Raw genomic sequence first — 53,794 nt, 5'->3', positions numbered from 1 at the left:
CCAACGCCGAGCATAACGAAGGCGCAGACGTTGATGACCTGAAGGTCAGCACCGTTTTCGTCAACGAAGGGCGTTCGCTGAAGCGCATCATGCCACGTGCCAAAGGCCGTGCTGATCGCATCGTCAAGCGGTCTTGCCATATCACTGTCAAGGTTGCTGACAAGTAACGGAGTCGAAGAGATGGGTCAGAAAGTACATCCCATTGGCATTCGCCTGGGAATCGTCAAGGAGCACACCTCCGTCTGGTACGCAGACGGTCGGACTTATGCGGACTACTTGTTCGCTGATCTGAAGGTGCGTGAGTATCTCCAAGACAAACTAAAAAGCGCGTCCGTAAGCCGTATCGATATCCATCGTCCGGCCCAAACTGCACGTATCACCATCCACACCGCTCGTCCAGGTATCGTTATCGGGAAGAAAGGTGAAGATGTTGAGAAACTGCGTCAGGACCTGACCAAGCAAATGGGTGTGCCTGTGCACATCAATATCGAAGAGATCCGCAAGCCGGAGCTCGACGGTATGCTGGTTGCGCAGAGCGTAGCTCAGCAGCTGGAGCGTCGCGTAATGTTCCGTCGCGCTATGAAGCGCGCCGTACAGAACGCCATGCGCATTGGTGCCAAAGGCATCAAAATCCAAGTGAGCGGTCGTCTCGGCGGTGCTGAAATCGCACGTACTGAATGGTATCGCGAAGGTCGTGTGCCACTGCACACCCTGCGTGCCGACATCGACTATGCCAACTACGAAGCTCACACCACTTACGGTGTGATCGGTGTAAAGGTTTGGATCTTCAAAGGCGAAGTAATTGGTGGTCGCCAAGAAGAACTGAAACCACAAGCACCAGCGCCTCGTAAAAAAGCTGCTAAGTAAGGGGTACGCCAAATGTTGCAACCTAAGCGTACGAAGTTCCGCAAGCAGATGACAGGCCACAACCGTGGTCTGGCTCAGCGCGGTAGCAAAGTCAGCTTCGGCGAGTTCGCGCTGAAGTCTGTAGCTCGTGGTCGTCTCACCGCTCGTCAGATCGAGTCAGCGCGTCGTGCTCTGACCCGTCACGTAAAACGTGGCGGCAAGATCTGGATCCGTGTATTCCCGGACAAGCCGATCTCCAAAAAACCTCTCGAGGTTCGGATGGGTAAAGGTAAGGGTAACGTGGAATACTGGGTAGCCCAGATTCAGCCAGGCAAAGTCCTGTATGAAATCGAGGGTGTTTCTGAAGAGCTGGCGCGTGAGGCTTTCGCCCTGGCTGCTGCAAAGCTGCCGCTCGCCACCTCCTTTGTTAAACGGACGGTGATGTGATGAAAGCGAATGAACTTCGTGAAAAATCCGCACAGCAGCTGAACGAGCAACTGCTCGGCCTGCTGCGCGACCAGTTCAATCTGCGTATGCAGAAAGCAACTGGCCAGTTGGGGCAGTCTCATCTGCTCTCGCAAGTTAAGCGTGACATCGCTCGCGTGAAGACTGTGCTCAACCAGCAGGCAGGTAAGTGATCATGGCTGAAGCCGAAAAGACTGTCCGTACGCTGACTGGCCGTGTTGTCAGCGACAAGATGGACAAAACCATCACCGTTTTGATCGAGCGTCGCGTTAAGCACCCGATCTACGGTAAATATGTTAAGCGTTCGACTAAGCTGCACGCGCACGACGAAACCAATCAGTGCCACATCGGCGACAAAGTCACTATTCGTGAAACTCGTCCGATGGCCAAGACCAAGTCTTGGGCGCTGGTTGATGTTCTCGAACGCGCTGTGGAAGTCTAAGGACTAGGGGTCGGAGAAATTATATGATTCAGACTCAATCCATGCTCGATGTGGCCGATAACAGCGGCGCTCGCCGTGTTATGTGCATCAAGGTGCTGGGTGGCTCCCATCGTCGTTACGCTGGTATCGGTGACATCATCAAAGTTACCGTGAAGGAAGCAATTCCTCGCGGTAAGGTGAAAAAAGGCCAAGTGATGACTGCTGTTGTAGTCCGCACTCGTCACGGCGTACGTCGTGCTGATGGCTCCATTATCCGCTTTGATGGCAACGCTGCTGTTCTTCTGAACAACAAGCAAGAGCCGATCGGCACCCGTATCTTTGGGCCAGTGACCCGTGAACTTCGTACTGAGAAGTTCATGAAGATCGTCTCGCTCGCCCCAGAAGTGCTGTAAGGAGATCCGACATGCAAAAGATTCGTCGTGACGACGAGATCATCGTGATCGCCGGCAAAGACAAAGGTAAGCGCGGTAAGGTGCTTAAGGTTCTCGCTAATAACCGTCTGGTTATCGGTGGTCTGAACCTGGTCAAGCGTCATACCAAGCCTAACCCGATGTCGGGCGTGCAGGGCGGTATCGTCGAGAAAGAAGCTCCGCTGGATGCTTCTAACGTCGCCATCTTCAACGGCGAAACCAACAAGGCTGACCGCGTTGGTTTCAAAGTAGAAGACGGTAAGAAAATTCGTGTCTTCAAGTCGACCCAAAAAGCGGTTGATGCTTGAACACTGCTAGGTAGATTAGACCATGGCACGACTACAAGAGATTTACCGGAAGGAAATCGCCCCTAAGCTTAAGGAAGAACTTAAGCTCGGGAACGTGATGGAAGTTCCGCGCGTCACCAAAATCACCCTGAACATGGGTCTGGGCGAAGCGATCGGCGACAAAAAAGTCATCGAGCACGCTGTTGCCGACCTGGAAAAGATCACCGGTCAAAAAGTCGTTGTGACTTACGCTCGGAAATCCATCGCTGGCTTTAAAGTCCGTGAAGGTTGGCCGATCGGCGTCAAAGTGACTCTGCGCCGTGAGCGTATGTACGAATTCCTGGATCGTCTGCTGTCGATCTCCCTGCCTCGGGTTCGCGACTTCCGCGGCCTGAATGCCAAGTCCTTCGATGGTCGTGGTAACTACAGCATGGGCGTGAAAGAGCAGATCATCTTCCCGGAAATCGACTACGACAAGATCGATGCTCTCCGCGGTCTGGACATCACCCTGACCACCACTGCCAAGAACGATGATGAAGGTCGCGCCCTGTTGCGTGCTTTCAAATTCCCGTTCCGCAACTGATTGGAGTAGGACCATGGCCAAGATGAGCATGAAAAACCGCGAGCTGAAGCGTCAGCTCACGGTTGCCAAGTACGCCAAGAAGCGTGCAGCACTGAAAGCAATCATCGTTGATCTGAACGCAAGTCCAGAAGCGCGCTGGGAAGCTACAGTTGCTCTGCAGAAGCAGCCACGTGACGCAAGCGCTTCGCGCATGCGTAACCGCTGCCGCCTGACCGGTCGTCCACACGGCGTTTACCGCAAGTTCGGCCTCGGCCGTAACAAACTGCGTGAAGCGGCAATGCGTGGTGACGTACCAGGTCTGGTTAAAGCCAGCTGGTAAGTACTTTCAACGTCCAGGTGGTCGGAATCGCAAGATACTGACCACCGGTGACCTTGAATCTGGATCAAGCCCCTTTTGGGGCTTGTTTCATTTCTGGAGTATGTCTAAAATACGCGGCTCGCCTGAGCCCGTGTTTTTTGTGCTCGGAGATTCTCGGCGACATATGTAGCCGCAAGGCTAATTTTTTTGTATTAGGAGCGTCTAGCCCATGAGTATGCAGGACCCGTTAGCGGACATGCTAACTCGTATCCGTAATGCCCAGATGGCTGAAAAGTCCGTCGTAAGCATGCCATCTTCCAAGTTGAAGGTAGCTGTTGCCAAAGTCCTGAAAGACGAAGGCTACATTGCGGGTTATCAGATCAGCAGCGAAATCAAACCACTGCTGTCCATCGAGCTGAAGTACTTCGAAGGCCGTTCGGTCATCGAGGAAGTGAAGCGCGTTAGCCGTCCAGGCCTGCGTCAGTACAAGTCCGCTGAGGATCTGCCGAAAGTTCGTGGCGGTCTGGGCGTGTCTATCGTCTCCACCAACAAAGGTGTGATGACGGATCGTGCTGCGCGCGCTGCCGGTGTCGGCGGCGAAGTTCTTTGCACTGTGTTCTAAGGGGGGATAAGCATGTCTCGCGTCGCTAAGAACCCCGTTAAGCTGCCAGCCGGTGTCGAAGTCAAATTCGCAGGCCAACAGCTTTCGGTGAAGGGTGCCAAGGGTACTCTTGAACTGAACATCCATTCGTCCGTTGAGATCGTTGAAGAAGCTGGTGAGCTGCGTTTCGCTGCTCGCAATGGCGATCAACAAACTCGCGCAATGGCCGGTACCACGCGTGCGTTGGTAAACAACATGGTCCAAGGCGTAAGCCAAGGCTTCGAGCGCAAGCTCCAGCTGGTCGGTGTTGGTTACAAAGCGCAAGCAAAAGGCACGGTTTTGAACCTTGCCCTTGGCTTCTCGCACCCAGTGGATTACGAACTGCCAGCGGGCATCACTGCTGAGACTCCTAGCCAGACCGATATCCTGATCAAGGGCATCGATAAGCAGCTGGTAGGTCAAGTGGCCGCTGAGATCCGCGACTTCCGTCCACCAGAGCCGTACAAAGGCAAAGGTGTGCGCTACGCGGACGAAGTCGTCCGTCGTAAAGAAGCCAAGAAGAAGTAGGGCATAGCAAATGACCGACAAAAAAGTTACTCGACTGCGTCGCGCTCGCAAAGCACGCCTGAAAATGCACGAACTCGAAGTCGTGCGTCTCTGCGTGTTCCGCTCGTCGCAGCACATCTACGCCCAGGTCATCTCGGCCGACGGCAACAAAGTCCTGGCAAGCGCCTCGACTTTGGATAAAGAACTGCGTGATGGTGCCACTGGCAACATCGACGCGGCCACAAAGGTTGGCCAGCTGGTCGCTACGCGTGCTAAGGCCGCTGGCGTCTCGCAAGTGGCTTTCGACCGCTCTGGCTTCAAGTACCACGGCCGCGTGAAAGCGCTGGCTGATGCTGCTCGTGAAGCTGGGCTGGAGTTCTAAGTTATGTCAAATAACGACCAAAAGCGCGACGAAGGCTACATTGAGAAGCTGGTTCAAGTTAACCGCGTAGCCAAAACCGTTAAAGGCGGCCGTATCTTCACTTTCACCGCGTTGACCGTGGTGGGTGATGGTAAAGGGCGTGTTGGCTTCGGCCGTGGCAAGTCACGTGAAGTGCCTGCCGCGATCCAGAAGGCAATGGAAGCTGCTCGTCGCAACATGATCCAAGTTGATCTGAACGGCACCACTCTGCAGTACGCAATGAAGTCCGCTCACGGCGCTTCGAAGGTGTACATGCAGCCTGCTTCTGAAGGTACCGGTATCATCGCTGGCGGCGCTATGCGTGCTGTCCTCGAAGTTGCTGGCGTTCAGAACGTTCTGGCCAAGTGCTACGGCTCGACTAACCCGGTAAACGTGGTTCACGCCACTTTCAAGGGTCTGAAGGCTATGCAATCTCCTGAGTCCATCGCTGCCAAGCGTGGTCTGACTGTCAAGGAGATCTTCTGATCATGGCTACCGTTAAAGTAACGCTGATCAAAAGCATGACCGGCCGCATCCCTAACCACAAATTGTGCGTTAAAGGTTTGGGTCTGCGTCGCATCGGTCACACTGTAGAAGTCCAGGATACTCCCGAGAATCGCGGGATGATCAACAAGGCTTACTACATGCTGCGTGTAGAGGGTTAATCGATGAAACTCAATGATCTGAGTCCAGCGCCGGGTTCCCGTCGCGAAAAGCATCGTCCGGGCCGTGGTATCGGTAGTGGTTTGGGTAAGACCGGTGGCCGTGGCCACAAGGGTCAAACCTCCCGCTCCGGTGGCACCATTGCTCCAGGCTTTGAAGGCGGTCAACAGCCGCTGCATCGTCGCCTGCCTAAGTTCGGTTTCGTATCCCTGAAAGCCATGGACCGCGCAGAAGTGCGTCTGTCCGAGCTGGCTAAAGTGGAAGGCGACATCGTTACTGTGCAGACCCTGAAAGATGCCAACGTGATCAACGTCAACGTACAGCGTGTGAAAATCATGCTGTCCGGTGAAGTGACTCGCGCTGTCACTATCGGCAAGGGAATCGGCGCCACCAAAGGTGCGCGTTCGGCTATCGAAGCAGCTGGCGGCAAGTTCGAGGAATAAATGGCTAAGCAAGGTGCTCTCTCAGCGCTCGGCAAAGGCGGTATGTCTGAACTTTGGGCTCGTCTGCGTTTTCTGTTCCTGGCGATTATCGTCTACCGAATAGGCGCACACATCCCGGTTCCAGGTATCAACCCGGACCGACTCGCAGACCTGTTTCGACAGAATGAGGGGACCATTCTTAGCTTGTTCAACATGTTTTCCGGCGGCGCGCTGGAGCGGATGAGCATCTTTGCACTGGGGATCATGCCGTACATTTCGGCATCGATCATCATGCAACTGATGACAGCCGTCAGCCCGCAGCTGGAGCAGTTGAAGAAGGAAGGTGAAGCTGGCCGTCGCAAGATTAGCCAGTACACCCGCTACGGCACTGTCGTCCTCGCCCTGGTTCAAGCTATCGGCATGTCCGTTGGCCTGGCAGGGCAGGGCGTTGCGTTCACTGGTGACTTTGGCTTCCATTTCGTCGCAGTATCCACGTTTGTGGCTGGTGCGATGTTCATGATGTGGCTGGGTGAGCAGATTACTGAGCGTGGTGTTGGCAACGGTATCTCGATGTTGATTTTCGCAGGTATCGTCGCCGGTCTTCCGAGAGCAATCGGGCAGTCTTTCGAGTCTGCGCGTCAGGGTGATATCAATATCTTCGCCTTGGTTGCCATCGGTTTGCTGGCAGTAGCGATTATCGGTTTTGTGGTGTTCATTGAGCGTGGCCAGCGTCGTATTGCTGTTCACTACGCCAAGCGTCAGCAGGGCCGTAAGGTCTTTGCTGCGCAGACCAGCCACTTGCCGCTGAAAGTGAATATGGCCGGTGTTATTCCGGCAATTTTCGCGAGCAGCATCTTGCTGTTTCCGGCTTCGTTGGGTACCTGGTTTGGTCAGTCCGAAAATATGGGCTGGTTGCAGGACCTCTCTCAGTCGATCGCTCCTGGTCAGCCGTTGAATATTCTGCTGTTTAGTGCAGGGATTATTTTCTTCTGCTTCTTCTATACGGCGTTGATGTTCAATCCGAAAGACGTAGCGGAAAACCTGAAGAAGTCCGGTGCCTTTATTCCGGGCATCCGTCCAGGTGAGCAGTCGGCACGCTATATTGATGGCGTTCTGACCCGTTTGACCCTGTTCGGTGCTCTATATATGACGGCCGTGTGCTTGTTGCCCCAGTTCCTGGTGGTTGCAGCAAACGTTCCGTTCTACCTTGGCGGGACCTCGTTGCTGATCGTGGTCGTGGTTGTGATGGACTTCATGTCCCAAGTACAATCGCACCTCGTTTCGCACCAGTACGAATCCCTGATGAAGAAAGCCAACCTGAAGGGCTACGGCAGCGGCATGTTGCGCTGAGTACCCCATAAGGTTCGAGGAGTTGGTGATGAAAGTTCGTGCATCGGTGAAAAAGCTGTGCCGTAACTGCAAGATTATTCGCCGCGAAGGTGTTGTTCGAGTAATTTGCAGCGCGGAACCGCGTCACAAACAGCGCCAAGGCTGAGTGTGATCCGCTTGAAGCCCGGCAGCTAGTGCGCTGCCGGGTTGATTATTTGTTATTACAGCGATATTATCTCGCGCCCTATTTCTTGGCTTCCGGGGCGTAGGTAGCTGTCAATTGGAGTCCCACTGAATGGCCCGTATTGCAGGCGTTAACATTCCAGATAACAAGCACACTGTTATCTCGCTGACCTACATCTATGGTGTTGGTCGCACTACTGCGCAGAAAATTTGCGCAGTTGCTGGGGTAAACCCAGCCGCTAAGATCAAGGATCTGAGCGACGAGCAGATTGAACAGCTGCGTGGCGAAGTGGCGAAGTTCACCACTGAAGGTGACCTGCGTCGCGAAATCAACATGAAAATCAAGCGTTTGATGGACCTCGGTTGCTATCGCGGTCTGCGTCATCGTCGTGGTCTTCCAGTACGCGGTCAGCGTACCAAGACTAACGCGCGTACCCGTAAAGGTCCGCGTAAGCCGATCCGCAAGTAATCGCCCCAGCGAATCGACAGGAAAATTATCATGGCAAAACCTGCTGCTCGTCCTCGTAAAAAAGTTAAAAAGACAGTGGTTGATGGCATCGCCCACATCCATGCATCTTTTAACAACACAATCGTGACCATCACCGACCGTCAAGGTAACGCGCTTTCTTGGGCTACCTCCGGTGGTTCGGGTTTCCGCGGTTCCCGCAAGTCCACCCCGTTTGCTGCTCAAGTAGCTGCTGAACGTGCTGGTCAAGCTGCGCTGGAATACGGCCTGAAAAACCTCGACGTTAACGTCAAGGGTCCAGGTCCAGGTCGTGAGTCTGCTGTCCGTGCTTTGAACGGCTGTGGCTATAAGATCGCCAGCATCACCGACGTGACGCCAATCCCGCACAACGGGTGCCGTCCGCCGAAGAAGCGCCGCGTGTAATCCAGGAGATTGTAAAGAATGGCTCGTTACATTGGTCCAAAATGCAAACTCGCTCGTCGCGAAGGCACCGATCTCTTCCTGAAGAGCGGCGTGCGCGCGATCGAATCGAAGTGCAACATTGAAGCAGCACCTGGTATCCACGGCCAACGCCGCGGTCGCCAGTCCGACTACGGCACCCAACTGCGTGAAAAGCAGAAGGTCCGTCGTATCTACGGCGTTCTCGAGCGTCAGTTCAGCGGCTACTACAAAGAAGCTGCTGGCAAGAAAGGTGCAACCGGTGAAAACCTGCTGCAACTGCTCGAATGCCGTCTGGACAACGTTGTATACCGTATGGGCTTTGGTTCGACTCGTGCCGAATCCCGTCAGCTGGTATCGCACAAGTCGATCAGCGTTAACGGTCAGACCGTAAACGTTCCGTCCTACCAGGTTCGTGCTGGTGACGTGGTCGCAGTTCGCGAGAAAGCAAAAAACCAACTTCGCATTGTCCAAGCTCTCGATCTGTGTGCCCAACGTGGCCGCGTAGAATGGGTAGAAGTAGACACTGAGAAGAAGTCGGGCGTTTTCAAGAACGTTCCTGCTCGCAGTGATCTGTCCGCCGACATCAACGAAAGCCTGATTGTCGAGCTCTACTCCAAGTAAGGGCTAGAAAATAGGTGCATCCATGCAGATTTCGGTAAATGAGTTCCTGACACCCCGCCACATTGATGTGCAGGTTGTCAGTCCAACCCGCGCCAAAATTACTCTCGAGCCTCTCGAGCGTGGTTTTGGCCACACCCTGGGCAACGCGCTGCGCCGCATCCTGTTGTCCTCAATGCCCGGCTGTGCAGTAGTCGAGGCCGAGATTGACGGTGTGCTCCACGAGTACAGCGCCATCGAAGGTGTACAGGAAGACGTAATTGAAATCCTGTTGAACCTTAAAGGTCTGGCTATCAAGCTGCACGGCCGTGACGAAGTTACGCTGACCTTGTCGAAGAAGGGTTCGGGGGTGGTTACCGCTGCCGATATTCAGCTGGATCATGATGTCGAGATCGTTAACCCCGATCACGTAATCGCTAACCTGGCGTCTAACGGCGCCCTGAACATGAAGCTCACTGTAGCTCGTGGTCGTGGTTATGAACCGGCCGACTCGCGTCAGAGCGATGAAGACGAAAGCCGCAGCATTGGTCGCTTGCAGCTTGACTCTTCGTTCAGCCCGGTTCGCCGTATCGCATACGTGGTGGAAAACGCCCGTGTCGAGCAGCGTACTAACCTGGACAAGCTGGTTATTGATCTGGAAACCAACGGTACCCTGGATCCTGAAGAGGCTATCCGCCGCGCTGCAACCATTCTGCAACAGCAGTTGGCTGCGTTCGTCGACCTCAAAGGTGACAGCGAACCAGTGGTAATCGAGCAAGAAGACGAGATCGATCCGATCCTGCTTCGCCCGGTTGACGATCTGGAACTGACTGTACGTTCGGCTAACTGCCTTAAGGCGGAAAACATTTACTACATCGGTGACCTGATCCAGCGCACCGAAGTAGAACTGTTGAAGACTCCGAACCTGGGCAAGAAATCCTTGACTGAAATCAAGGACGTTCTGGCCTCCCGCGGTCTGTCCCTCGGCATGCGCCTCGACAACTGGCCGCCTGCAAGTCTTAAGAAGGACGACAAGGCGACTGCCTGATCGTCGTAATCACCGAACGTGAGTTTGGTAAGGAATGAACCATGCGTCATCGTAAAAGTGGTCGTCACCTGAGCCGTACCAGCTCGCACCGCAAGGCCATGTTCCAAAACATGGCGGTGTCGCTGTTCGAGCACGAGCTGATCAAAACTACACTGCCGAAAGCTAAAGAACTGCGTCGCGTTGCTGAGCCGCTGATCACTTTGGCCAAGACAGACAGCCTGGCTAACCGCCGTCTGGCTTTCGACCGTACTCGTTCGAAAGCTATCGTTGGTAAGCTCTTCAACGACCTGGGCAAGCGTTACGCTACCCGTGAGGGTGGCTACCTGCGCATCCTCAAGTGCGGTTTCCGCGCTGGCGACAACGCGCCTATGGCGTACGTCGAGTTGGTTGATCGTGCTACTGCCGGCGAAGCTGTAAGCGCCGAGTAAGACGACAAGCTGCAACGAAGAACCGGGCCTAGTGCCCGGTTTTTTGTGCGCGTAACAAAAGCGCAATTTATACAAGCTTCCGTAGGCCGGGCGCTGCACTATAGCGAACGGAGTGCTGTTAGTTATTCTCTATCGACGCCTGCAATTTAATGAATTTGTACGCGTGGTGTTGATGATTAATACTCCCTCCAAGCCGATTAGCCGGCAGTTCCAAGTCCGACCTGAGGAAGATTGAGCATGAGCCAGAATAAAGTCCTTACCACCGCCAGCGGCGCTCCCGTTGCGGATAACCAGAACTCCCGTTCCGCGGGCCCTCGTGGTCCGTTGTTACTCGACGATTTCCACCTGATCGAGAAGCTCGCTCACTTCAACCGTGAAAACATTCCTGAGCGTCGCGTGCACGCCAAAGGATCGGGCGCCTACGGTACGTTCACAGTCACCCGTGACATCACCCAGTACACCAGCGCCAAGCTGTTCGAATCTGTTGGCAAGCAAACGCCGACATTCTTGCGATTCTCCACTGTAGGCGGTGAGCGCGGTTCTGCTGACACTGAACGTGATCCACGTGGCTTTGCCCTGAAGTTCTATACCGAAGAGGGTAACTGGGACATCGTTGGTAACAACACCCCGGTGTTCTTTATCCGTGACCCGCTGAAATTCCCTGACTTTATCCACACCCAGAAGCGTCTGCCCCAAAGCAACCTGAAAAGCGCGCAGATGATGTGGGATTTCTGGTCGCACTCCCCAGAGGCTTTGCACCAGGTCACCATCCTGTTTTCCGACCGCGGGATTCCAGACGGCTACCGTCACATGCATGGTTTTGGCAGCCACACTTACAGTCTGATCAACGCCCAGGGCGAGCGTCATTGGGTGAAGTGGCACTACAAGACTAAGCAAGGCATCAAGAACCTGGCGCCGGCCGAGGCTGCCCGCTTGGCGGGTACCGATCCTGACTACGCCCAGCGTGATCTGTTTGGTGCAATCGAGCGCGGTGACTTCCCCAAGTGGCGCGTGTGCATCCAGATCATGACCGAGGCGCAGGCGAATGCCCATTACGAGAACCCGTTTGATGTGACCAAGACCTGGTCGCAAAAAGAGTTTCCGTTGATTGAAGTGGGTGAGTTGGAGCTCAACCGTAATCCGCAGAACTACTTCGCAGAAGTCGAGCAGGCTGCATTTGGCCCAAGCAACATGGTCCCAGGCGTTGGCCTGTCGCCAGACCGTATGCTGCAAGGTCGGGTTTTTGCCTACGCCGATGCTCACCGTTACCGTGTGGGCACCAACCACCAGCAACTGCCGGTGAACGCGCCACGTAGCCCGGTTAACAGCTACCAGCGTGACGGTTCCATGGCTTTCGGCAGCAACGGTGGTGCAGCTCCGAACTACGAGCCAAACAGCTATGCCGACGCACCGAAACAAGCTCCGCAGTATGCAGAGCCAGCATTGGCCCTGAGCGGCGCCGCTGATCGCTACGATCATCGCGAAGATACGGACTACTACAGCCACGCCGGTGCGCTGTTCCGTCTGATGAATGATGAGCAGAAAGCTTTGCTCACCAATAACATCGCGGGCGCAATGGGTGGGGTTTCCAGTGATGTGGTCCAGCGTCAACTGCAGCACTTCTATAAGGCCGACCCGGCTTATGGAGAAGCAATCGCAAAGGCACTGGGTGTATCGCTTAACTGACTCTAAACGATAAGCAGAACCGCCCTCATTTGGGCGGTTTTTGCGTTATTTCAGCTACTTTTCTCCGGAAATCTTCACTTTTCTGCCGTTTGTCCCGTGACCTTCAAGTCAGCATGGTTCAAACTACAGTCTTTCAAGCAGGGAGATGTAGGGCGATGCAAGGTCACCCCGACGTAATCGATTACCTCAACACGTTGCTGACGGGCGAACTGGCAGCTCGTGACCAATATTTCATCCATTCGCGTATGTACGAAGACTGGGGCTTTACCGAGCTCTACGAGCGTATCAACCACGAAATGGAAGAAGAGGCACAGCACGCTGACGCCCTGATGCGCCGCATTCTGATGCTCGAAGGCACGCCGCGTATGCGTCCTGATGATCTGGACGTGGGTACCACAGTGCCTGACATGCTCGCTGCCGATCTTCGCCTTGAATACAAGGTCCGTGCCGCACTCTGCAAGGGCATCGAGCTTTGCGAGCAGCACAACGACTATGTCACCCGGGAAATACTGCGGGTGCAGTTGAATGACACCGAAGAAGATCACACCTACTGGCTGGAAAAGCAGTTGGGCCTGATCAAGCTGATCGGCCTGGAGAATTACCTGCAATCGCAGTTCTGATTCCCGGCTATAAAAAGCCCCTGTCACCGCAAAGTGACAGGGGCTTTTTATTGGACGATGAAAAGATCAGGCCCGGTCGCGTTCCAGCAACGGTTTCAGGTAGTAACCGGTGTGCGACTGCGGCATTTCGGAGACCTGCTCCGGCGTGCCCACTGCAATGATCTGGCCACCCTTCGAGCCGCCTTCCGGCCCCAGGTCTACCAGCCAGTCGGCAGTCTTGATCACATCAAGGTTGTGCTCGATCACCACCACGGTATTGCCGTGGTCCCGCAAGCGGTGAAGTACGTCCAGCAACTGCTGGATATCCGCGAAGTGCAGGCCAGTGGTCGGCTCATCGAGGATGTACAAGGTTTTGCCGGTATCGCGCTTGGACAGCTCGCGAGACAGCTTGACCCGCTGCGCCTCGCCACCCGACAGCGTGGTCGCTGATTGCCCCAGCTTGATGTACGACAGGCCCACATCCATCAGCGTCTGCAGCTTGCGCGCCAACGCCGGCACTGCGTCGAAGAACTCGCGAGCTTCCTCGATCGTCATTTCCAGGGTCTCGTGGATGCTCTTGCCCTTGTACTTGATCTCCAGGGTCTCGCGGTTGTAGCGCTTGCTCTTGCACACATCGCAAGGCACGTAGATGTCCGGCAGGAAGTGCATCTCCACCTTGATGAGGCCATCGCCCTGGCACGCTTCACAGCGGCCACCCTTGACGTTGAACGAGAACCGGCCCGGCCCATAACCCCGTGAGCGCGACTCTGGCACGCCAGCGAACAACTCACGGATAGGGGTAAACAGCCCGGTGTAGGTGGCTGGGTTGGAGCGAGGCGTACGCCCAATCGGGCTCTGGTCGATGTCGACGACCTTGTCCAAGTGCTCCAGGCCCTTGATGCTGTCGTGAGCCGCCGCTTCCAGGGTGGTCGCGCCATTCAGGGCGGTAGCACTCAGTGGGAACAGGGTGTTGTTGATCAGTGTCGACTTGCCCGAACCGGAAACGCCGGTCACGCAGGTCAGCAGGCCCAGCGGAATCTCCAGGTCGACATTGCGCAGGTTGTTCCCGCGCGCGCCCTTGAGATGCAGCGCCATCTTCTTGTTGCGCGGCGTCCGCTTGGCGGGTACTTCAATCTTCACACGCCCCGACAAATATTTACCGGTCAGTGAATCAGGATGTGCCATCACCTCGGCAGGCGTGCCTTCAGCAACTATATGGCCACCATGCACGCCCGCGCCGGGGCCGATATCGACCACGTAGTCCGCCAGGCGGATAGCGTCTTCATCATGCTCGACCACGATCACGGTATTGCCGATATCGCGCAGGTGTTTCAGCGTGCCCAGCAGGCGGTCGTTATCCCGTTGGTGCAAGCCAATCGACGGCTCGTCGAGGATATACAGCACGCCTACAAGGCCCGCGCCAATCTGGCTGGCCAGGCGAATACGCTGTGCCTCACCACCAGACAAGGTATCGGCGCTGCGGTCCAGCGATAGATAGTCCAGGCCCACGTTGACCAGAAACTGCAATCGCTCGCGAATCTCCTTGAGGATCTTGTCGGCAATTTCTCCACGACGACCGGTCAGCTTCAGCACGCCAAAGTATTCACACGCATCGCCGATCGGCAGGTTGGTCACTGCCGGCAGGGTCTTCTCGCCCACCCACACGTGACGTGCCTCACGGCGCAGGCGGGTGCCACGGCAATCCGGGCATGGCTGCGTACTGAGGAACTTCGCCAGCTCCTCGCGCACGCTCGCCGATTCGGTTTCGCGGTAACGGCGTTCCAGGTTTGGCACGATGCCTTCGAACGGGTGCGAGCGCTTGACGATATCGCCGCGGTCGTTCAGGTATTTGAAGTCGACATTCTGCGAACCGCTGCCATTTAGAATGACCTTCTGCTGGTCTGCCGGGAGTTGGTTGAACGGTACTTCCAGGCTGAACTTGTAGTGGGAGGCCAACGACCCAAGCATCTGGAAGTAGTAGACGTTACGCCTGTCCCATCCACGTATCGCACCCTCGGCCAAGGTCAGTTCGCCATTGACCAGGCGCTTGATATCGAAAAACTGCTTCACACCCAGGCCGTCGCAAGTCGGGCAGGCGCCGGCCGGGTTGTTGAAGGAAAACAGTTTGGGTTCCAGCTCGCTGATGGCATGGCCACAGATCGGGCAGGCGAAGCGTGCGGAGAAGATGATCTCTTCGCCCGGCTCGTCATCCATCGGTGCTACCAGGGCAATGCCATCGGCCAGCTTCAGCGCGGTTTCGAACGATTCCGCCAAACGCTGCTGCAAGTCGGCGCGCACCTTGAATCGGTCGACCACCACATCAATGGAGTGCTTTTTCTGCTTGTCCAGCTTCGGCGCTTCGTCCAGCTCATAGAGCTTGCCGTTGATGCGCGCACGCACGAAGCCCTGGGCACGCAGTTCTTCGAAGACCGACAGGTGTTCGCCCTTGCGCTCGCGAATGACGGGCGCCAGCAGCATCAGCTTGGCGCCTTCGGGCTGGGCCAGCACCAGGTCGACCATCTGGCTGACGGTCTGGGCTTCCAGGGGGATATCGTGGTCCGGGCAGCGGGGGATACCCACGCGTGCGTAGAGCAGGCGCAGGTAGTCGTAGATCTCGGTAATGGTACCCACGGTGGAGCGCGGGTTGTGGGACGTGGATTTCTGTTCGATGGAAATAGCCGGCGACAGGCCTTCAATGGTGTCGACATCGGGCTTTTCCATCATCGACAGGAACTGCCGGGCGTAGGCCGACAGCGATTCCACATAGCGACGCTGACCTTCGGCATACAGCGTGTCGAACGCCAGGGACGATTTACCGGAGCCGGACAAGCCGGTGATGACGATCAGTTTGTCCCGGGGCAGGGTCAGGTCGATGTTCTTCAGGTTGTGGGTTCTAGCCCCACGAATCAGGATCTTGTCCAAGATGGCCTCGCACGGCGGGCGTAAATGATGCCGGAGTATACGGCTAAAGACTGGATGAATATACACTGTCAAAACGCCGCTTGCAGCCTTACATGAAAGCTGCGCGGCAAAGCGCCGCATATACCCTCTCAATCGATGGGACTGGTAGAATCGCCGCCGGTTCACACGAGGTTTTTCCATGCACGATCCCCACAGCGAACGCATGAGTAGCGGCGAGACCCGAGCGGCAAGCGGTCTGGCCCTGGTGTTCGCCTTCCGTATGCTGGGCATGTTTATGGTGCTGCCGGTGCTGGCCACCTATGGGATGGATCTCGCAGGTGCGACCCCCGCCTTGATCGGCCTGGCGATTGGAGCCTATGGCCTGACCCAGGCGATTTTCCAGATCCCGTTCGGGATTATTTCCGACCGCATTGGCCGCCGCCCGGTGATCTATCTCGGGCTGATCGTATTCGCCCTTGGCAGTGTGCTAGCGGCCCAATCCGATTCGATCTGGGGCGTGATCGCCGGACGCATCCTGCAGGGCGCCGGTGCGATTTCCGCCGCCGTAATGGCGCTGCTGTCCGACCTGACCCGCGAACAACACCGCACCAAGGCCATGGCGATGATCGGCATGACCATCGGCCTGTCGTTTGCCGTGGCCATGGTGGTCGGCCCCTTGCTCACGCGTGCGTTCGGCTTGCATGGGCTGTTCCTGGCCACGGGCGGCATGGCGTTGTTCGGTATCCTGATCGTGGCCTTTATGGTGCCGCGCTCCACCGGCACCCTGGCGCACCGTGAATCGGGCGTTGCACGCAAGGCGTTGCTGCCGACGCTCAAGCACCCGGACCTGCTGCGCCTGGATTTAGGTATCTTCGTATTACACGCCATGCTGATGTGCAGCTTCGTCGCCTTGCCCCTGGCCCTGGTGGAAAAAGCCGGCCTGCCCAAGGAGCAGCACTGGTGGGTCTACCTCACTGCGCTGTTGATTTCGTTCTTCGCCATGATCCCGTTCATTATCTATGGCGAGAAGAAACGCAAAATGAAACGAGTTTTACTCGGCGCCGTCGCGACATTGATGCTCACTGAACTATTCTTCTGGCAGTTCGGCGACAGCCTGCGCGCATTGGTGATCGGCACGGTGGTGTTTTTCACCGCGTTCAACCTGCTCGAAGCGTCGTTGCCGTCGCTGATCAGTAAAGTTTCACCGGCGGGCGGCAAGGGCACGGCCATGGGGGTGTATTCCACCAGCCAGTTCCTGGGCTCCGCGTTGGGCGGCATCATGGGCGGCTGGATGTTCCAGCATGGCGGTTTGTCGGTTGTGTTCCTCGGATGCGCCGCGCTGGCTGCACTTTGGCTGGCCTTTGCTGTTACCATGCGCGAACCTCCCTACGTCACCAGCCTGCGTTTGCCGCTATCGCCCGAGGCGATCCGCGAAGCTGGCCTGGTCGAGCGCCTGAAGGCCGTCGTAGGGGTAACGGATGCAGTCGTGGTCGCAGAAGAAGCGGCCATTTACATCAAATTGGACACCGAATTATTGGATCGCGCGACGCTCGAGCAACTGGTCAACCCAGTGCCGACAGCGCGCCCAGCCTAGGAGAACGTTATGGCCCGTGGGGTTAACAAAGTCATATTGGTCGGTACTTGCGGCCAGGATCCCGAAGTTCGCTACTTGCCTAACGGTAACGCCGTGACCAACCTGAGCCTGGCGACCAGCGAACAGTGGACCGACAAGCAGACCGGCCAGAAGGTCGAGAAGACCGAATGGCACCGCGTGTCGATGTTCGGCAAGGTCGCAGAGATCGCCGGTGAATACCTGCGCAAAGGTTCGCAGGTGTACATCGAAGGCAAACTGCAAACCCGCGAGTGGGAAAAAGACGGCATCAAGCGTTACACCACCGAAATCGTGGTCGACATGCAAGGCACCATGCAACTGCTGGGCGGCCGTCCACAGGGCGACCAACAGGGCCAGGGCGGCATGTCCAACTCGGCACCGCGCCCGCAGCAGTCGCGTCCGCAGCCAAGCCAGCAGCCACAGCGTGAGTCGCGCCCAGCGCCACAACAGGCTGCTCCGCAACCGGCTCAGGATTTCGACAGCTTTGATGACGATATCCCGTTCTAAGGCCTGACACCTTGGAACAAACAAAACCCCCGATAGCGAAAGCATCGGGGGTTTTTTATGGGCGATGAACAGGCGTCGGTGCACGCGCTGCCTTTGTGCAGGCAGCACACCAACCCCAGCATTTGTTCTCATGGCTCACAAGATTTAGGCTGTCGCCACCTCTAAGAAAGAAGGAAGCTGTGATGACCTGGTCCGCCAAGCAGTACACGATGTTCGAACAGCAGCGCACTCGCCCCGTCCGTGACCTGGTTGCGGCAATTCCCAACACCGACGTGGTGACCGCCGTCGACCTGGGGTGCGGGCCGGGGAACTCCACCGAAGTACTGGCCGAGCGTTTCCCCCAGGCAGAGGTCACGGGTTTGGACAGCTCCGATGACATGTTGGCAGACGCCCGCAAGCGCCTGCCCAGGTTGAACTTCGAGTTGGCAAACATCGGCGCCTGGCATCCTGCGCAACGCTTGGATGTGATCCTGGCCAATGCCTCGCTGCAATGGCTGCCCGACCACGCCACGCTCTACCCGCACTTGGTCCACCAACTGAATCCAGGCGGTACGCTGGCGGTGCAAACCCCGGACAACCTTGACGAGCCCGCTCATCGCCTGGCCCGCGAAGTTGCGGCCGATGGCCCATGGTCGGCGAAGATAGGGGCGGTCAAACACAATGAGCGGCACACCGCCAGTTACTACTACGAGCTGCTGAGCAAGCATTGCAGTACCGTGGACGTGTGGCGCACCACCTATCAACACCCGTTGGCGGACCACGCGGCGGTGGTGGAGTGGTTCAAGGCCTCGGCATTGCGGCCTTTTCTCGCACCGTTGACCGACGATGAAAAAGCCGCCTTCCTGCAGCACTACCAGGCGCGAATTACCCTGGCTTATCCAGCCCTGGCCGATGGCACGGTGTTGTTGCCCTTTCCGCGGCTGTTCATCATCGCCACACGCTAACGCGATCAATCCGGGTGGCGGTCATGCAACCGCTGCTTGGGCCTTCAGATATTCTTCTGCCGACACTACACCCGCATAGCCAAATGCCAGGGAGGCCATGTACGCCCCGTGCACCTGTGCCGCCGGTATCACCTGGCCGTTGAATTCCTGGTCGCGAGTGGCACAGGCGTCATGAATGACCGTAACCTTGTAGCCCAGGTCCGCCGCCGCCCGCACTACGGCGTCAACGCACATATGGCTCATGCTGCCCACCACCACCACGTCGGTGATGCTGCGCTGTTCCAGCAATTCGCGCAGATTGGTTTGGCGAAACGCATTCACGAAGTGTTTGAGCACCACCGGTTCATCGCCCTCGTTGAGCACCTTGGCATGCAAGTGCGCGCCTTCGGAGCCCGGTGTGAAGAACGGTGCATCGTCCCCGGAGAACTCATGGCGTACATGAATCACTGCATCGCCGGCTTGTCGAAACGCCTGTAGCACCAGCGCCGCCTTGTCCGCTGCGGCTTCCACGCCGTCGAGCGGCCACTTGCCCTGGGGGAAGTAGTCGTTCTGGATATCGATTAGGATGAGCGCCTGCTTGGCCATGTGTGTTGCCTCGTGATGGGTTGATGGGCCTAGTATCTTAGCTGGCGATCACACAGAGAATTGGCCGCACCGACAATAACAGGGGGAAAACTGACAATGGCCGCGCAACGCAGCACTGTCGAGCTGGGTGTGTTGATCTACCAGGGCGCGCAACTCGCCGCAGTCCACGGGCTGACCGACCTGTTCGGGGTCGCTAACCGCATCGCCGCCGAGCATGAATCTGCGCAACTGCCGCTGCTGCGGGTCAGCCACTGGCAGGTAGATGCTCACGGCACGCCCGCGCGCACGTTCGACAGCCACCCAGGCCCCGACCAACTGATGATGGCCGTGTTGGTGCCACCCTCGATTGCAGAGTTCACCGAAGACCAGGCGCCGCCCGCGTTGCTGGAGTGGCTGCGCCAGCAACATGCGGCCGGCACCGTGCTTGGCGGCGTGTGCATCGGCTCTATCATGCTGGCGCGCAGCGGCCTGTTGGATGGCCGCAGCGCCACCACCCACTGGTCCTCCGCGAAATCTTTTGCGGCCTGTTACCCGGCGGTGAGCCTGGAAGCGGATAAACCCATTGTCGATGACGGCGACCTGATCACTTCCGCGGGGCTGATGGCCTGGTCCGAACTGGGCCTGCGCCTGGTCGACCGGCTGATGGGCCCGAGCATTGCAGCCGACACGGCGCGTTTTCTGGTGATCGAACACAGCGCCAGTGCCAGCCAGTGCGGTAGCAACTTTGCGCCGATTCTCCGGCACGGTGACAGCGCGGTCCTCAAGGTCCAGCATTGGCTGCAAGCCAGTGGCGCGGTGGATGTGTCCGTAGCGGCGATGGCGCAGGAGGCGAACCTGGAGGCGCGCACCTTTCTGCGGCGCTTTCGCAACGCCACCGGGTTGAAACCCACCGAGTACTGCCAGCACCTGCGAGTCGGCAAGGCGCGGCAGATGCTGGAGTTCACCAATGGCACGATCGATCACATTGCCTGGACCGTGGGCTATCAAGACCCCGGCGCCTTTCGTACCATTTTCAAAAAAATCACCGGCCTGTCCCCCAGTGATTACCGCAACCGGTTTGGGGTTTGAATCGTGCAGAAAGCCGCAGGGTTAACCTCGGGTCGTGCAGAATAAAACAGGCTAACGGCCATCACTTTGTGCGCAACTGATTGATTTAACAGCCACGCCCGCAAACCCTACGTTGGCCTGATCCATGCAGCCCTCCTGCTACACAACGGCTGATAGAAAGGGGAACGCATGACCCCCATAAGTCGCAACAAGAAGCTGGTGGTTGCCCACTCCATGCGAGAAGGCGCGCCCTTGCATGAAATCGAAACCAACCGCGCCCTCGCACGCTGGCTGGCGCAGATCCTGGGGCTCAAGTTCGGTGGCAGTTACGACCCGGCCCTGCATGCGGGTCGGGAATTGTATCTGCTGCCCACGCAAACCCTGGTCGGGCCCGCCCAAGCGCGCCAGCTCAATATCAAGGGGCCACAAGATCTGTGGGGCGGCTATGTCGATCATGCTTTCATCTGCACCAAAGCTATCAGCCACGGCCTGCTGAGTCCCGAGGCCAAGGCGCCCGATGGCTGGTCGCCGACATTCTCCGAGCGCGTGCGTGACGTGGTGTTGGACGGTGTGAGTGTGTTCGCCCTTGAGGATGCACGGCCGGCCGCTACCCGCATGCTCTACAGCGGCCCGATTCGTCTGAAACCCGTGAACGCCTGTGCAGGGCGCGGGCAGGAAGTTATCCACAGCCTGGATGAGTTCGACGCGATAGTGGCGCGCCCGGAAGCGGCCCGAATGTTCAATGAAGGCGTGGTGCTGGAACAAGACCTGCACGCGGTGGTCACCCACAGTGTGGGCCAGAGTTTTATCGGCGATCACCTTTTCAGCTACTGCGGCGAGCAGCATCTGACGCAAGACGGGCAGGGGGACGAGGTCTACGGCGGTTCCGATCTGCTGGTCGTCCCGGGTGATTACGCAGCCCTGCTCAAACTGGATCTGCCTGAAGATGTGCGTGAGGCCATCGAACAGGCGCTGGTTTTCGACCGTGCTGCGAATGATGCCTACCCGGGCTTCTTCGCCTCGCGCCGCAACTACGACATCGCCCAAGGCCTGGACAGCACAGGCCAGCGCCGCAGTGGCGTGCTCGAACAATCCTGGCGCATGGGCGGAGCCAGCAGCGCGGAAGTCGCGGCGCTGCAGAGCTTTATCAACCACCCGGGCCTGAAGGCTATCCGTGTGTCCTCGGTAGAAACCTATGCAGACCAAGCGCTGCCGGCGGATGCCATAGAGGTATACCGAGGCCCGGCCGAGAACAGCGACTTTCTACTCAAATATGTGACGGTCAAGACTTATGACGGCTAGAAGCGAGAGCATCACCATCGATATAGACGACGAACAGATGAGCGGGACATTCCTCAGTCCCAAGTCCAAAGTACCCGGTGTGTTGTTCGTGCACGGTTGGGGCGGCAGCCAGGAGCGCGACCTGGAGCGGGCCAAAGGTATCGCAGGCCTTGGGTGTGTGTGCCTGACCTTCGACCTGCGTGGCCATGCTGGCACCGGCATCCCCTTGTCGCGCGTCACCCGCGAAGACAACCTGCGTGACTTGCTGGCCGCCTACGACCGCCTGCTGTCCCACCCGGCTATCGACACCTCGGCGGTGGCAGTGGGGGGCACCCGTTATGGCGGGTACCTGGCGGCGATCCTCACCTCGTTGCGCCCGGTACGTTGGCTGGCGCTACGAGTGCCGGCGCTGTACCGCGATCAGGAATGGCTCAAGCCCAAGCGCGACTTGGATAAAGCCGACCTGATGGATTACCGCGGCACCCTCGTGCACGCCGAAACCAACCGAGCCCTGCATGCCTGCGCGCAATTTACTGGTGATGTGCTGATTGTCGAGTCGCAAACCGACGACCATGTGCCCCACGCCACCATCATGAGTTACCGCGCGGCGTGCCAGCAGACCCATTCGCTGACCCACCGCATCATCGACGGTGCCGACCATTCCTTGAGCGACCCGGTGTCGCAGCAGGCGTACACCTCGATCCTGGTGGACTGGATTACCGAGATGGTGGTGGGGGAACGGTTGAGCATCATTCAGGCCCGATAGTCGTTGCCCTTGTGATCGCTATCGCGGGCAAGCCCGGCTCCCACCTGGGAATGCATTCCCCTGTGGGAGCCGGGCTTGCCCGCGATAGCGATTCCACAGTCACCACCGTCTCATCAGGCTGTCTTCTTCACCCGCAACGCCTTGGCCTTGGCCTCCACCCCCAAATACATCACCAGTGCAATCAACAACGGGCAAATAAAATAAATCGCCCGGTACGCGATCAGCCCCGCCAGCAAACTCCCCCGGGATGCTTCATGCTGCAACAACGCAATGAACACCGCCTCCAAAACCCCCAACCCGGCGGGAATATGGGTGACCACCCCGGCAATTGCGCTGATCAACAGCACCCCCAGCACCAGTGGGTAATCCAGTTTGGCCGGCAACAAGGTAAATATCACCGCGGCCATCAACGACCAGTTCAACGCACCCAGGGCCAGCTGCAAACAGGCCATGCGCAGCGACGGCAAGTTGATCTCGATACCGCGAATCGACCACGCGCGCTTTTTCGAAAACCGGCACGCCGCCAGGTAGCCCAGGCTCGCGATCACCAATAACACCCCGACCCCTTGCAAGGCGCCGCTGCTGAGCTTCCAGCCCGGCGGCAGGGTCACCAACCCGCTGCTGAACACCACCCCGGCCAACGCCATATAGCCGAACCAATTGGTGGCCAGGCTCAGGCCGAGGATCTTGGCGATATTGCTGGTGCTCACGCCCAGGCGCGAATACAGCCGATACCGCATGGCGATGCCGCCGACCCAGGCGCTGAGGTTGAGGTTGAACGCATAGCTGATGATGCCCACCGGCAATATCTGCTTCCAGCGCAGCGGCTGGCGAATGTAGGTGCGGCCGATCAAATCGAAACAGGCGTAGACGATAAAACTGCACAGCGTCAGCGCGCCGGCGATGAACAATGTGCGCAGCTTGAACTCGCTCAGGGTCTGGAACACTTCGCTCCAGTCGATGCGCCGGGCGAGCAGGGTAAACAACACGATCAGCAGCACGAAGAACGCAATCGTCAGCGGTTTCTTCCAGCGCTTGAACCCAGAGGCTTGCGCTTGGGGGCGGGCTTCAGGCGTCATGGGGTGTGGTCTCAAAAGGCTTCAAGCGCGGTTTGTGGGCCGGCAACCAACTGGCCAGTACCGGGAAATGGCGCATCACATGAAACACCAGGAAACCCACGGTCAAACGCCAGAGCCACAGGCGTGGCTTGCGCTTTTCCGGCATGGTCTGGCAATGATTGTGGGCGAGGGCTTCCAGGCGTTCGTATAGCTGCTGATTGAAAGCCCGGTCGCGAATCAGCACATTGGCCTCCAGGTTCAATGCCAGGCTCAGTGGGTCCAGGTTGCTCGAACCGACGGTGCTCCATTCGTCATCCACCAACGCCACCTTGCCGTGCAGCGGGCGTTGGCAGTATTCGTGAATCACCACACCATCCTTGAGCAGATAGTCATAGAGCATGCGCGCGGCGAGTTTCGCCAACAGCACGTCGGGCTGGCCCTGCATGATCAACTGCACCTGCACGCCACGGCGTGCCGCGTTACGGATCTCGCGAAGCAAGCGATAGCCGGGGAAGAAGTACGCGTTGGCGATCACCACCCGCTGCCGGGCCTGGCTCAAGGCGTGGATATACGCCTCTTCAATGTCGTCACGATGTTGGATGTTGTCTCGATAGATCAGGCGTACCAGTCCGTCGCCAGGCTCGTTCGTCCAGGGTGAGGGCCGTTGCTGGCGCCGCCGCCAACCGCGACGGCTGCGCACCTGGCGGCCACTTTGGGCGAGGGCGAAATGGTGCAGGTCGGCCACGGCCGGGCCGATCACCTGCACGGCGTAATCCTGCTTGGCTTCGGGGCCGAAATCCGCCAGGGGGTCGGCAGAAAAATTGACCCCGCCGATAAACGCCACGCGGGCATCCACCACGACGATCTTACGGTGCAGGCGGCGAAACCAGTTAGTGCGTATGCCGAAGGTCTTGGGCGCCGGGTCGAACATCTGCACCATCACCCCGGCCTCGGCCAACTCCCGCAGGAAGCCCGGGCTCAACTCGCCGCAACCAAAACCGTCGAGGCTAACCACTACCTTTACCCCACGCTTGGCCGCCTCGATGAGGATGCTGTGCAGCTCAAAGCCGACTTTGTCTTCAAAGAGGATAAAGGTCTCCAGCAGGATCTCGCGCTCTGCCGCCCGCAAAGCCTCGAACACAGCGGGAAAGTACGCCTCGCCGTTCTCCAGCAACTCAACGCGGTTGCCGCTCTGCCAGCCGTAGTCCAGATCCCGCGCCTTGCTGTCATCTGGCGGTTGGTCTGTGGCGATATGGTCTACCGCAACGTTCATAACTCAACCTCCACCGACAGCGGCACATGGTCTGAGAGATGGGACCAGGGGCGAGTGGTGAGTACGCGCGGGTTGTGCACCGTCAAGTTACGCACATAAATGCGGTCCAGCGGCAGCAACGGCATGCGTGCCGGGAAGGTGCGCGCCGGTTTGCCAAGGGTGTGCATGAACACTTCCTGCAAACCGCTTTGGCTCAGGTCGGCTTTTTGCCGCCAGTCATTGAAATCGCCAGCGACCACCAACGGCGCATCGGCCGGAATCTCGCTGATACGTTGTTCCAGCAACCGCAATTGTTGTTGGCGATGCACCTCGCGCAAGCCCAGGTGGATGCAGATCGCATGCACCTGCTGGCCGCTGCCCGGCAGGCGCAACACGCAATGCAGCAGGCCGCGGTTTTCATGGCCGCTTTGCGAGATGTCGAGGTTGTCGTAGCGGATGATCTGGAATTTGGACAGCAGTGCATTGCCATGGTCGCCATGGGGATAAACCGCATTGCGCCCATAGGCAAACTGCGGCCAGATGCTGTCGGCCAGAAACTCATACTGCGGCATTTTCGGCCAGTCGCTGTAGCGCTGGGGATGGCGTTCGTGAGTGCCATGGATCTCCTGCAAGAACACCATGTCTGCGCCCACGCTGCGCACCGCTTCACGCAGCTCGGGCAAGATGAAGCGACGATTCAGTGCGGTGAAACCCTTGTGGATATTGACCGTCAGCACCGTGAAACGGGTGATGGCGGTGGTCGGCGGGGTGGGGATCAATTCTGGATGCGTCATGGCAATACTCCTGGTTCCGGCAGTCGACCAGGCTCGGTGAGCAGGTGTTGGTCCAGTCCGAAGCGTTGCAGCAATTGGCGTGCATCGAAGGGGGCGCGAACTTTGATGTCGTTGTCGAAAAAGCAGAACACGTCACGGTGTTTACGCCTGCGGGGTGTGTGATGCGGGTCGACGAGGTGTGCGTCCGCAGGCTGCTTGCCCTGGGCCCAGCGCTCGATGCGGTCGCCCCAGCGCCGGAGCGCTTCGGCGCTATAACCGCTGGCGTATAACTGCTTATCGCCGTGCAAGCGCAGGTACATGAAGTTGGCGGTCACGTCTTCCATGTACGGCCACTTGCCTGCGGTGTCCGCGACCACTAGGGCCACTCCGTGTTTATCCAGCATCTGGATGAACTCCGGTACGGCAAAACTCAGGTTGCGAATCTCCACGGCATGGCGCAAAGGCTTCTTGGCATAGGCCTTCATGCTCGCCTTGCCGTTCAGGCGTGGCTCATGCTGGCGGGCGAGGGCGGCCGCCTGTTGGGTGTCCGTGGGTAATTGGGCCAGGAAGGTTTCGAACAGCGTGGCGTCAAATTTGAAGCTGGGCGGAAACTGCCAGAGGATGGGGCCGAGTTTTTCTTTGAGTTCCAGCACCCCGGAAGCGAAGAAATTCGCCATCGGCTTGTGCACGTCCCGCAGGCGCAGGATATGCGTGATGAAACGGGGCGCCTTGACACTGAACAGGAAACCTTCGGGCGTATCGGCATACCACTCGGCGTAGCGATTGGGGGTTTGCAGCGCGTAGAACGAGCCGTTGATTTCGATGCTGTTGACGGCGCGTGACGCAAACTGCAACTCGCGTTTCTGGGTCAGCCCTTCGGGGTAGAAATCCCCGCGCCAGGGCGTGTAGCGCCAGCCGGAAATGCCGATGTGAATCGCCGCCATGTGTGCTCCCGTGGAGGGTGGGTGAGGTGACCTCCGTTATGGGATGACTGCGCTATTTGGCTGAAAGTTTCCACATTCCTACAGGCGGTACAGGGGAGGAAAATACGGGAGGGCATAGACCATGCAGGGCACATGCAGGGAACGATCAAGGCCTAAACCCGTCAGTTCCTTACAGACCCTGCTGAAGGAGCCCGCTGTTTTGCTGAATTTAAAGACTGCATTACTGCTCGGCGCGTTGCTGCTCTGCGGCAACGGCGCATTGCAGGCCGCGGCCTCTGCGCCTGCTGCCGACACACCGGCCAAGCCGGAGTTGCTGGTGGAGGGCGGGTTGCTCGGGGCCATCAGCTCCAGCATCGACGACGTGCAGAACAAGCTCGACCTCGACCAGAACCTCATCGACGCCTGGCGCCTGCGTGCTGATCGCGCCGCGGATGAAGTAGGGCGCCTGGTAGACCAGACAGCCGCACGCTCGCCCTGGAGCGTGGCGGGCGATTTCCTGCTGTTGTCCGGGGTGTGGGTCGGTGCCTTTGCGGTGTTGACGATGCTTGGGCGTTTGATTGTGCGAAGGTCGAGCCTGCGCCCATTTCTCGCGCGGCGCCGGCGCCTGCAAGGCTTGCTGAGCTATGTGGTGCCCTACACGATTCCAGCGCTGATCTGCTTGCCGTTGACCCTCTACGTCAGCCACTTTTTACCGGCATCGGTTGGGCGTGCCCTGGCACTGTGTTTTGCCTACGCCACCAGCAGTGGCATCTTTTCCACGTCGTTGTTGCTGTGCGTCATTGTCATGTTCAATGTCGGCCATAAGCGGCCTGCCGTGCAGATCATTCGTGACTATTGCCCCAAACCGCTGTTTCTCATCGGCTTTCTCGCGGCCCTCAGCGATGCGCTGACCAGCCCGCAAATCGCTCGGCAACTGGGCGGCAATATCACCAGCAGTATCGCCGTATTTACCGGCCTGTTTGCCGCGGTCATCTTTGGCGTACTAGTGGTACGCCTGCGTCGGCCGGTGGCCCATTTGATCCGCAACCGGCCGTTGGCCCAGCGTCTCAAACATCCAGCATTGCAACAGTCGCTGCGGGTGTTTTCCGGGCTCTGGTACTGGCCGATTCTGTTGATGGTGCTGGTTTCGGTGGTCAACCTGATTGGCGCCGGTGACGACAACCAAGAGGCCCTGCGCTGCGCGCTGCTCACCACCTTGTTACTGATCGGTACGGTATTTCTCAGCACCGTGCTGCAACATCTGTTCAAGTCCCGCAGCCAGGTATCGATCCAGCGCAGCAGCGCCTACAAGGAACGCTTCCTCAGTTTGCTGCACGCGATTTTGCGTATCGTCATGGCCATCGCGTTTATCGAAATACTGGGCCGTATCTGGGGTATTTCGCTGTTCGAATTCGCCCAGCGCAACTCGGTCGGCCGGGCCATCAGTGATTCCCTCAGCAGTATCGGCCTGATCCTGTTGGTGACCTGGCTGTTCTGGGTGGTGCTCGACACGGCGATCCAAGAAGCCCTCAAGCCACCTGTGAATAAACGCTCCAGTCGCCAGCCCAGCACCCGGGTCAAAACCATCCTGCCGCTGCTGCGCAATGCGGTGAAGATCATCCTGGTGGTGATTTGCGCGATCACCACCATGGCCAACCTGGGCATCAATGTCGCGCCGTTACTGGCGGGCGCCGGAGTGGTGGGCTTGGCCATTGGTTTCGGTTCCCAGCAACTGGTGCAGGATGTGATTACCGGCCTGTTCATCATTATCGAAGACACCCTGTCCATCGGCGACTGGGTGGTGCTCGACTCCGGCCACGCCGGCACCGTCGAGGGCTTGACTATCCGCACCCTGCGCCTGCGTGACGGCAAGGGGTTTGTGCATTCGGTGCCGTTCGGGCAGATCAAGGCGGTCACTAACCAGTCCCGTCAATTCGCCTACGCGTTCTTCTCCGTGCAGTTCACCTACGACACCGACGTAGACAAGGCCGTGGAGCTGATCCGCGAGGCCGGCCAGTCGATCCGCGACGATGTGTTCCTCAAGTACAACCTGCAAGGGCCGTTGGAGGTGTTCGGGGTGGACAAGATGGACCTCAATGGCGTGGTGCTCACCGCACAGTTCCGCACCGTGTCGGGTGGTCAATACGCGGTCAGCCGCGCGTTCAACCAGCGTTTGAAAAAGCTTGTGGATAACTGCGAGTCGGTGCATTTCGCCCAGACTTATCCACAGCAGGTGCTACTCGCACCGCGTACGGCGCTGAAACAGGAGGCCGTCGAACCCGACGTCAAGACACTTAATCCGTGACGGTTGCGCTACAAGCCCGCAAAATGCAACGATTCTGGCAATGACCTACGACAGAGCACACACGCCTGTCGATAATAACCATCGTTCCAAACAGACCGGGCCTGCTCAATCTATGCGAATGCGCCTTATGTTACTGGGCGGCGGGAATGCCCTCGGGCAGGCGCTGATTCGCCTCGGTGCGGAGGAAGACATCGGTTTCCTCGCCCCCAAACCGCCCCAAGACGGCTGGGATGCCGCAAGCCTCACCCAATTGCTCGACGACTCCCGTCCCGATGCCTTGATCAACCTCGCCTACTATTTCGACTGGTTCCAGGCCGAAGCCGTGAGCGAAACCCGCCTGGCCGCCCAGGAGTTCGCCATCGAACGCCTGGCCGAGCTGTGTCAGCATCACAGCATCACCCTGTTGCAACCGTCCAGCTACCGTGTGTTCGATGGCTCTCGCGCCACCGCCTACAGCGAGAAAGACGAGCCGGTGCCCCTGGGCCTGCGCGGCCAGGCGTTGTGGCGTATCGAACAAAGCGTGCGCGCCACGTGCCCGCAGCATGTGCTGCTGCGGTTTGGCTGGCTGCTCGATGACAGCGTCGACGGCACGCTCGGGCGCTTCCTGGCCCGGGCCGAGAACGCCGACGAGCTGCTGATGGCCGACGACCGCCGGGGCAACCCGACGCCGGTGGACGATGCGGCGCGGGTGATCATCTCGGTGCTCAAACAACTCGATTGCGCCGCGCCGCTGTGGGGTACCTACCACTACGCCGGCCACGAGGCGACTACGCCGTTGGCGCTGGGCCAGGCGATTCTCACTGAAGCGCGTAATTTCCATCCGTTGGCCATCGAGTCCCCCACCGCCCAGGCTCACGCAGCGCGGCCGGATGCGGCGGATGAACCGCAGCATGCGGTGGTGGCCTGCAAGAAAACCCTCCACACCTTTGGCATCAACCCACGGGCATGGCGGGCAGGCTTGCCGGCTCTACTGGATCGCTTCTACCGCCATAGCTGACATCCCCAAAACCAAAAGTGGGAGGGGACTTATGTAGGAGCTGGCTTGCCTGCGATAGCATCACCTGGGTATCACTGATACACCGAGGTGTCTGCATCGCGGGCAAGCCCGGCTCCCACATAAGCCTCCTCCCACATGGGTTATGCGGTGTGGCTTAAACGGGACTCAGAACTTGTAGCCGATACCCACCATGTAAACCATCGGGTCTACATCCACATTGACCTTGGCCCGAGTGCCCTGGCCCAGCGCGTTGTTATCCACAGTCGCCTTGGTGCTGATGTCGATGTAGCGCGCCTGGGCGTTGATCATCCACTTGTCGTTGATCATGTAGTCGGCGCCGATCTGTGCAGCCCAGCCCCAGGAGTTTTCGGCCTTGAAGTTGCTGAAACCGGCCTGCTCGGCACGGCTGCCCACGTGCTCGTCATAGATCCAGGTGTAGTTGATACCAGCGCCCACATACGGCTGGAACGCGGACTTGTGGTCCAGCGGGTAGTACACGACGCTCAAGGTCGGCGGCAGGTGTTTCAGCGTGCCGAGCTTGCCGTTGGCGGCGCCCAGGGCGGTGTTCTTGATCTTCACGTCATGCTCGAACGGCGTGGCCGCGAGCAATTCGATGCCGACGTGGTCGGTGATCATGTAGGCGAAGTTCAAGCCCAGTTGGGTGTCGCTGCTCATGGTCGCCTTGCCGCCCAGATTGGTGCCGGCCAATGGGCCCTGGTCAACCTTGACGCTGCTGCTGTCGGCCTTCGGGTTCACGGTGATTGCACCGGCGCGAACCAGAATATCGCCCGCCTGGTGAGCGTGGGCGACGGGGGCGACGAGGGCGAGCGCGAAGAGGGACGCGCCGAGCAGAGACTTGTTCATGGGAGCTCCAAAGGACGTTTAAAAGTTGTACGTCCAATGGTAAAGATCGTTCCGTTCGGTCTTTTGACTCAGCTCAATGAAAGGGTGATCAGTCTCTTTCGCCACCGATCTAAACCTGTGGGAGCTGGCTTGTCTGCGAAAGCGGTGGTGCAGTAACAGATGCAGCGACTGATACACCGCTTTCGCGAGCAAGCCCACTCCCACATTTGGATCTTCGGTGTGTGGGGTTATTCCTCAAGCTCGTACATATAAATCTTCTGAGCGTCCATCTGGTAACCAGCGTCCGCCAATTCGCTGGACGATGGCTTGACCTGCATCGCGCCCTCGATCCAGTACGGTTGATACAGCTCATCGAGCTTCACCCCCACCTCGCTTTTCACATGCACAATCTGGTTCGACGGCGGTGGCGGCACATGGATGCAGGCGCCGAAATACGGCACCAGCAAAAACTCCGTGGTGCGACCTTCTTCGCTGACTTCCAGGGGCACGATATACCCCGGCAGGCGAATGTGCTGGCCGTCCAGGCTCTGTACCACCGGCGCGTTGGGCATGTCCTGCTTGGCTGCGGGCTCGGCCTCGACGGACAAGGCATCGGCCATGTTCGACAGGTCGTGCAGCGGCTTCATATTGGGCACTTCAGGTGGCGCATCCGGCGGGATCATCTCCTGCCAGGACAAATCCTTGGGCTGTTCATCCGCCCAGGCAGGCACGGCCATCAACAACAACAGGGTAAACAGGGCACGACGCATCGAAGCCTTCCTCATAAACGGATGGACAGGCCATCGGCCAAAGATTGGCGGTAGGCGCGCCACGCGGGCACGCTGCCCATCAACAGGGCGGCTGCCAGGATACCGGCGAGCAACGTCCATTCATATTCGCTCGGCCACGACATCGGCAGGTCCAGGCCGTAGTTGGCCTGCAAATAACCGCGCGAGGCGGCGATGCACAGGTACAGCAAACCCAGGCCTGCCACCACGCCGGACAAGGCCAGGGCGAAGGCTTCGAAGATCAGCAGCGTTGCGATGTGCCAAGGCCGCGCGCCCACCGACCGCAAGATCGCCATCTCGCGGCGACGCTCGTTAAGGCTGGTGAGGATTGCCGTGAGCATGCCGATCAAACCGGTCAGCACCACGAACAGCGAGATCACGAACAAGGCTTTTTCGGCGGTGCCCATCATGCTCCACAGTTCTTGCAACGCCACGCCTGGCAGGATCGCCAGCATTGGCTCGCCACGAAATTCATTGATCTCTCTTTGCAAGGCAAAGGTGGAAATCTTGTTGTTCAGGCCGAGCATGAACGCAGTGATGGCTTGCGGCGCCAGGTCCATATTGCGCGCCTGGTCGGCACTGATGCGGCCTTTGCCCTGGGCCGGCACGCCGTTGTGCCAGTCGATATGGATCGCTTCCATGCCGCCGAGGCTGATATGCAACGTGCGGTCCACTGGCGTGCCGGTGCGCTTGAGAATGCCGACTACCGTGAACGGTTTGTCGTCATGCTTGACCAGGCTGACCACTGCCACGCCATGGGCCAACACCAGCTTGTCGCCGAGTTTGTAATGCAGGGCGTCGGCCACTTCGGCGCCGAGCACCACTTCGAACGGGTCGGTGGCGAAGGTGCGGCCGCTGGCCAGCTCGAGGTTTTGCTTGCGCCCGTACTGGTAGTGTTCGAAGTAGGATTCGTTGGTGCCCATCACCCGGTAGCCGCGATGGGAGTCGCCGAGGGAGATCGGGATCGCCCATTTCACTTGAGGGCTGGCGGCGAAGTGCTCGTAGCTGTCCCAACGGATGTTGTTGGTGGCGTTGCCAATGCGGAACACCGAATACAGCAGCAGGTTGACCGAGCCGGAACGGGCGCCGACGATCAGGTCGGTACCGCTGATGGTGCTGGCGAAACTGTTACGCGCCTCGACGCGCACACGCTCCACCGCGAGCAGCAAGCAGACGGAAAGCGCGATGGCAAACGCGGTGAGGATCGCGGTGAAGCGGCGGTTAGCCAGGCTGGCCATGGCTAGACGGAACAGATACATCTCAAACCTCTGCGGGCATGGCGGCGCGATTGAGTTCGGCCAGCGACAGGTTGCGGTCGAACAGCGACGCCAGGCTCTGGTCATGGCTGACAAACAACAGGCTGGCGCCCGCTTCGCGGCATTCTGCGAACAGCAACTGCAGGAAGGCTTCGCGGGCGTCGTAGTCCAGGGCCGAGGTGGGTTCGTCGGCGATCACCAGTTCTGGCTGGCCGATCAGCGCTCGGGCAGCGGCCACCCGTTGTTGCTGGCCGATGGACAGCGAATCGGCACGGCGTTCCAGCAGGCTCGGGTCCTTCAAACCCAGGTGCGCGAGCAAGGTCGCGGCGGCCTGGTCGACACTGCCGTGGCGCTGTTTGGCCCGTTGCGCGCGCAGCTTGGAAAAGTGGCAAGGCAGTTCGACGTTTTCGCGTACCGACAGAAACGGCAGCAAGTTGAACTGCTGGAAGATATAGCCGGTGTGGTCCACACGGAAACGGTCACGAGCGCCGGCCGAGAGTTCGGTCAACTCCTGGCCGAGCAGGCGGATGCTGCCTTGGCTGGGTTTCTGCACGCCTCCCAACAGCCCGAGCAAAGTGGTCTTGCCACTGCCGCTCGGGCCCTTGAGAAACAGGGTTTCCCCGGGTTCCAGGCGGAACGCGGGAATGTCCAGCAACTGCGGGTGACCGGGCCAGTGGAAGCCCAGGTCGGACAGTTCGATTAACGCTTGAGTCATGGGAAGTCAGTGTCGCCTGGTAGTCGAAAATGGCGCAGATCCACTGTGGGAGCTGGCTTGCCTGCGATGGCATCGCTACGGTGTGCCTGCTGCACCGCGTCGCCTGTATCGCAGGCAAGCCAGCTCCCACAGGGACTGTGCTTTCAAGTCAGAACTTCAGGGTGGCGGCGGTTGCCGTCGCGTCAACACCTTGCTGACCGCTCGGGCCGATCAGTTGTACCTGAATTTTCTTGGTGGCGGGGAAGGTCTTGAACACTTGGCTCAAGTCTAGGTTGCCCAGGGCCGCCGGCGTGGCGCAGGTGAACTGGTAATGGGCGTGGATTTCACTGTGGTCGTGATCATGCTTGTGGGCGGCGGCGCCTTTGCCGTCGGTGGCGTGGTCATCGTCGTCATGCTCGGCCTCCGGTTTGTCGCCGAACAACGGGCTGTTGAGTTCCTGGCTGCTGACCACGCAACCTGCGGCTTTGGGCAGGTTGAACAGTGCCGATGGATTTTCCAGCTGTTTGCGCACGGCGGCGACCTTGGCTTTGTCGGCGTCGCTGGTGGCTGCATGTTCGAAACCCACCAGGTTCATGGCCGGGCTGTCCAGTTCCAGCTCCAGGGCCTGGCCGTCCAGTACGGCATTCAGGCGCCCGACGCCATGTTCATGGGCGCCGAGGCTGCCGTGTTCGTGGTCATGGTCTTCGTGAGCATGAGCGACAGCCAGTGGCAGCAGGGCAAACGGCAAAGCAAGCAGCAAACGGCGCATGAGAGGGCTCCAGGATGAAAGTTTTGTTATGTGATCTTATAACAATTGATCCGAGAGTTTGACCGCCCGCTTGGTGTTGCGCAAGCTGCATGGGAGCATGCCCGTCAGAAAAAATGCAGGAGTAAGGACGATGTTGCGAATTCGTGGAACCATCGGCGATCTGCCGGTGGACTTGACCCTGGAGCTGGACGACGGCGATTGGGCGCGATTGGGCGCCCAACTGCAGACCGCCCCAACGCCCAGCGCACCGGCTGCGGCGCCGGTCAAACAGAACGAAGACCTGTGGCAGAACGCCCAGGATTTGCTGCGCAAGGCCGGGCAACTCAATGGCCTGGAATTGCTCGACCAACTCGAAGGCTTGGCTGGCGATGCCGGGGCGGGCAAGCGCCTGCTGGTGCGCCTGCGCCACAGCGCGAGCGTGAAGGTGGCCAGCGGCGGCGACACACCGCTCTACACATGGGTTGGCCCTTTGTAGGAGCGAGCTCGCTCGCGAAAAACGTCAACGATAATGCGGGCATCCTGAATTAACGCGGTGCCTTTGGGTTTTTCGCGAGCAAGCTCGCTCCTACCAGGGTTGGGTTAGTACAGCGCGGCAAACAACTTGCGGCGGTACACCGTGACCCGGGGGTGATCATTGCCCAGCAATTCGAACACCTGCAGCAAGGTCTTGTGGGGCAGGCCTTCGCTGTAGCTGCGGTTGCGGATAAACAACTTGAGCAAACCTTCCAGCGCCGCGTCGTATTGCTGGCGCGCCAGTTGCTGGATCGCCAACTGATAGGCCGCTTCGTCGTCCTGGGGGTTTTGCGCCAGGCGGCTTTTCAGCTCGGCAGCGTCCGGCAAGTCCGCAGCCTGGCGCAGGAAGGTGATTTGCGCCTTGGCCCCGGCCAGGGCGGCCTTGTGCTCGTCGCTCTTGACCGCGTCGAGCACGGCCTGGGCTTCACCCAGCTCACCGCGCTCAGCCAGGCAACGTGCATACAGAATCAAGGCTGCGGCGTTGGTATTGTCCTCGCCCAACAACTGCACCAGCAGCGCTTCGGCCTCGCTGATACGCCCTTCGCTGAACAGCGCCTGAGCTTGCTCCAACGGGTCCGCCGCAGCCGGTGGCGGCATCTGCACGTGGGGCTCGAGCATCGCCCGTACCGCCGACTCCGGCTGTGCACCGGCAAAACCGTCTACTGGTTGGCCATCCTTGAACAGCACCACCGTCGGCAGGCTTTGAATACCAAAACGCGCCACGATGTCCTGTTCGGCTTCGCAGTCGATCTTGGCCAGCAGCAACTCACCCTGATAACTCTCGGCAATCTTCGCCAGCATTGGCATCAGTGCTTTGCAGGGGGCGCACCATTCGGCCCAGAAATCGACCAATACAGGCTTTTCGAAGGAGTTCTGGATAACGGCCTGATCGAAGTTGGCGGTGGTGACGTCGAAGATGTACGGCGTGGGCTCACTCATGGGGCGTCTCGAATAAAGCGGGAATGGGGGCAACTATAAGGGCTGGCGAGGTTGGCTGAAAGCATCGTGGTAGCTCCCATCTTGAAATGCATTCCCCTGTGGGAGCGGGCTTGCCCGCGATGGCCTCAAGCGCGCCGCGAATGGTACAGGCTCACCTTGCGAAACTCCCAAGGCTCGGCCAGGTCCGGCAGGGTCAGGGCCTCAAGGATCTCCAGCCGCGTGTAATCCGGATGCTGGAAATCCCGTACCCGCGAATCCGCCACCAGCGCTTCGCGGCCGCGGGTGAGGAACTGATCCAGCAACGGCAGGTTGGCGCGGTCGTAGAGCACGTCGGCCACCAGGATCAGGTCGAAGCGGTCGGCTTCGGCAAAAAAGTCTGCCGAATAACTCAGCGCCACCTGGTTGAGCTCGGCATTCGCACGGCAAGCGGCCAAGGCCAGTGGGTCCAGGTCGCAGGCCACCACCTCCAGGGCACCAGCTTTGACGGCGGCGATCCCGGCTACGCCCGAACCTGCGCCGAAATCCAGCACGCGTTTGCCGGCGACCCACTCGGGATGCGCTGCCAGGTAACGCGCCAACGCCAGGCCGCTGGCCCAGCAAAAACTCCAGTAGGGCGGCTCATGCAGGATGCGCCGGGTTTCTTCCTGGCTGAAGGCGCGGTCCATGTTGTCGGCGTCCAGCAGCCACAACGACAACGCGGTGCCCGGCAACGGGCAGGGCACCAATTGCGCATCGCCAATCAACGCGCTCAAGGCGTGTTGCAGGCCCAGCGGTGGCGTCATGGCGCCTTGACGAGTTGCAGGGGGCCGGTGCTCTGGGTGATCGCCTGGGTGACGCGCACGGCAGGCAGATGCAGGATCAGCTGGCCGGACTGGCTGGCGCGACCGCGCAATTCAACACGGGCACCGGCCGGGAAGGCTTCAGGGTTGAAGCGCAGACGGAAGGCCAAGGGCTTGCCGTTGCCGCTCAGTACGCTGCTGGCGAGCAGTTGCTGCGGGCGCGAACGGTCGTCGATGACCAAGAGCGCCATCTCGACTTCGGCACCGGCCGGCACGTTGGTCAGGCTGCCGCTGATTTCGCGCTGATAGGCGGGCAGGGGGCCGAGGTCTTCAATGCCTGGGACTTTTTTCTCTTGCGCGGGGGTTGGTTGAGGCGCGGCCGGCTTGGGGGCTTCGCTGCTGCAGGCGACCAGAAAACTGAACAGGCTGAGTAGAACGAGTGGTCGTAACTGCATGTACGGCTCCAGAAAGGACAAAATCCGTGGCTTAAAAAATATCAAACATATAAGCCTGCCTATATACCGTAAAGGCTATGGCTTGTCTTGCCACAGGGATGCGCTACCATGGCCCTCCCATTTTTTGTTGCCTGCCAACCATGCACTGTCCCTTCTGCGGTGCCAACGACACCAAGGTCATCGACTCGCGTCTGGTCGCCGAGGGCGACCAAGTGCGTCGCCGGCGCGAATGCCTGGCCTGTGGTGAACGTTTCACCACCTTCGAAACCGCCGAACTGGTGCTGCCGCGTCTGATCAAGTCCGACGGCAGCCGCCAGCCTTTCGACGAAGAAAAACTGCGCGCCGGTATGCAGCGCGCCCTGGAAAAACGCCCGGTGAGTGTCGAGCGCCTGGAAGCGGCGCTGGTGCATATCAAGCACAAGCTGCGGGCGACCGGCGAGCGCGAGGTCAAGAGCCTGGTGGTCGGTGAGCTGGTGATGGGCGAGCTGCAAAAGCTCGACGAAGTCGCCTATATCCGTTTTGCCTCGGTGTATCGACGCTTCCAGGACCTCAATGAGTTCCGCGAAGAGATCGACCGCCTGGCCCGTGAGCCCTCCAAACAATGACCTCTGAACAGGCTGTGCTCGACGCCCATTACATGGCCCGCGCCCTCGAATTGGCGCGCAAGGGCCTGTACACCACGCACCCCAACCCGCGGGTTGGCTGCGTGATAGTGCGTGACGGGCAGATTGTCGGCGAAGGCTGGCATGAGCGTACCGGCGAGCCCAATGCCGAGCCCAATGCCCTGCGCGCCGCTGGCGACAAGGCCCGTGGCGCGACGGTGTACGTGACCCTTGAACCGTGCAGCCATCATGGCCGTACACCGCCCTGTGCCGATGCGCTGGTGACAGCCGGTGTCGCGCGGGTGGTAGCCGGCATGCAGGACCCGAACCCCGAAGTGGCTGGCCGAGGCATGCAACGCCTGGCCCAGGCCGGTATCGAGGTTCGTAGTGGTGTGCTGGAAACCGAAGCGCGGGCGCTTAACCCGGGTTTCCTCAAGCGCATGGAGCACGGCTTGCCGTTTGTGCGGGTCAAGTTGGCGATGAGTCTGGACGGCCGCACGGCGATGGCCAGCGGCGAAAGCCAATGGATCACCGGCCCCGCTGCCCGTGCTGCGGTACAACGCTTGCGCGCCGAGGCCAGTGTGGTGTTGACCGGTGCCGACACGGTACTGGCCGACGGTGCCCGCTTGACCGTACGCGCTGCCGAACTGGGCCTGGACGACGCAACCACCGCCCTGGCCGTGTCGCCCCCGCCGCTGCGCGTGCTGATCGATGGCCGCCTGCGGGTGCCGCTCAACGCGCCGTTCTTCAAGGCCGGCCCGGCATTGGTCATCACCTGCGTCACCGCGCAGAACCAGTTCCCCCGTGGCCCTGAGTGCCTGGTGGTACCGGGCGTGGACGGCCAGGTTGACCTGCGCTCGGCATTGGTCGCCCTGGCTGCCCGTGGCGTCAACGACGTGCTGGTGGAAGCGGGCCCAAGCCTGGCCGGTGCGTTTGCCCAACAAGGGCTGGTGGATGAATACGTGATATTCATCGCTTGCAAGTTCCTCGGCTCCGCTGCCCGCCCGTTGCTGGACTGGCCGCTTGAGAAACTCGCCGACGCGCCCCAACTCAAGATCACTGACATGCGCGCTGTAGGCGACGACTGGCGAGTCACTGCCATTCCGGTCCCGACAGCGAGCGTATAATTCCCGGCCTGCGCTTAAGCGTCAGCCCCTCGTTTTCAGGAGTACGAAATGTTCACCGGCATTATCGAATCCATCGGCAGCATCCGTGCAATGACCCACAAAGGCGGCGATGTCCGCCTGCTGGTTGAAACCGGCAAGCTGGACCTCGGCGACGTCAAGCTGGGCGACAGCATTGCCGTCAGCGGCGTGTGCCTGACCGTCATCGAGCTGCCAGGCAACGGCTTTGCCGCCGATGTCAGCCGGGAAACCCTGGACTGCACCGCGATGAACGATCTTGCGGCCGGCAGCCCGGTGAACCTGGAAAAAGCCCTGACGCCGACCACCCGCCTGGGCGGTCACCTGGTCAGCGGCCACGTCGACGGCGTCGGCGAAGTGGTGGCCCGCAGCGAAAACGCCCGCGCCGTGGAATTCCGTATCCGCGCGCCCAAAGAGCTGGCCAAGTACATCGCCCACAAAGGCTCGATCACAGTCGATGGCACCAGCCTGACCGTGAACGCCGTGAATGGCGCCGAATTTGAACTGACCATCATTCCCCACACCCTCAGCGAAACCATCATGGCCTCGTACCAGCCGGGCCGCCGGGTGAACCTGGAAGTGGACTTGCTTGCCCGTTACCTGGAGCGCCTGTTGCTGGGCGAAAAGGCCGCAGAGCCTGCATCAGGCAACATCACCGAAAGTTTTCTGGCCGCTAACGGCTACCTGAAATCCTGACCAAGGGGGTGCCGCGTGGCGCTCAATAGCATCGAAGAACTGGTTGAAGACATCCGCCAAGGCAAGATGGTCATCCTCATGGATGACGAAGATCGCGAGAACGAAGGCGATATCATCATGGCCGCCGAAGCGTGCAAGCCTGAGCATATCAACTTCATGGCCAAGCACGCCCGTGGGCTGATCTGCATGCCCATGAGCCGCGAACGCTGTGAATTGCTCAAGCTGCCGTTGATGGCGCCGCGCAATGGCTCGGGTTTCGGCACCAAGTTCACCGTGTCGATTGAAGCCACCACGGGCGTCACCACCGGCATTTCCGCCGCAGACCGAGCCCGCACCGTGCAAGCCGCCGCCGCGAAAGACGCCAAGGCCGAAGATATCGTCAGCCCCGGCCACATCTTCCCGCTGATGGCCCAGCCGGGCGGTACCCTGGCCCGTGCCGGCCACACCGAAGCCGCCTGCGATTTGGCGCGCATGGCCGGTTTCGAGCCAAGCGGGGTGATCTGCGAAGTGATGAATGACGATGGCACGATGGCCCGTCGTACTGAACTCGAAGCCTTTGCCGCCGAGCACAACCTCAAGATCGGCACCATCGCCGACCTGATTCACTACCGCATGATCCACGAACGTACCGTTCAGCGGATTGCCGAGCAGCCACTGGACAGTGAACTGGGCCAATTCAATTTGGTGACCTACCGTGATTCAGTGGAAGGCGACGTGCACATGGCCCTGACCCTCGGCAACATTTGCGCAGAAGAGCCGACCCTGGTACGCGTACACAACATGGACCCACTGCGTGACCTGTTGATGGTCAAGCAGCCGGGCCGCTGGAGCCTGCGCGCCGCTATGGCTGCGGTTTCCGAGGCGGGGAGCGGGGTGGGGCTGTTGCTCGGTCACCCGCTCGATGGTGACGTGTTGCTGGCGCACATCCGCGAAACCGCCGACGCCGTGCCGGTGAAAAAACCGACCACCTACAGCATCGTCGGTGCCGGTTCGCAGATCCTGCGCGACCTGGGCGTGCGCAAAATGCGCCTGATGAGCGCACCGATGAAGTTTAATGCGATATCCGGATTCGACCTGGAAGTTGTAGAATACGTGCCCTCCGAATAAAGGCCGGCGATTTTTGCCCCTTGTTCGCGGTTAAATCATCACTAAGGGACGCACTTTTCGCGTCCCGGCTCTTTAAGAGATTTGTCGAATGACCCTGAAGACCATCGAAGGTACCTTCATCGCCCCCAAAGGCCGCTATGCCCTGGTGGTTGGCCGCTTCAACAGCTTCGTGGTTGAAAGCCTGGTAAGCGGTGCCGTTGACGCCCTGGTTCGCCACGGTGTGAGCGAGAGCGATATCACCCTTATCCGTGCGCCTGGCGCCTTCGAAATTCCACTGGTTGCGCAAAAAGTTGCTCAGCAGGGTGAATACGCGGCGATCATCGCCCTGGGCGCAGTGATCCGTGGCGGTACCCCGCACTTCGAATACGTGGCCGGCGAATGCACCAAGGGCCTGGCCCAGGTGTCCATGGAGTTCGGCGTGCCAGTCGCTTTCGGCGTACTGACCGTGGATTCCATCGAGCAAGCCATCGAGCGTTCCGGCACCAAGGCCGGTAACAAAGGCGCCGAAGCTGCCTTGTCCGCCCTGGAAATGGTCAGCCTGCTGTCGCAGTTGGAGGCCAAGTGATTTCCGACGAAAGCGATCGTTTCAACCCGCGCGAGCCTCGCCCTGCGGACGCCGGCAAGCCTTCCAAGAACGAAAAGCGTCGCGCTGCTCGTCAACTGGCCACCCAGGCGCTGTACCAGCGTCACCTGGCAGGTGCTTCGCTGAACGAGATCGAAGCGCAGTTTCGCGTTGACAACGATTTCACCTTCGCCGATCTGCCGTACTTCCACGACATCCTGCACGGCGTGCATGCCAACCTGACCGAGATCGACACAGCCCTGGCGCCATGCCTGGACCTGACCATCGAAGAACTCGACCCGGTTGAGCTGTGCGTGATGCGCCTGTCCACCTGGGAGCTGCTCAAGCGCGTTGACGTGCCGTACCGCGTCGTGATCAACGAGGGCATCGAACTGGCGAAAGTCTACGGTTCGACCGACGGCCACAAGTTCGTCAACGGCGTGCTCGACAAACTGGCCCCGCGCCTGCGTGAAGCCGAAGTGAAGGAACACAAGCGCTAATCTGCGCTTGATTCCTCAATGGGTGAGTTTGAGCTGATCCGCACATACTTCGCCGCCGCGCCCTGTGCGCAAGGTGGCGAAGGCATTGCCCTGGGGATCGGCGACGACTGCGCCTTGCTGGCGCTTCCCGCCGGGGAGCAACTGGCAGTCTCCACCGATACGCTGGTGGCAGGTGTGCATTTTGCCGACCCCTGTGACCCGTTCCTGCTCGGCCAGCGCTCGCTGGCCGTGGCGGTGAGCGACCTGGCCGCCATGGGCGCCCACCCCCTCGCCTTTACCCTTGCCCTGACCACGCTGAGCGTCGAAGCCGATTGGCTGCAACGCTATGCCCAAGGCTTGAACGCCATGGCGCAAAGCTGCGGCGTAGGCTTGGTGGGCGGCGATACCACCCGTGGGCCGCTGAGCCTGACCCTGACCGTGTTCGGCCGTGTGCCGGCTGGCCAGGCCTTGACGCGCAGCGGTGCACAGCCGGGCGACCTGCTGTGTGTGGGTGGCGAGTTAGGCAATGCCGCTGGCGCCTTGCCGCTGGTAGTGGGGCAACGCACGGCTGACGCAGCCATCGCCGAGCCGCTGCTGGCGCATTACTGGTCGCCGCAACCGCAGCTGGCCCTGGGGCTGGCGCTGCGCGGCAAGGCGACAGCGGCCATGGATATCTCTGATGGGCTGTTGGCCGACTGTGGGCATATCGCCAAGGCGTCAGCCGTGCGCCTGGTGGTTGAGCGCCAGCGGTTGCCGTTGTCCGAGGCCTTGCTGGCGTTTGTTGGTGAAGACCAGGCTCACGTGGCGGCGCTGAGCGGGGGCGACGACTATGTGCTGGCGTTCACCTTGCCGCCGTCCGAGTTGGCGCCGTTGCAGGCGGATGGCTGGCCGGTGCATGTGGTCGGCCGGGTCGAAGCGGGGCAGGGCGTGACGCTGCTCGACGTCAACGGCCAGGACATCACCCCGGCTGTGCGCGGCTACCAGCATTTTCGCCAGACGCCCTAAGCCGGCGGTCTGCGCTACCCTTTATACGATTATCCCGAGAAAGAGGCCGTGACTATGGCTGCATGCCGCTGGCTGCTGATCGTGCTGTGTACCTTCGCTTCCCTGGCCCAGGCGGACACTCCCATGCCCGGCAAAATCGTGCTGGCCAGTGAAGAGTGGAACGACTACACCAACAAAGATGGCAGCGGCCTGGCCTGGGACCTGTTGCGCCAAGTCTTTGAACCGGCTGGCATCACCGTGCACATCCGCAGCGTACCCTACACCCGCTCGGTCGGCCTGGCCCAGCGTGGTGAAGTGGATGGTTGTCTCGGCACCTATCGCGATGAGGCCAGCGGTGTGCTGTACCCGCGCAGGAACTTCGACGCCGATCATGTCTACGCCCTCGGGTTGGCCACTACGCCGACACCGACCCTGGCGACCTTGGGCAACTACCGCCTGGCCTGGGTGCGCGGCTATAAATACGAGGAATACCTGCCCACCGTGCGCCGCTTCAACCAGATCGAACGGCGCGACGGGATCTTGCCAATGCTGCAACACGGTCGCGCCGATTTTTATATCGACGCCCTCACCGAAGCCAAGTACGTGCTCAGTCAGGCGCAAGACCCAGCACTGTTCAAGCTCACCCATATCGCTGAACTGCCGCTCTACGTAGCCTTTGCCGATAACGAGCGCGGCAGGGCATTGATGACCGTGTATGACCAGCGTCTGGCCAGCCTGATCAAGACCGGTGAGCTGAAGGCAATTTTCGACCGTTGGAAACAGCCCTACCCCTTCTAGGAGCGAGCTTGCTCGCGAAAAACCCATAGACGCCGCGTTGATTCAGAATATCCGCGTCATCGTTGACCACTTTCGCGAGCAAGCTCGCTCCTACATAGAATCAATCCAAAGGCCAATCGAACCTATTGATCTTTATCAGCGATAATTCAGCTTAAGCGTCTGTAGGAACGTGCTGTTACAATGCCCGCCTCTGTGAAATCTGAAATCAGGAGCACACGGTGCCCGTCGTTTTCGTCGCCGCTTCCAAGCTGCCTACCCCTTTTGCCACGTTCACCATGAACGGCTTTCTTGAAGAAGCCACCGGGCGCGAGCACGTTGTGCTCAGCCTCGGCGACATCACCGATGGTGCGCCGGTGCTGGGGCGTGTGCATTCCGAGTGCCTGACCGGCGATGCGCTGTTCAGCCAGCGCTGTGACTGCGGCTCGCAACTGGAGGCTGCACTGCAAGCCATCGCCCGTGAAGGCCGTGGCGTGTTGCTGTACTTGCGTCAGGAAGGCCGGGGCATTGGCCTGTTGAACAAGATTCGTGCCTACGAGCTGCAAGACGGCGGCGCCGACACCGTCGAGGCCAACGAGCGCCTGGGCTTTGCTGCCGACCAGCGCGACTACGCCATCTGCCTGCCGATGCTCGAGCACCTGGGGGTCAAATCCCTGCGTCTGATGACCAACAACCCGCGCAAGGTCAAAGCCTTGACCGAGATGGGCATCACCGTGGCCGAGCGCGTGCCGTTGCACACCGGGCACAACCCGCACAACAAACTCTACCTGGCCACCAAAGCCAGCAAGCTCGACCACATGATGGGCAACGAGCACCAGGGCGAGGTCGACCGCGCGTGACCCGTGGCCAGGTGAAACGGCGACTGTCCTTCAACTGGTGGCAGTACCTGGCGCTGGCATTGCTGCCCTTGTTCGTGATCAACCTGCTGTTTGGCCGTGCTGAATCCTTGTTGCCCGTATTGGCCATGCCGTTCTTCATCGCTGGCGTGGCCTCAATGTTTCTCAGCCTGCGTTATTTTCATGCCTATAAACACGCGCTGATCGCCACGTCTAAAGCCCTGGATACCGCCGAAGAACCGGCAGCCTGGATCACCCTGGCGGCGCGTCGGCGCACGGCCTTGCTGGTTGCAGCATTACCGGCCTGGATTGGCGCGCTGGCGGTGTTCGTCGGCCTGGAGGCGGTGCCGTTGTTTCTGTTGGCACTGTCGACGCTGGTGCTGTTCTACCTCTATCGCATACCGCGTCAGTTGGGATGAGGCGCTACTGGCTGGCGCTGCTACTGGTATTCAGTGCCCAGGCGTTGGCGGTCGAACGCGTCGTCAGCCTGGCGCCGTCACTCTCAGAAATCGTGCTTGAGCTGGGTGCCGAGGACTTGTTGGTCGGCGTGCTTGACGGTGGTGACCGCCCGGCGGCGTTGGCGAAGGTGCCCTCGGTCGGGCACTACGGCCAGTTGGACATGGAGCGCCTGCTCAGCCTCAAGCCCGACCTGATCCTGCTCTGGCCTGGCAGCGTCGGCCCGGCCCAGCGCGAGCAGCTCCAGCGGTTGAATATCCCGGTGTACGTCGCCGAACCCCACAGCCTTGAACAACTGACCGCCCAGGTGCAGGCCATTGCCGAGCAATTGGGCCGCGCTGAGGCCGGGCACCAGCTCGCGGCACAATTGCGCCAGCGCTTGGCCGAGTTGCGCCAGCGCTACCAGCGGGCTGAGCCGCTGCGGGTGTTCTACCAAGTGTGGAACCAGCCGCTGTACACCGTGGGCGGTGGGCAGATCATCAGCGATGCCCTCAGTGTGTGCGGGGCGCGCAATGTGTTTGATGACCTGAAGTTGCCGGCGCCGCAGGTGAATATCGAGTCGGTGCTGGCGCGTGATCCCGAGGTGATCCTGGTGGGGGATCAGGCTCAGAGGGAGGCCTGGAAGGCATGGCCGGCGATGGCTGCTCGGGTGCGGTTAGTGCCGGACAAGGGCCTGGAGCGGCCCAGCGGGCAGATGTTGGAGGCGGTGGGGCGGTTGTGCCAGGTGATTGCGCCGAACCTGTGACAACGCTATCGCAGGCAAGCCAGCTCCCACAATTGAAATGCATTCCCCTGTGGGAGCTGGCTTGCCTGCGATGACGCCGGTTCAGGTTACTTAGATCTCAGGGGTCCACGTCACCCCAACCATCCACACCCGACCTTCTTCACGATAATTCTGGCTTTCCCCGAGGTAGCTGTACTTCGCCCGTGCATAAGACTTGTCCAGCACGTTATCCACCTTCAGCGACAACGACACCTCCCGGTTCAACGCCCAACTACTGCGCAGCCCCAACAAGGCATAACCGCCCATACGGTTGCGGTTGGCTTCATCGTCGTAGCTGCTGCTGATCGCTTGCCAGCTGGCGCCGAGACCGAGTTGATCAAATTGCCGGTCCAGATCCAGGTTCACTGTTCGCCGTGCGCGACGTGCCAGGGTGTGGCCGCTGTCACGGTCACGCGGGTCGATAAGCGACAGGCCCAGGTTGCTCTGCCAGCCAAACAGTTCCTGCTTGAGCGCCGCTTCAAAGCCGTTGATCCGCGCCGACGCCACGTTTTGCGGCTTGCCGGCGTCAAGGATGATCGCGTCGCTCAGGTCGGTGCGATACAGCGAGGCTTCCAGACGTGCGCTGTCGGTCAGCTGGCTGCGCCATTGCAGCTCGTAGCTCTTTGATGTCTCGGGCTGCAGGTTTGGGTTGCTGTACTGCGTGTCGGGGTAATAGAGGTCGTTGAAGGTCGGCGCGCGAAAGCCTTCGCTATAGCTCAAGAGCAGGTCATTGTCAGGGTTGACCGGCACAGTCAGGGTGCCGCTCCAACTGCTCTGGCCGCCGAACTGCTGGTTCTGGTCGCGGCGCAGGCCCAGCTCGGTGGAAAACCATTGGCTATGGAAGCGGTGCTGCACGAAGGCCGCCCGGTTCCAGCGGCCGTTTTCGGTAAAGGTGGTGGAACCGTGGAAACGGTCTTCGTACCAGTCGCCGCCGACGATCAGGCTGTTTTGCTCATTCAGGCTCAGGTCGTTTTGCCAGTTGACCGAGTCGCGGTAGGTATTGAACGCGCTGAAGTCATCGCTGAGGGTGTCACGCTTGGTGTCGCGGTTTTCGCTGTGGCCCAGCTCCAGGCGCGACTGCCAGCTGTCATTGAGCTTGGCATCGAGATAGCCGCTGGCGCTGCTCACGGTGTAGTCGGTGTAGGGTTTCTGGCCGACGCTCTGCCCGGTGGCGCCGTCGTAGCGGCCATAACTGTTGTCGTACTCCGACTTGCCACGGTTATCCAACAGGTTGAAACCCACCTCCAGCTCATCGCTGAACGAATGGCTGAGGTTCAGGCTGATGGACTGATTGCGGTAGGCATCATGGTCGCCGTCACTGGGAAACGACGCGTGGCTCGCGTTGATACCGGCAGTTTCATCCAGGCTCGCGCCCAGGTTGAAACGCGTGTGTTCATCGCCGCCCGACAGGCCCAGGCTGCGCTCCCAGGTCTGGTTGCTGCCAAAGCCCAGCTTCAAGCGCGGCTGCAAGCCTTGCTCGGCATTGCGCCGGGTAAACACCTGAATCACCCCGCCAATCGCATCACTGCCGTAGATCACCGAGCGTGAACCGCGCAGCACTTCCACCCGTTCAATCTGATCGACGTTGAGGTATTGCAAGCCGCTGTCGCCGGAGGTGGTGTTGGCGATGCGTTGGCCGTCCACCAGCACCAGGCTCTGCGCCGACTTGGTGCCGCGAATGAAAATCCCCGGCAAACTGCCACGCCCACCGGTTGGCGCAACTTGCACGCCCGGCACGCGGCTGAGCAGGTCGGTGACGCTGGTGGGTTGCAGGCGGTCGATGTCGGCACGGGTGAAGACGGTGTTGGCGGCGCTGCTGTCATTACGCGCCTGCACTTGGCGGTTGGCGCTGATGACCACGTCGGAGAGCTTCAGAGCCTGGTCGCGGGTGTCGGCGAGCAGGTCAGCGCAGGGCAGAAGCAGCAGGGCAAGGCACAGGCGTTTCATGGGCTGTCCATAGCATTCGAAGGTCATGCAAAACCATTGTGGGAGCTGGCTTGCCTGCGATAGCGGTGTATCTGACACATTGTTAGCGAATGTGCCGCCGTCATCGCAGGCAAGCCAGCTCCCACATGTGGGGATGGTTATAGATTCAAGAGCGCCAGGCGCTCGCGAACAGACGCCTCGATACCCGCCTCATCCAACCCGCATTCAGCCAGCATCTGCGCCGGCTTGGCGTGTTCGACGTACACATCCGGCAAGCCCAGGTGCAGCACCGATTTGAGGATGTTCTCCCGCGCCAGGAACTCGCTGACCGCCGCACCCGCGCCGCCCATGATGGCGTTTTCTTCGACGGTCACCAGCAGTTCATGGCCAGCAGTGATCTCGCGCACCAACGCTTCATCCAGTGGCTTGACGAACCGCATGTCGACCACGGTGGCGTCGATCTTCTCAGCGACTTTCAAGGCTTCGGCCAGTTGCACGCCAAATACCAGGAATGCAGTTTTGCTGCCTTGGCGACGCACGATGCCTTTACCGATTTCAATCGGCTCCAGGTCTTTTTCGATCACGGCGTTCGGGCCGGTGCCGCGCGGGTACCGAACGGCTGCCGGGCCGTTGTACAGGTGGCCGGTGCTGAGCATCTTGCGCAGTTCGTTCTCGTCGCTCGGGGTCATCACCAGCATGCCGGGGATGCAGCGCAGGTACGACAGGTCGAAACTGCCGGCATGGGTCGGGCCGTCTTCGCCTACCAGGCCGGCGCGATCGATGGCGAACAGCACATCGAGGTTCTGCACCGCCACATCGTGAACCAGCTGGTCATAACCGCGTTGCAGGAAGGTGGAGTAGATCGCCACTACCGGCTTGGCGCCTTCGCAGGCCATGCCGGCCGCGAAGGTCACGGCATGTTGCTCGGCAATCGCCACGTCGAAGTAACGCAGCGGGAAACGCTCGCTGAACGCCACCAGATCGGAGCCTTCCTTCATCGCCGGGGTAACACCCACCAGACGCGGGTCGGCGGCGGCCATGTCGCATAGCCATTCGCCAAACACACCGGAATACTTCGGCCCGCTGGCCTTTTTCGGCGCGGCGGCGGGGGCATCGAGGGGTTCGAGCTTGGTGATCGCGTGGTAACCAATCGGGTCGACTTCCGCCGGAGCGAAACCTTTGCCTTTTTTGGTGACGATATGCAGGAACTGCGGGCCCTTGAGGTCGCGCATGTTGCGCAACGTCGCGATCAGGGTGGGAAGGTCGTGGCCGTCGATAGGGCCAATGTAGTTCCAGCCCAACTCTTCGAACAAGGTGCCGGGTACCAGCATGCCCTTGGCATATTCTTCGGTGCGACGCGCGATTTCCCACGCACCAGGCAGACGCGACAGTACTTTCTTGCTGCCTTCGCGCATGCTGGCGTAGGTACGGCTGGAGAGGATCTTCGCCAGGTAATTGGACAGGCCACCGACATTGCGTGAAATCGACATGTCGTTGTCGTTGAGGATCACCAACATGTTGGCGTCCACTTCCGGCGCATGGTTCAGCGCTTCGAAGGCCATGCCGGCGGTCAGCGCGCCATCCCCAATCACCGCAATCGCCTTGCGCTCACTGCCTTGCAGGCGGGCGGCAATGGCCATGCCCAGCGCTGCACTGATGGACGTACTGGAGTGGCCGACGCCAAAGGTGTCGTACTCGCTCTCGGCACGGCGCGGGAAGGCGGCCAGGCCGTCCTTCTGGCGCAGGCTGGCCATGCGCTCGCGACGGCCGGTGAGGATTTTATGCGGATACGCCTGGTGGCCCACGTCCCACACGAGCCGGTCGTCCGGGGTGTCGAACACGTAATGCAAGGCGATGGTCAGCTCGATCACGCCCAGCCCGGCGCCAAAATGCCCACCGGTCTGGCCGACCGTGTAGAGCAATTCCAGGCGCAACTCATCGGCCAGGGTTTCCAGCTCGGCTTCACCCAGTCGACGCAGGCCGTCCGGCGTGGCAGCACGGTCGAGCAGGGGCGTAGACGGGCGTTTGCGGGGAATCTCTTGAAACGTCGTGGGCATCAGGCGAATCGTTATAGGTATAGAAGAGGCGGCAGTTTACCTCAAGCCGTGCAAACTGCCCACGCAGAGGGCCGAACTTGGCCCATATGCGGCGCAAATGGCCGCGGCTGTCAGTGGCGACGTTCGACGATATACCGCGCCAGGTCACGCAGTGGCTCGGCCGCCGCGTCGAAAGGTCGCAGGGCGTCCAGGGCCTGGTCACGCAGCTCGATGGCATACGCCTTGGCGGCTTCCAGCCCCAACAATGCAGGATAAGTCGGCTTGTCCCGTGCGATATCGGCGCCTTGGCGTTTGCCGAGGGTGGCGGTGTCACTTTCCACGTCGAGAATATCGTCTTGCACTTGGAAGGCCAGGCCGATAGCGCGGGAATAGGTCTGCAGGGCCGCCAATTGCTCCGCGCCGGCGCGGCCACTGGCCAGGGCGCCCAACTGCACGGCGGCTTCAATCAGGGCACCGGTCTTGTGGCGATGCATGTGTTCCAGGGCTTTTTGATCGAGCTTGAGACTAACCGAGCCCATGTCGATGGCCTGCCCGCCGACCATTCCAGCCGGGCCCGCGGCGTGGGCCAGGGCGGTGACCATGCGCAGGCGGATCTCGGCGTTGACGCTGCTCAAACGCGGGTCCAGCAATGCGCTGAACGCCAGGCTCTGCAAGCCATCGCCCGCCAGGATCGCATACGCCTCGTCGAAGGCTTTGTGGGTGGTGGGCTGGCCGCGCCGCAGATCGTCGTCGTCCATGGCTGGCAAATCGTCATGCACCAGGGAATAAGCGTGTATCAGCTCCACCGCACACGCCGCGCCATTGGCCTCGGCCGCCGGCGCGCCCAGGGCTTCGCAGGCCGCATAGGCCAGCAACGGGCGCACCCGCTTGCCACCATTCATCACGCTATAGCGCATGGCTGCATAGAGGCGCGTCATTTCCGGGCTTGGCGCAACAAACAGGGGCTCCAGCGCGGCATTCACCCGGGCTTGGCTACTGGCCTGATATGCGCTGATCATTCCGGCTGTTCCGCATCGAAAGGTTCTTCGGCCAACTCCCCGTCACGCTCCAGCAACACTTGGACCTTCTGCTCCGCCTGCGCCAGCGCGCTCTGACAGTCGCGGGTCAGGCCGATGCCTTGCTCAAACGCCGTCAACGAGTCTTCCAGCGACAACTCGCCGTTCTCCAGACGCTCGACCAAGGCTTGCAGGTCGGCGAGGGATTGTTCGAAATCGAGTGCAACTTTTTTGCGGGCCATGGCGGCAATTCCGGTAGACGGTAAACCGGCGCGACACTAGCAGACATGGGGGATTGGGGCAAATGAGTGGGGGTTACTCGTAAGGGGTATTGACGTGATAACGCGTACTGCGGCCGCCCCCGGGGAGGCGCACCAGGCAGTTTTTCTCCAGCAGGTCTGCCAGGTGCCGCGTCGCAGTCGCCTTGGACACTTTGGCCTCCGCTTGGTATTGCGCGGCGCTGATGCCCTGTTCGACGCCCCGCTCACCACCATCGAGCAGGCGATTGAGTACCTTGACCTGCTCGACCGAGAGCGAGACGGCACGGTGCTGCTGCCAAAACCGGCTCTTGGCCAGTACCCTGTCAATCCGTGTCATCGCCTGCTGCAGGCTGCGCAACAGGGTTTTAAGGAACCATTCCAACCAGTCGGTGATATCCAAAGTGGCCTTCTGACTGGACTCCAAGGCGGTGTAGTAACCGGCCCGATCTTCAAGGATGCTGGCCGACATGGCGTAAAAGCGAATGGCGTGGTGTTCACCCTGAGCCAAGGCCAAGTCAGTGATGGCGCGCGCCAGGCGACCATTGCCATCATCGAAAGGATGCAAGGTGATGAACCAGAAGTGCGCAACACCTGCGCGAACCAATGGATCCAGTTCAGGTTGATTGCGACTGGTTTCGAACCACTCCAGGAAATCATCCACAGCGTGCTCCAGGCCCTGACGTGGCGGCGCCTCGAAGTGCACGGTCGGTCGATCAAGCCTGCCCGACACCACCTGCATCGGTTCATTGCCCCTCAACGCGCCGACGCTGAGCTCGCGTGTGGCAAAGCCTGCCTCTGGCGTTGGGAACAACAAATGGTGCCAATTCATCAACCGCGCAAGGGTGAACGGCTGCGCATAGTGTTCGGTGGCATCCATCATCAGGTCGGCCAGCCCTTCACTGCGGCGGCTGACCTGACCGTCTTTCGTGGCCTCCAAGCCCATCCGTCGCGCCAGGGAGGAGCGCACCGAACCGACGTTCAATTGCTCACCCTCGATGGCCGAAGAGGTCAAAATATTTTGCAGCAGCGTATCCAATTCATTCTGCGCGCTGACTGCCTGGCTGACAGAACCCAGCATTCCCAATAGCTTGCCTTGGGCCTGCCCACACTCGCGCAGCAAGGCCGCCAGCCGCCCAGGCTGCCAGTGAAAGTGAGGCCAGTCGGTGTGTTGCCAGATCCAGTTCGGATGATCCATGGGGAGGGCCTAGGTGCGTGAGCCAAATAGAGGAGCTATTCGGCTCATTTTGTGAGCCGATTGTGTGACGAATTCGGCTCATGGTCTAGGGGTGACCCGCTTATCAAGGAGTATGCGGCGCAGTGGTTGAAGTCGTGCTCAGACGTTTGTTGGGTATAGATGAATGGTATTTACTCTCAACTCTACTAAATCGAGTTCCTGTCTTATTGGTTTATCGAGCTCAATAAGGATTATTGAGTCGCCAAGCTTTAATGCGGCACAACTATCGTCTCCATCTTGAATGAGTTTGCCAATTATGGAATGTGTGTCATTGGTAAAGGTGATCTGTGGTGTATTTTCAATCGACGGCATGATGTTTTTTTGCCAAGAAAATACTTCGTCCAGCTCGAACTCTACGTCTAGATCTTCACCAATTTCTGGTGCGGGATCGCTCCATAAAGCCACACCGTCTCCGAAGGGTGAGTTGAATCTCACACGTAGGATGTCTTGGTCAGAAACCACGTAGGTTACTCTTATCTTCATTTGGCTTTGGGTGCTGTATTTTATAATTGATTTAATATGCCTAAGTTTTCAAACAACAAGAGCTAGCGGTTTGGATATTCTAAAATTTTGCAAAGTCAACATCACCCTCAAATGAAATGCAAGCAATCCAGTCTAGCGGTTTTTGAAGTATGTACGTATGTTGGGGGGTTGTCGAAAAAAATTGTAGTGCATGCATAAGTCCGGAGGTCGTAATTGAATATGCATTGTCGGTTGCATCGCCGATGAAAATTACATTCCGCTCGGTAGTGGATTTTATTTTTTTCTCTAATTTCTCTAGCGTGACTTGCGAAGAGGATGGGCCGATATAAGTTTTCTCCTTAAAAAAACTCCAAGCTATTTGGCTTCCTGAAAAAGGGATGGTCTCATTTGTTAACTCAACAATTAAATCGTGTTCGGCTTCTGACAGAATGCTGAATTTGACGCTCATTTTCTTGAGGTCGTTGATTATTTCGTCGTCAAGGTAGCTCATTTCTTTGCGAACCTCTTGGTGAGCTGAAGCACAGTTTTTGACGTGCCTTCAAAAGTGTAATGAGGACCGTTCTTTCTGTGGGTCCATACATTAATATGAGCGCCATGCCTTTCGTCGTATTCAATACGATAACCAGTTCTCGCGTCAGCTGTTTGCATCCCGATGGGCTGACCTTTACGTTCACCGAATTTTCCTACTTTTGGTTTTTCCGCCCGAAAGTCGTTTTCCAGTAACCATTCAAGGGCTTTGTTCAGCGCTTGCTCATAGGTTGCGGAATGAGTTGAACTCCCTACCTTTGGAGTTTCTTCTTCATGTTTATGAGAAGCTTGGCCTTTTTGTCCTGGGCAATTGCCACGAGTGCACGCTAATCCTAGCGGATCCACCCACCCCGTAGGATTGGGCACGTACTGATACCCATTGATCCCACCCGCCAACTTCACCGGATCCAGCGTGAGGTAACGACCAATGTCCGGATTGTAGTAGCGATGGCGGTTGTAGTGCAGCCCGCTTTCTTGGTCGAAATACTGTCCTTGGAAACGCAGCGGATTTTCGATTTTGCCTACGTCGAGGCGGGCGATCTGGCCGTAGGCGCGGTAGTGGGCGGACCAGACGATTTCGCCGTCTGGGGCGGTGAGTTCTTGTGGGGTACCGAGGTGGTCGAGTTGGTAGTGGTAGGGCTTGGTGTCCTTTGGACCATAGCCTTCCAGCAGCGCCAATGGGCGGAAGCTGTCCGGTTCGTAGATGTAGCTGCGATGACAGTCCGCATGGTGTTCGGCAATCAGCTTGTCGCCTTGCCAGAAAAACTCCGTGGTTTTGTCATCTACGGTTTTGCTGATGCGCCGCCCAAACGTGTCATAGCGATAACTGGCGGTTTCGCCGTTCGGTTTTGTGACGCCGATCAGTCGATGCAGGCAGTCGTAGCGGTATTCGGTGACGAGTTGATGACCCTTGCCTCGCCGTTCGCGGATCAGGTTTCCGAAGGCGTCGTAGTCGTAATGGCGGTCGCCCTGGATCACCAGGCGGTTGGCCGCGACAATGTCTGGGCCAGGGCGGTCTTGCATGAGCAAGTTTCCCGCCGGGTTATGGCCGAAGCGTTCCTGCACGTCTTGGGAGTGATCGGCGCGGGTCAGGCGGGCGAGGGGGTCGTAGTGGTAGCGGTGTTCGCCTTTGCGGGTGTCGAGCAGGCGGGTGAGGTTGCCG

Annotated in this window: 66 protein-coding genes (1 of these 66 cut by a window edge); 44 read left to right on the top strand and 22 right to left on the bottom strand. The window is 59.5% G+C overall.

Going from position 1 to position 53,794, the window contains the following annotated elements; translation table 11 throughout:
* From rplV to bfr, 24 genes are all read left to right on the top strand, one after another.
* On the top strand, positions 1 to 167 hold the 3' portion of the coding sequence (gene rplV, locus CER19_RS04425; RefSeq protein WP_003103908.1) for a 50S ribosomal protein L22. The gene continues 166 nt to the left of window position 1, outside the view; 167 of the gene's 333 nt are visible here — the last part of the coding sequence; the start codon falls outside the window, past its left edge; its stop codon occupies positions 165 to 167.
* A 13-nt stretch (positions 168 to 180) separates the two neighbouring features.
* Entirely contained in the window at positions 181 to 867 is a 687-nt protein-coding gene (gene rpsC, locus CER19_RS04420) for a 30S ribosomal protein S3 (RefSeq protein ID WP_003176422.1), read from the top strand.
* Positions 868 to 879: 12 nt separating this feature from the next.
* On the top strand, positions 880 to 1,293 hold the full coding sequence (gene rplP, locus CER19_RS04415) for a 50S ribosomal protein L16 (RefSeq protein ID WP_003176421.1): 414 nt from the start codon (positions 880 to 882) through the stop codon (positions 1,291 to 1,293).
* On the top strand, positions 1,293 to 1,484 hold the full coding sequence (gene rpmC / locus CER19_RS04410) for a 50S ribosomal protein L29 (RefSeq protein ID WP_002555481.1): 192 nt from the start codon (positions 1,293 to 1,295) through the stop codon (positions 1,482 to 1,484). Before rplP ends, rpmC begins: the two co-directional genes overlap by 1 nt.
* Positions 1,485 to 1,486: 2 nt before the next feature.
* A complete protein-coding gene (rpsQ, locus tag CER19_RS04405; protein ID WP_003194644.1) occupies positions 1,487 to 1,753 on the top strand; it encodes a 30S ribosomal protein S17 in 267 nt (88 codons plus the stop codon).
* A 23-nt stretch (positions 1,754 to 1,776) separates the two neighbouring features.
* Entirely contained in the window at positions 1,777 to 2,145 is a 369-nt protein-coding gene (gene rplN / locus CER19_RS04400) for a 50S ribosomal protein L14 (protein ID WP_002555479.1), read from the top strand.
* An 11-nt stretch (positions 2,146 to 2,156) separates the two neighbouring features.
* The gene (gene rplX, locus CER19_RS04395; RefSeq protein ID WP_003176416.1) at positions 2,157 to 2,471 is read left to right on the top strand and encodes a 50S ribosomal protein L24; all 315 of its coding nucleotides are present in this window, start codon (positions 2,157 to 2,159) and stop codon (positions 2,469 to 2,471) included.
* Positions 2,472 to 2,493: 22 nt separating this feature from the next.
* Positions 2,494 to 3,033 (top strand): 50S ribosomal protein L5, encoded by a 540-nt coding sequence (rplE, locus tag CER19_RS04390; protein ID WP_003194642.1) that lies wholly within the window; start codon positions 2,494 to 2,496, stop codon positions 3,031 to 3,033.
* A gap of 13 nt (positions 3,034 to 3,046) precedes the next feature.
* Positions 3,047 to 3,352: a 30S ribosomal protein S14 gene (gene rpsN / locus CER19_RS04385; protein ID WP_003176414.1), complete on the top strand. Its 306-nt coding sequence runs from the start codon at positions 3,047 to 3,049 to the stop codon at positions 3,350 to 3,352.
* A gap of 208 nt (positions 3,353 to 3,560) precedes the next feature.
* On the top strand, positions 3,561 to 3,953 hold the full coding sequence (gene rpsH, locus CER19_RS04380) for a 30S ribosomal protein S8 (protein WP_003176413.1): 393 nt from the start codon (positions 3,561 to 3,563) through the stop codon (positions 3,951 to 3,953).
* A 12-nt stretch (positions 3,954 to 3,965) separates the two neighbouring features.
* Entirely contained in the window at positions 3,966 to 4,499 is a 534-nt protein-coding gene (gene rplF / locus CER19_RS04375; protein ID WP_003194640.1) for a 50S ribosomal protein L6, read from the top strand.
* Between the two features lie 10 nt (positions 4,500 to 4,509).
* Positions 4,510 to 4,860: a 50S ribosomal protein L18 gene (gene rplR / locus CER19_RS04370; RefSeq protein WP_003186037.1), complete on the top strand. Its 351-nt coding sequence runs from the start codon at positions 4,510 to 4,512 to the stop codon at positions 4,858 to 4,860.
* 3 nt (positions 4,861 to 4,863) lie between these two features.
* Positions 4,864 to 5,364 (top strand): 30S ribosomal protein S5, encoded by a 501-nt coding sequence (gene rpsE, locus CER19_RS04365; RefSeq protein ID WP_003176409.1) that lies wholly within the window; start codon positions 4,864 to 4,866, stop codon positions 5,362 to 5,364.
* A gap of 2 nt (positions 5,365 to 5,366) precedes the next feature.
* Complete coding sequence (gene rpmD, locus CER19_RS04360; RefSeq protein ID WP_003176408.1) at positions 5,367 to 5,543, top strand: 50S ribosomal protein L30; 177 nt, start codon at positions 5,367 to 5,369, stop codon at positions 5,541 to 5,543.
* A gap of 3 nt (positions 5,544 to 5,546) precedes the next feature.
* Positions 5,547 to 5,984 (top strand): 50S ribosomal protein L15, encoded by a 438-nt coding sequence (gene rplO / locus CER19_RS04355; protein WP_003176407.1) that lies wholly within the window; start codon positions 5,547 to 5,549, stop codon positions 5,982 to 5,984.
* A complete protein-coding gene (gene secY, locus CER19_RS04350; RefSeq protein ID WP_003194637.1) occupies positions 5,985 to 7,313 on the top strand; it encodes a preprotein translocase subunit SecY in 1,329 nt (442 codons plus the stop codon).
* A 28-nt stretch (positions 7,314 to 7,341) separates the two neighbouring features.
* A complete protein-coding gene (gene rpmJ / locus CER19_RS04345) occupies positions 7,342 to 7,458 on the top strand; it encodes a 50S ribosomal protein L36 (protein ID WP_002555468.1) in 117 nt (38 codons plus the stop codon).
* 129 nt (positions 7,459 to 7,587) lie between these two features.
* Positions 7,588 to 7,944, top strand: a complete 357-nt coding sequence (gene rpsM / locus CER19_RS04340; protein WP_003194635.1) for a 30S ribosomal protein S13 — start codon at positions 7,588 to 7,590, stop codon at positions 7,942 to 7,944.
* Between the two features lie 30 nt (positions 7,945 to 7,974).
* Entirely contained in the window at positions 7,975 to 8,364 is a 390-nt protein-coding gene (gene rpsK, locus CER19_RS04335; protein ID WP_002555466.1) for a 30S ribosomal protein S11, read from the top strand.
* Between the two features lie 18 nt (positions 8,365 to 8,382).
* Entirely contained in the window at positions 8,383 to 9,003 is a 621-nt protein-coding gene (rpsD, locus tag CER19_RS04330) for a 30S ribosomal protein S4 (protein WP_003176404.1), read from the top strand.
* Between the two features lie 22 nt (positions 9,004 to 9,025).
* Positions 9,026 to 10,027, top strand: coding sequence for a DNA-directed RNA polymerase subunit alpha (gene rpoA, locus CER19_RS04325; protein WP_003176403.1), 1,002 nt, complete (start codon positions 9,026 to 9,028; stop codon positions 10,025 to 10,027).
* 41 nt (positions 10,028 to 10,068) lie between these two features.
* Complete coding sequence (gene rplQ, locus CER19_RS04320; RefSeq protein WP_003176402.1) at positions 10,069 to 10,455, top strand: 50S ribosomal protein L17; 387 nt, start codon at positions 10,069 to 10,071, stop codon at positions 10,453 to 10,455.
* Between the two features lie 237 nt (positions 10,456 to 10,692).
* Positions 10,693 to 12,141 carry a catalase gene (locus CER19_RS04315; protein WP_116665531.1) on the top strand — a complete coding sequence of 483 codons (1,449 nt, stop codon included), beginning with the start codon at positions 10,693 to 10,695 and terminating at the stop codon, positions 12,139 to 12,141.
* 155 nt (positions 12,142 to 12,296) lie between these two features.
* A complete protein-coding gene (bfr, locus tag CER19_RS04310; RefSeq protein ID WP_003176400.1) occupies positions 12,297 to 12,761 on the top strand; it encodes a bacterioferritin in 465 nt (154 codons plus the stop codon).
* Positions 12,762 to 12,827: 66 nt separating this feature from the next.
* On the opposite strand, the gene uvrA is transcribed toward bfr, so the two are convergent.
* On the bottom strand, positions 12,828 to 15,662 hold the full coding sequence (gene uvrA / locus CER19_RS04305) for an excinuclease ABC subunit UvrA (protein ID WP_003194630.1): 2,835 nt from the start codon (positions 15,660 to 15,662) through the stop codon (positions 12,828 to 12,830).
* A 178-nt stretch (positions 15,663 to 15,840) separates the two neighbouring features.
* On the opposite strand from uvrA, the gene CER19_RS04300 reads away from it, so the two are divergent.
* The 3 genes from CER19_RS04300 to tam all read left to right on the top strand — a co-directional run bounded on the left by CER19_RS04300 (position 15,841) and on the right by tam (position 18,704).
* Positions 15,841 to 17,235 (top strand): MFS transporter, encoded by a 1,395-nt coding sequence (locus tag CER19_RS04300; protein ID WP_116665530.1) that lies wholly within the window; start codon positions 15,841 to 15,843, stop codon positions 17,233 to 17,235.
* A 9-nt stretch (positions 17,236 to 17,244) separates the two neighbouring features.
* Positions 17,245 to 17,760, top strand: a complete 516-nt coding sequence (locus tag CER19_RS04295) for a single-stranded DNA-binding protein (RefSeq protein ID WP_020302451.1) — start codon at positions 17,245 to 17,247, stop codon at positions 17,758 to 17,760.
* A gap of 182 nt (positions 17,761 to 17,942) precedes the next feature.
* Positions 17,943 to 18,704: a trans-aconitate 2-methyltransferase gene (gene tam / locus CER19_RS04290; RefSeq protein WP_116665529.1), complete on the top strand. Its 762-nt coding sequence runs from the start codon at positions 17,943 to 17,945 to the stop codon at positions 18,702 to 18,704.
* 21 nt (positions 18,705 to 18,725) lie between these two features.
* Here tam and CER19_RS04285 read toward each other — a convergent pair whose 3' ends face one another.
* Positions 18,726 to 19,289 carry a cysteine hydrolase family protein gene (locus tag CER19_RS04285; RefSeq protein ID WP_116665528.1) on the bottom strand — a complete coding sequence of 188 codons (564 nt, stop codon included), beginning with the start codon at positions 19,287 to 19,289 and terminating at the stop codon, positions 18,726 to 18,728.
* 96 nt (positions 19,290 to 19,385) lie between these two features.
* Here CER19_RS04285 and CER19_RS04280 point away from each other — a divergent pair, with 96 nt between their 5' ends.
* The 3 genes from CER19_RS04280 (at position 19,386) to CER19_RS04270 (ending at position 22,383) form a co-directional block, all read left to right on the top strand.
* Positions 19,386 to 20,357, top strand: a complete 972-nt coding sequence (locus CER19_RS04280; RefSeq protein WP_116665527.1) for a GlxA family transcriptional regulator — start codon at positions 19,386 to 19,388, stop codon at positions 20,355 to 20,357.
* A 168-nt stretch (positions 20,358 to 20,525) separates the two neighbouring features.
* Positions 20,526 to 21,638 carry a DUF3182 family protein gene (locus tag CER19_RS04275; RefSeq protein WP_116665526.1) on the top strand — a complete coding sequence of 371 codons (1,113 nt, stop codon included), beginning with the start codon at positions 20,526 to 20,528 and terminating at the stop codon, positions 21,636 to 21,638.
* On the top strand, positions 21,628 to 22,383 hold the full coding sequence (locus CER19_RS04270) for a S9 family peptidase (protein WP_116665525.1): 756 nt from the start codon (positions 21,628 to 21,630) through the stop codon (positions 22,381 to 22,383). Before CER19_RS04275 ends, CER19_RS04270 begins: the two co-directional genes overlap by 11 nt.
* Positions 22,384 to 22,496: 113 nt before the next feature.
* On the opposite strand, the gene CER19_RS04265 is transcribed toward CER19_RS04270, so the two are convergent.
* Genes CER19_RS04265 through CER19_RS04250 form a run of 4 tightly spaced genes read right to left on the bottom strand, consistent with a single transcriptional unit; the run spans position 22,497 to position 26,410 of the window.
* The gene (locus CER19_RS04265) at positions 22,497 to 23,462 is read right to left on the bottom strand and encodes a lysylphosphatidylglycerol synthase domain-containing protein (RefSeq protein WP_116665524.1); all 966 of its coding nucleotides are present in this window, start codon (positions 23,460 to 23,462) and stop codon (positions 22,497 to 22,499) included.
* Positions 23,452 to 24,714: a cardiolipin synthase ClsB gene (clsB, locus tag CER19_RS04260; protein WP_116665523.1), complete on the bottom strand. Its 1,263-nt coding sequence runs from the start codon at positions 24,712 to 24,714 to the stop codon at positions 23,452 to 23,454. Before clsB ends, CER19_RS04265 begins: the two co-directional genes overlap by 11 nt.
* Entirely contained in the window at positions 24,711 to 25,487 is a 777-nt protein-coding gene (locus CER19_RS04255; protein ID WP_116665522.1) for an endonuclease/exonuclease/phosphatase family protein, read from the bottom strand. The genes clsB and CER19_RS04255 overlap by 4 nt, the downstream gene beginning before the upstream one ends.
* Complete coding sequence (locus CER19_RS04250) at positions 25,484 to 26,410, bottom strand: DUF72 domain-containing protein (protein ID WP_116665521.1); 927 nt, start codon at positions 26,408 to 26,410, stop codon at positions 25,484 to 25,486. Before CER19_RS04250 ends, CER19_RS04255 begins: the two co-directional genes overlap by 4 nt.
* A 199-nt stretch (positions 26,411 to 26,609) precedes the next feature.
* On the opposite strand from CER19_RS04250, the gene CER19_RS04245 reads away from it, so the two are divergent.
* Together CER19_RS04245 and CER19_RS04240 are read left to right on the top strand one after the other, a co-directional pair.
* Positions 26,610 to 28,694 (top strand): mechanosensitive ion channel family protein, encoded by a 2,085-nt coding sequence (locus tag CER19_RS04245; RefSeq protein ID WP_116665520.1) that lies wholly within the window; start codon positions 26,610 to 26,612, stop codon positions 28,692 to 28,694.
* A gap of 112 nt (positions 28,695 to 28,806) precedes the next feature.
* Positions 28,807 to 29,691, top strand: a complete 885-nt coding sequence (locus tag CER19_RS04240) for a sugar nucleotide-binding protein (RefSeq protein ID WP_116665519.1) — start codon at positions 28,807 to 28,809, stop codon at positions 29,689 to 29,691.
* Between the two features lie 165 nt (positions 29,692 to 29,856).
* On the opposite strand, the gene CER19_RS04230 is transcribed toward CER19_RS04240, so the two are convergent.
* From CER19_RS04230 to CER19_RS04210, 5 genes are all read right to left on the bottom strand, one after another.
* Positions 29,857 to 30,555: an OmpW family protein gene (locus tag CER19_RS04230; protein ID WP_014720136.1), complete on the bottom strand. Its 699-nt coding sequence runs from the start codon at positions 30,553 to 30,555 to the stop codon at positions 29,857 to 29,859.
* A gap of 227 nt (positions 30,556 to 30,782) precedes the next feature.
* Positions 30,783 to 31,304, bottom strand: a complete 522-nt coding sequence (locus CER19_RS04225) for a DUF3299 domain-containing protein (protein ID WP_116665517.1) — start codon at positions 31,302 to 31,304, stop codon at positions 30,783 to 30,785.
* 11 nt (positions 31,305 to 31,315) lie between these two features.
* Positions 31,316 to 32,581, bottom strand: coding sequence for an ABC transporter permease (locus CER19_RS04220; protein ID WP_116665516.1), 1,266 nt, complete (start codon positions 32,579 to 32,581; stop codon positions 31,316 to 31,318).
* 1 nt (position 32,582) lies between these two features.
* Positions 32,583 to 33,293, bottom strand: a complete 711-nt coding sequence (locus CER19_RS04215; protein ID WP_116665515.1) for an ABC transporter ATP-binding protein — start codon at positions 33,291 to 33,293, stop codon at positions 32,583 to 32,585.
* Positions 33,294 to 33,441: 148 nt separating this feature from the next.
* Entirely contained in the window at positions 33,442 to 34,041 is a 600-nt protein-coding gene (locus CER19_RS04210; RefSeq protein WP_116665514.1) for a DUF2796 domain-containing protein, read from the bottom strand.
* Positions 34,042 to 34,171: 130 nt separating this feature from the next.
* On the opposite strand from CER19_RS04210, the gene CER19_RS04205 reads away from it, so the two are divergent.
* Complete coding sequence (locus CER19_RS04205; protein ID WP_116665513.1) at positions 34,172 to 34,516, top strand: hypothetical protein; 345 nt, start codon at positions 34,172 to 34,174, stop codon at positions 34,514 to 34,516.
* Between the two features lie 104 nt (positions 34,517 to 34,620).
* Here the strand turns inward: CER19_RS04205 and trxA are convergent, their stop codons facing one another.
* From trxA to CER19_RS04190, 3 genes are all read right to left on the bottom strand, one after another.
* Positions 34,621 to 35,493, bottom strand: coding sequence for a thioredoxin (trxA, locus tag CER19_RS04200; protein ID WP_116665512.1), 873 nt, complete (start codon positions 35,491 to 35,493; stop codon positions 34,621 to 34,623).
* Between the two features lie 125 nt (positions 35,494 to 35,618).
* Entirely contained in the window at positions 35,619 to 36,275 is a 657-nt protein-coding gene (locus tag CER19_RS04195; RefSeq protein WP_116665511.1) for a methyltransferase, read from the bottom strand.
* Positions 36,272 to 36,727, bottom strand: a complete 456-nt coding sequence (locus CER19_RS04190; RefSeq protein ID WP_003194586.1) for a YbaY family lipoprotein — start codon at positions 36,725 to 36,727, stop codon at positions 36,272 to 36,274. The genes CER19_RS04195 and CER19_RS04190 overlap by 4 nt, the downstream gene beginning before the upstream one ends.
* A 140-nt stretch (positions 36,728 to 36,867) precedes the next feature.
* Between CER19_RS04190 and nrdR the strand changes: the two genes are divergently transcribed.
* From nrdR to CER19_RS04135, 11 genes are all read left to right on the top strand, one after another.
* Complete coding sequence (gene nrdR, locus CER19_RS04185; RefSeq protein ID WP_019818855.1) at positions 36,868 to 37,332, top strand: transcriptional regulator NrdR; 465 nt, start codon at positions 36,868 to 36,870, stop codon at positions 37,330 to 37,332.
* Positions 37,329 to 38,456, top strand: a complete 1,128-nt coding sequence (gene ribD / locus CER19_RS04180) for a bifunctional diaminohydroxyphosphoribosylaminopyrimidine deaminase/5-amino-6-(5-phosphoribosylamino)uracil reductase RibD (protein ID WP_116665510.1) — start codon at positions 37,329 to 37,331, stop codon at positions 38,454 to 38,456. Before nrdR ends, ribD begins: the two co-directional genes overlap by 4 nt.
* A gap of 48 nt (positions 38,457 to 38,504) precedes the next feature.
* A complete protein-coding gene (locus CER19_RS04175; protein WP_116665509.1) occupies positions 38,505 to 39,167 on the top strand; it encodes a riboflavin synthase in 663 nt (220 codons plus the stop codon).
* A gap of 15 nt (positions 39,168 to 39,182) precedes the next feature.
* Positions 39,183 to 40,274, top strand: coding sequence for a bifunctional 3,4-dihydroxy-2-butanone-4-phosphate synthase/GTP cyclohydrolase II (ribBA, locus tag CER19_RS04170; RefSeq protein WP_116665508.1), 1,092 nt, complete (start codon positions 39,183 to 39,185; stop codon positions 40,272 to 40,274).
* Positions 40,275 to 40,362: 88 nt separating this feature from the next.
* Entirely contained in the window at positions 40,363 to 40,839 is a 477-nt protein-coding gene (gene ribE / locus CER19_RS04165; RefSeq protein WP_003194576.1) for a 6,7-dimethyl-8-ribityllumazine synthase, read from the top strand.
* Complete coding sequence (gene nusB / locus CER19_RS04160; RefSeq protein ID WP_003194574.1) at positions 40,836 to 41,336, top strand: transcription antitermination factor NusB; 501 nt, start codon at positions 40,836 to 40,838, stop codon at positions 41,334 to 41,336. Before ribE ends, nusB begins: the two co-directional genes overlap by 4 nt.
* 18 nt (positions 41,337 to 41,354) lie before the next feature.
* Positions 41,355 to 42,320 carry a thiamine-phosphate kinase gene (thiL, locus tag CER19_RS04155; RefSeq protein WP_116665507.1) on the top strand — a complete coding sequence of 322 codons (966 nt, stop codon included), beginning with the start codon at positions 41,355 to 41,357 and terminating at the stop codon, positions 42,318 to 42,320.
* Positions 42,321 to 42,374: 54 nt separating this feature from the next.
* Positions 42,375 to 43,097 (top strand): ABC transporter substrate-binding protein, encoded by a 723-nt coding sequence (locus CER19_RS04150; protein ID WP_116665506.1) that lies wholly within the window; start codon positions 42,375 to 42,377, stop codon positions 43,095 to 43,097.
* A gap of 218 nt (positions 43,098 to 43,315) precedes the next feature.
* The gene (gene ribA / locus CER19_RS04145) at positions 43,316 to 43,933 is read left to right on the top strand and encodes a GTP cyclohydrolase II (RefSeq protein ID WP_005791841.1); all 618 of its coding nucleotides are present in this window, start codon (positions 43,316 to 43,318) and stop codon (positions 43,931 to 43,933) included.
* Positions 43,930 to 44,349 carry a hypothetical protein gene (locus CER19_RS04140; protein ID WP_044269046.1) on the top strand — a complete coding sequence of 140 codons (420 nt, stop codon included), beginning with the start codon at positions 43,930 to 43,932 and terminating at the stop codon, positions 44,347 to 44,349. Before ribA ends, CER19_RS04140 begins: the two co-directional genes overlap by 4 nt.
* Positions 44,346 to 45,131, top strand: coding sequence for a cobalamin-binding protein (locus CER19_RS04135; RefSeq protein WP_116665505.1), 786 nt, complete (start codon positions 44,346 to 44,348; stop codon positions 45,129 to 45,131). Before CER19_RS04140 ends, CER19_RS04135 begins: the two co-directional genes overlap by 4 nt.
* 90 nt (positions 45,132 to 45,221) lie before the next feature.
* Here CER19_RS04135 and CER19_RS04130 read toward each other — a convergent pair whose 3' ends face one another.
* From CER19_RS04130 to CER19_RS04095, 8 genes are all read right to left on the bottom strand, one after another.
* Positions 45,222 to 47,096, bottom strand: a complete 1,875-nt coding sequence (locus CER19_RS04130) for a TonB-dependent receptor domain-containing protein (RefSeq protein ID WP_116665504.1) — start codon at positions 47,094 to 47,096, stop codon at positions 45,222 to 45,224.
* Between the two features lie 137 nt (positions 47,097 to 47,233).
* Positions 47,234 to 49,132 carry a 1-deoxy-D-xylulose-5-phosphate synthase gene (dxs, locus tag CER19_RS04125; RefSeq protein ID WP_116665503.1) on the bottom strand — a complete coding sequence of 633 codons (1,899 nt, stop codon included), beginning with the start codon at positions 49,130 to 49,132 and terminating at the stop codon, positions 47,234 to 47,236.
* Positions 49,133 to 49,242: 110 nt separating this feature from the next.
* The gene (ispA, locus tag CER19_RS04120) at positions 49,243 to 50,130 is read right to left on the bottom strand and encodes a (2E,6E)-farnesyl diphosphate synthase (protein ID WP_116665502.1); all 888 of its coding nucleotides are present in this window, start codon (positions 50,128 to 50,130) and stop codon (positions 49,243 to 49,245) included.
* Entirely contained in the window at positions 50,127 to 50,369 is a 243-nt protein-coding gene (locus CER19_RS04115) for an exodeoxyribonuclease VII small subunit (protein WP_003194556.1), read from the bottom strand. The genes ispA and CER19_RS04115 overlap by 4 nt, the downstream gene beginning before the upstream one ends.
* 73 nt (positions 50,370 to 50,442) lie before the next feature.
* Complete coding sequence (locus CER19_RS04110; RefSeq protein WP_116665501.1) at positions 50,443 to 51,582, bottom strand: Fic family protein; 1,140 nt, start codon at positions 51,580 to 51,582, stop codon at positions 50,443 to 50,445.
* A 138-nt stretch (positions 51,583 to 51,720) separates the two neighbouring features.
* Entirely contained in the window at positions 51,721 to 52,083 is a 363-nt protein-coding gene (locus CER19_RS04105; protein ID WP_116665500.1) for a hypothetical protein, read from the bottom strand.
* 100 nt (positions 52,084 to 52,183) lie between these two features.
* Entirely contained in the window at positions 52,184 to 52,594 is a 411-nt protein-coding gene (locus CER19_RS04100) for a hypothetical protein (RefSeq protein WP_116665499.1), read from the bottom strand.
* Positions 52,591 to 53,794, bottom strand: a 1,204-nt coding sequence (locus CER19_RS04095) for an RHS repeat-associated core domain-containing protein (RefSeq protein ID WP_178088097.1), incomplete at its 5' end; no start/stop codon positions are given. The genes CER19_RS04100 and CER19_RS04095, both read right to left, overlap by 4 nt.

It is taken from the genome of Pseudomonas sp. GL93 (assembly GCF_003408955.1).
GTDB lineage: Bacteria > Pseudomonadota > Gammaproteobacteria > Pseudomonadales > Pseudomonadaceae > Aquipseudomonas > Aquipseudomonas paracarnis.
This window is presented reverse-complemented; position numbering and strand designations above follow the sequence as displayed.

Bases quoted from the DNA above. Each gene is read 5' to 3' on its own strand.
- CER19_RS04175 (WP_116665509.1), top strand. From the start codon at position 38,505: ATGTTCACCGGCATTATCGAATCCATCGGCAGCATCCGTGCAATGACC.
- rpmJ (WP_002555468.1), top strand. From the start codon at position 7,342: ATGAAAGTTCGTGCATCGGTGAAAAAGCTGTGCCGTAACTGCAAGATT.
- rpsE (WP_003176409.1), top strand. From the start codon at position 4,864: ATGTCAAATAACGACCAAAAGCGCGACGAAGGCTACATTGAGAAGCTG.
- CER19_RS04240 (WP_116665519.1), top strand. From the start codon at position 28,807: ATGCGAATGCGCCTTATGTTACTGGGCGGCGGGAATGCCCTCGGGCAG.
- trxA (WP_116665512.1), bottom strand. From the start codon at position 35,493: ATGAGTGAGCCCACGCCGTACATCTTCGACGTCACCACCGCCAACTTC.
- rplE (WP_003194642.1), top strand. From the start codon at position 2,494: ATGGCACGACTACAAGAGATTTACCGGAAGGAAATCGCCCCTAAGCTT.
- ribE (WP_003194576.1), top strand. From the start codon at position 40,363: ATGACCCTGAAGACCATCGAAGGTACCTTCATCGCCCCCAAAGGCCGC.
- CER19_RS04150 (WP_116665506.1), top strand. From the start codon at position 42,375: ATGGCTGCATGCCGCTGGCTGCTGATCGTGCTGTGTACCTTCGCTTCC.
- rpsD (WP_003176404.1), top strand. From the start codon at position 8,383: ATGGCTCGTTACATTGGTCCAAAATGCAAACTCGCTCGTCGCGAAGGC.
- CER19_RS04190 (WP_003194586.1), bottom strand. From the start codon at position 36,727: ATGCAGTTACGACCACTCGTTCTACTCAGCCTGTTCAGTTTTCTGGTC.
- rpmD (WP_003176408.1), top strand. From the start codon at position 5,367: ATGGCTACCGTTAAAGTAACGCTGATCAAAAGCATGACCGGCCGCATC.
- rpsH (WP_003176413.1), top strand. From the start codon at position 3,561: ATGAGTATGCAGGACCCGTTAGCGGACATGCTAACTCGTATCCGTAAT.
- rplF (WP_003194640.1), top strand. From the start codon at position 3,966: ATGTCTCGCGTCGCTAAGAACCCCGTTAAGCTGCCAGCCGGTGTCGAA.
- CER19_RS04295 (WP_020302451.1), top strand. From the start codon at position 17,245: ATGGCCCGTGGGGTTAACAAAGTCATATTGGTCGGTACTTGCGGCCAG.
- CER19_RS04250 (WP_116665521.1), bottom strand. From the start codon at position 26,410: ATGGCGGCGATTCACATCGGCATTTCCGGCTGGCGCTACACGCCCTGG.
- CER19_RS04130 (WP_116665504.1), bottom strand. From the start codon at position 47,096: ATGAAACGCCTGTGCCTTGCCCTGCTGCTTCTGCCCTGCGCTGACCTG.
- ispA (WP_116665502.1), bottom strand. From the start codon at position 50,130: ATGATCAGCGCATATCAGGCCAGTAGCCAAGCCCGGGTGAATGCCGCG.
- bfr (WP_003176400.1), top strand. From the start codon at position 12,297: ATGCAAGGTCACCCCGACGTAATCGATTACCTCAACACGTTGCTGACG.
- thiL (WP_116665507.1), top strand. From the start codon at position 41,355: ATGGGTGAGTTTGAGCTGATCCGCACATACTTCGCCGCCGCGCCCTGT.
- CER19_RS04215 (WP_116665515.1), bottom strand. From the start codon at position 33,293: ATGACTCAAGCGTTAATCGAACTGTCCGACCTGGGCTTCCACTGGCCC.
- CER19_RS04270 (WP_116665525.1), top strand. From the start codon at position 21,628: ATGACGGCTAGAAGCGAGAGCATCACCATCGATATAGACGACGAACAG.
- CER19_RS04285 (WP_116665528.1), bottom strand. From the start codon at position 19,289: ATGGCCAAGCAGGCGCTCATCCTAATCGATATCCAGAACGACTACTTC.
- secY (WP_003194637.1), top strand. From the start codon at position 5,985: ATGGCTAAGCAAGGTGCTCTCTCAGCGCTCGGCAAAGGCGGTATGTCT.
- rplO (WP_003176407.1), top strand. From the start codon at position 5,547: ATGAAACTCAATGATCTGAGTCCAGCGCCGGGTTCCCGTCGCGAAAAG.
- rplN (WP_002555479.1), top strand. From the start codon at position 1,777: ATGATTCAGACTCAATCCATGCTCGATGTGGCCGATAACAGCGGCGCT.
- CER19_RS04275 (WP_116665526.1), top strand. From the start codon at position 20,526: ATGACCCCCATAAGTCGCAACAAGAAGCTGGTGGTTGCCCACTCCATG.
- rpsQ (WP_003194644.1), top strand. From the start codon at position 1,487: ATGGCTGAAGCCGAAAAGACTGTCCGTACGCTGACTGGCCGTGTTGTC.
- CER19_RS04300 (WP_116665530.1), top strand. From the start codon at position 15,841: ATGCACGATCCCCACAGCGAACGCATGAGTAGCGGCGAGACCCGAGCG.
- CER19_RS04225 (WP_116665517.1), bottom strand. From the start codon at position 31,304: ATGCGTCGTGCCCTGTTTACCCTGTTGTTGTTGATGGCCGTGCCTGCC.
- rplQ (WP_003176402.1), top strand. From the start codon at position 10,069: ATGCGTCATCGTAAAAGTGGTCGTCACCTGAGCCGTACCAGCTCGCAC.
- CER19_RS04115 (WP_003194556.1), bottom strand. From the start codon at position 50,369: ATGGCCCGCAAAAAAGTTGCACTCGATTTCGAACAATCCCTCGCCGAC.
- tam (WP_116665529.1), top strand. From the start codon at position 17,943: ATGACCTGGTCCGCCAAGCAGTACACGATGTTCGAACAGCAGCGCACT.
- rpoA (WP_003176403.1), top strand. From the start codon at position 9,026: ATGCAGATTTCGGTAAATGAGTTCCTGACACCCCGCCACATTGATGTG.
- CER19_RS04210 (WP_116665514.1), bottom strand. From the start codon at position 34,041: ATGCGCCGTTTGCTGCTTGCTTTGCCGTTTGCCCTGCTGCCACTGGCT.
- CER19_RS04230 (WP_014720136.1), bottom strand. From the start codon at position 30,555: ATGAACAAGTCTCTGCTCGGCGCGTCCCTCTTCGCGCTCGCCCTCGTC.
- CER19_RS04110 (WP_116665501.1), bottom strand. From the start codon at position 51,582: ATGGATCATCCGAACTGGATCTGGCAACACACCGACTGGCCTCACTTT.
- CER19_RS04100 (WP_116665499.1), bottom strand. From the start codon at position 52,594: ATGAGCTACCTTGACGACGAAATAATCAACGACCTCAAGAAAATGAGC.
- rpsC (WP_003176422.1), top strand. From the start codon at position 181: ATGGGTCAGAAAGTACATCCCATTGGCATTCGCCTGGGAATCGTCAAG.
- rpmC (WP_002555481.1), top strand. From the start codon at position 1,293: ATGAAAGCGAATGAACTTCGTGAAAAATCCGCACAGCAGCTGAACGAG.
- rplP (WP_003176421.1), top strand. From the start codon at position 880: ATGTTGCAACCTAAGCGTACGAAGTTCCGCAAGCAGATGACAGGCCAC.
- CER19_RS04265 (WP_116665524.1), bottom strand. From the start codon at position 23,462: ATGACGCCTGAAGCCCGCCCCCAAGCGCAAGCCTCTGGGTTCAAGCGC.
- CER19_RS04195 (WP_116665511.1), bottom strand. From the start codon at position 36,275: ATGACGCCACCGCTGGGCCTGCAACACGCCTTGAGCGCGTTGATTGGC.
- rpsK (WP_002555466.1), top strand. From the start codon at position 7,975: ATGGCAAAACCTGCTGCTCGTCCTCGTAAAAAAGTTAAAAAGACAGTG.
- CER19_RS04135 (WP_116665505.1), top strand. From the start codon at position 44,346: ATGAGGCGCTACTGGCTGGCGCTGCTACTGGTATTCAGTGCCCAGGCG.
- dxs (WP_116665503.1), bottom strand. From the start codon at position 49,132: ATGCCCACGACGTTTCAAGAGATTCCCCGCAAACGCCCGTCTACGCCC.
- ribD (WP_116665510.1), top strand. From the start codon at position 37,329: ATGACCTCTGAACAGGCTGTGCTCGACGCCCATTACATGGCCCGCGCC.
- CER19_RS04255 (WP_116665522.1), bottom strand. From the start codon at position 25,487: ATGACGCATCCAGAATTGATCCCCACCCCGCCGACCACCGCCATCACC.
- CER19_RS04205 (WP_116665513.1), top strand. From the start codon at position 34,172: ATGTTGCGAATTCGTGGAACCATCGGCGATCTGCCGGTGGACTTGACC.
- CER19_RS04315 (WP_116665531.1), top strand. From the start codon at position 10,693: ATGAGCCAGAATAAAGTCCTTACCACCGCCAGCGGCGCTCCCGTTGCG.
- CER19_RS04220 (WP_116665516.1), bottom strand. From the start codon at position 32,581: ATGTATCTGTTCCGTCTAGCCATGGCCAGCCTGGCTAACCGCCGCTTC.
- CER19_RS04280 (WP_116665527.1), top strand. From the start codon at position 19,386: ATGGCCGCGCAACGCAGCACTGTCGAGCTGGGTGTGTTGATCTACCAG.
- rpsN (WP_003176414.1), top strand. From the start codon at position 3,047: ATGGCCAAGATGAGCATGAAAAACCGCGAGCTGAAGCGTCAGCTCACG.
- rplR (WP_003186037.1), top strand. From the start codon at position 4,510: ATGACCGACAAAAAAGTTACTCGACTGCGTCGCGCTCGCAAAGCACGC.
- clsB (WP_116665523.1), bottom strand. From the start codon at position 24,714: ATGAACGTTGCGGTAGACCATATCGCCACAGACCAACCGCCAGATGAC.
- rplX (WP_003176416.1), top strand. From the start codon at position 2,157: ATGCAAAAGATTCGTCGTGACGACGAGATCATCGTGATCGCCGGCAAA.
- rpsM (WP_003194635.1), top strand. From the start codon at position 7,588: ATGGCCCGTATTGCAGGCGTTAACATTCCAGATAACAAGCACACTGTT.
- nrdR (WP_019818855.1), top strand. From the start codon at position 36,868: ATGCACTGTCCCTTCTGCGGTGCCAACGACACCAAGGTCATCGACTCG.